This is a genomic window from Haladaptatus sp. HS23, from assembly GCF_056892285.1.
The window spans coordinates 166,346-220,603 of sequence record NZ_JBXGLH010000001.1 but is presented as its reverse complement, the minus strand read 5'-3'; the positions used below and the strand labels follow the sequence as shown (position 1 = coordinate 220,603).

Here is a 54,258-nt window from a genome sequence, read left to right as displayed (position 1 = left end):
GAGCTACTCGGGTGACATCGAAGAGGCGGTCGAAATCCACAACGACACGCCCTACGGACTGGCCGGCGCAATCATCAGCGAGAACTACCGACAGGTCAACTACTTCCGCGACAACGCTGAGATCGGCCTCGCCTACGGCAACCTCCCGTGCATCGGCGCGGAAGTTCAGTTGCCGTTCGGCGGCGTAAAGAAGTCCGGCAACGGCTACCCGAGCGCCCGTGAAGCCATCGAGGCAGTCACCGAGCGCACGGCGTGGACGCTCAACAACTCGAAGGACATCCAGATGGCACAGGGACTCTCGGCGGACATCAAGACCGAGGACGAATAACCGACCGGGAAGGGTCGAACGAAGTGAGACGATTCCCCGCGGTTTTCGTTCTCGCTGAAGACGAGTAACTCTCGTCCGACGTTCGTCGTCACGACGTTACAACCAACCGTTCGATTTTCTTCGGAACGCAATGGAGAGACGCGTCTAAGGGGATTTCTACGGTCACGTGTGCCGAACTCGATTCACGTGCTGTTTCGAAAATAGGACTCACTCGAAGAAGACAGCGTTTCGATTTTAGTTCGCAAAGGTGGAAGACGACGGAGAGACGAGACGGGTGGGTGGTGGCTTCCGGAAGCCGGTGTGGGTCCGACCAGTTCCCACGGAACGAAGCGCACAGTCCCAGTTGTTGTTGCCAACACACGACGAGAAAAGCGTCGTATACTGGCGTTCGTTCATTTTGCCTTCTCAGTAATAAATCTGTGCAACTCGTCTCGGCTTTTAACCGGCGATGTCTATCGATGACAAACAACGAGAACCCTCCCGACGACCTGATAAACCCGTTGCACGTGCAACAGGATTGCTTACGGAGATTCCAGTGATTCGTTCTGATGCTGATTTACCATGAGTGAAGAAACACTGAACGACCTGTTTCAGGACGGATTGAAGGAGATGTACTACGTCGAAAACGAACTCTTCGACGCGCTGGACGAACTGGCGACGGAAGTCGACAACGGGGACCTCCAGAGTGCGTTCGAGGAACACCGGAGCGAAACCAAGGACCACGTGGACCGTCTCGAAAGCGTGTTCGACCACATCGGAGTGGCCGCCGAGCAGAAGCAACTGTACGCGCTCGACGGCCTCATGGAGGACCACGAGGAGTTCACTGACGAGAACCCCGAACAGGAGGTACTGAACCTGTTCGACAAGGCGGCAGCGGAGAAGTCAGAACACCTCGAAATCGCGGCCTACGGCAACCTGACGTTCATGGCCGACAAACTGGGACACGACGAGGCCGCCGACCTGCTCGAAGAAAATCTCCGGGAAGAGGAGGACGCGCTGGACGAGTTGAAATCCATCAGCGAGCAGTACGACGTGGAATCGGTTCCGACGCAAGGCTGACGGACGTCCCGTCTCCCGTCTTCCACTTTTCGTCATACACTCGAAACGGCAGAAGGTTTGACGAGGCGCTGCGCGCCTCGCGCTCGCGGTGATTACACTTGCTTACTCACGTAGGGCCCGTCTTGGTGATAACCCAACTTGTCCCGCGACCTTTTGCTGCGCTCGGTCGCGTTGCTCCCTCCCTGGCAAACCGTCGATGAAAAGCCTCCTCACCCCCTCCGGAAGACCTCCGGTCTTCCGTGCCTTGCTTCACTTCGTTCAGCAAGACTTCGAGGGTTCGTCGGCCCGCTCGCTTGGTTCACGGCTCTCTCCGTTCGCCGTTCACGTTTCGAGGCGCAGAGCGCCTCGCGCTCGCGGTGATTACACCTGCTTGCTGACGTACGGGCCATCCTGATGATAACCCAACTTGTTCCGATAGTACTCCCGCGCGCCGATACCGGAGATGATGCTCACCTTGTCGTAGCCCGCGTCGGCGGTGATTTCCTCCGCCTTCGCTATCAGCTTTCGTCCGTAGCCGCGGTGTTGGTGCTGGGTGTCCTCGCTCGCCGCGCCTGCTCGCGGCGTCCCGCCGCTCGCTCGTTCGGAGTCGCGTGGCGACTCTCCCACCGTCACCTCGCTGCCGTAGACGTGGAGTTCGCGGACGACGGCGGCGTTATCGAGTTCGTGTCGGACCGGGTCGCCGGGGAACCGAAGCCGACAGAAGCCGAGGAGGAGGTCCTTCTCGAAGTCCTCGAAGCTGATGAAGTGTTCCGTGCCGCCCGCCGCTTCGTAGGTCAACACGTCGAGTTCGACGTTCTCGGGTTCCTCGTCGTTCATGCCGACTTCGCGGCAGCGGATGCAGTCACACGTCCAGCCGTGTTCTTCCATCCGCTGGCGCGCGAGTTGTCGGAGGTTGGACTTCCACACGCCGCCATCGATGAAGTCCGCCGGGATGTCGCGCTGGACGCGCTGGAGGCGGACGTACTTCGGAATCATCGACTTGATTTCGGCGACGAGTTCAGCGGCCTCCTCGTTGCGGAGCGGTTCGTACTCGCCCTTGTACCACCAGTCGTAGGTGGCGGTTCCGCGGACGACGAGCGTGGGGTAGATTTTGAGGTAGTCCGGCTTCCACTTCTCGTCCTCGAAGATTCGGCGGAAGTCCTCCACGCACATCTCCTTCGACATGCCGGGTTGACCGGGCATCATGTGAAACCCGACCTTGAACGCCGAGTCCCGAAGGCGCTGATTCGCATCGATGGACGCCTGCGCGCCGTGGCCGCGGTGCATCTCGCGGTTGATTCGTTCGAACGTCGTTTGCACGCCGACTTCGACTTTCGTGCCACCCAAATCGAGCATTCGGTTTATCTGCTCGGGGTCACACCAGTCCGGTTTCGTCTCGAACGTCGTCCCGATGTTGCGGATGTCGCCCGTCTCGTTCTCCGCGATGACGTCCTCTAAATACCTGAAATCGTGTTCCTCCGGGCTCTGGGCGAAGCTCTCTCCCTCGGCCGGTTCTGGTTCCTTGTTCACGTCGTAGTCGTTCATCGCCTCCAACGCGCGCTTGACGAACCACTCCTGATAGTCGTGGCTCCGGGCGGTCATCGTTCCACCCATCAGGATGAGTTCGACTTTATCGACGGGATGGCCGATCTGACGTAGTTGTTCGAGACGGAGCGTGACCTGCCCGTACGGGTCGTAATCGTTCTGGACGCCGCGCGCCGCCGCCGGTTCGTGACCCGTGTAGCTCTGCGATGAGGAGAACTCCGAGGACGGACCGCCGGGGCAGTAGAGACATTTCCCGTGCGGGCACTGCTCGGGGCTGGTCATGATGGCGATGGGCGACACGCCCGACGCGGTTCTGACGGGTTTGCGTCGGAGCACGGGCTCTAGCTCCTCGCGTCGCTCGTCGGGGGCGTGGTCGAGAATCTCGGAGTTCTTCGGCACCTTCGGCGAGGAGAACTCCGAACAGGCGTCGAGTTTGGCGCTCTCGACGTCGTCGCGCTCCACGTCGCCCGCGAGGATGCGGTCTATCAGTTCCTCGCAAACCTGCTCGAACGCCTCCGTCTCCGTGGCGTCCGGCGTCTCGGTACTCATTGCTACGTAATCGTCGATTCCGCCGGATAAGCGTGTCGTCTACGACCGATTCCGTGACGAGTGATGTATTGTGGGAAGAACGAACGGGCGAAGTAAGGTGGTGAGTGAGTGGGAGAAGTTGAAACAGGGAGAAGAGTGGATAATGGGAAAAAGTTCGAGAAAAGGTGCGCGATTCGAGCTTAGTTCAGCTCTGCGCTGACGGCTTCGATGACGGCGTCGAGCGCCTCGTTGCGCTCGCCGCGGAGGAACTCGAACTTGCCGTCCTTCGTGCCGACGGGAACGATTCCCGCTTCCGGCGCGCGGTCCCGAACCGAATCCGCGATGTCGCGGACGTTGATGTCGCCGTCGCTTCGGAGGTGAACCTCGTCGTCCGCGAGGCCGAGCGTGACGTTCTGCTCACCGGGCTGGCCGGTCATGTCGTGGCGGTGAAGCGCGTCGAGGAGGACCGCCGTGGACGGGAAGTCGAAGCGGTGGGTGTAGGCGTCCGTGTCGAGGACGGTGAAGGTGACGCCGTTCGCGCCGCGGACCGTGAGGTTCGGTTCGGCGGTGTCGAGTTCGTCTTCGAGCTTCGTGCGGAACTGCTCGCTGACGTGTTCGGCGAGGTCACGCTTCGCGTGTTCGAAGAGGAGGTCGTTGATGAGTTCGCGCTTGTCCTCGTAGGACTGATAGTAGGCTTCCAGCGCGACTGCCTCGCGGAGCGCGGTGACGTGGTCCTCGTCGTAGCCCGCGTCGGTGGCGAGTTCGACGTACTCGCTCGGGGTGTCCTCCCAGTAGCTGACTGCCGGGAGGTGGGAGACGTCCTCGCGCACGTCGGCGTTGACGTGGGCCGCGACGTTCGCACCGAGGACGCCGACGGTCACGTCGTCGCCCGATTCGCCCAGGTACGGGTTCACGACGCTATCCGCGGTGTCGGCGACGTCGGTGTCCGGGTAGTGCGTGTCGACGACCACGTGGGGTGCGCCGTAGATATCGAGGAGCGAGAGACCGTCGCTCGATTCGACGGTGCTTCCGGCGTCCACGAGCACGAAGAGGGGAAGTTTCTCGTCGTGGCGCTCGCGGTTGTCGAGCATGATGGTCGCGTCCTTCGTCGCGTCCTCCATGTCGTAGAAACCGTCTTCGAGCGGTCGGCGGTCGAAGTAGTGATACTGGGCGTCGCTTCGTGCGTGTTCGTCGCGCACGAGCGGGAGAACGGCGCGTTCGATGGCCGCTCCGGCGACGTAGCCTTCCGCGTTCGCGTTGTGCCGGACGATGACGGGGCGGGATTCGATGACGGCGCGGCGAATCGCACCGGCGGCGTCACGGATGTCGTCCCGAATCGCTTCGACGGCCGAATCGTCGCCGAGGAGGTCGACATCGGCGGGGCGAGCCTCGTCTTCGAGCGCCTGCGCCAGTCGGTCCTCGACGGTCGTTTTCTCCTCCTCGGTCAGGGCGTCGAGTTGTTCCGTCTCGACTTGGAGTTCGTTGTTTCGGAGTTCGACTTCCCCGGTCAATCGGGCGATGTCGCCCGTATCGACTTCGGGATAGGCGCGGACGCCGGCCTCCTTGAAGGCGGCACAGTCCACGACGGCCGTTTCGTCGCGGAGTTCGAACACCGTCGGACCGCTCGTCTGGCTCGTGCTGACGATTTCGCCCTCGATTCGGACGCGGTCGCCGACTCGGTCGCCGAGCGTCTCGACGGTGACTCGCTCCGGTATCTCGGTCTGCGAGGAGACCGTGGCGCTTCCGACCGCTGTGCCCGACCCGTCGGTCGTCGCCGATGGGTCCGACGTACGTTCGGGTGTGGGTTCGGATTTCGCTTCGGAGGTCGATTCAGACGCTGACTCGTCGTTCGAGCCGTCGGACGCATCGGACTCCGATTCGCCCGCCGTGGACGATTCTTCGGCTTCCGGTTCTTCGCTGTCGGCGTCCTCGCTCGGCATGTGAACGTCGGTTCCGTCTTGAATGAGTTTGCCGCGGAACTCGCGTTCGGACTGGCGGATGGACCAGCTGAGGTCGACGTTGCCGTTGTCGCGCACGCCGATGACTTCGACGAACACGGTGTCGCCTTGGTCCCAATTCAAACTCTCGAGCCTGCGGTCCAACTCGCTTTTGTGAAGCAGGCCGGTTACGCGGTCACCGATGTCGATGAAGACGCCGAAATCGGCGAAACCGTCGACGGTGCCTTTGTAAAACCGACCGGGAGTGAGCTGTTCAGGGCTGCTACCGTGGAATTCAAAGAGAACGTCCTGCTCGTGGCTCGAACAAATCGGCCCGTCAGCAGGCGTCCCGCAAATGACGCAGTTACCCATTTATACTGGCAAAGAATAGTCCCGGCCTAAAACGGTTGTCGAATTACCTGCGCGGTTTTCTGCGTGTCAGACCGGGACGACCCCCGATTATTCCCGGTAAAGATTATCGAATAAATCTGCTTCAGGGTTCAAAGTTGTATCTAAAATCAACTTTCAGGAAAGAATGCGAACGACGTATCACTCACAGTCGCATTCCTTGTTTTCTTCATCATTCTACATTCTTCCTCCGAGTGGGCGAGACGCGCCGAACGCGCACCGAACTGGCAGTCGAACACCGATGGAGGACACGCCGAGCGCGAATCAGTAGTAGTAGAACGAGAACTCATCGCCGCAGTGATGACAGTGAACGAGTTTTCCCTTCAACTGGTCGTCGTCGGAACTCCCTTCGACTCGTTTCCGGCGGCCGATTTTCACGTTCGCTGCCGAGCCACAGTGCGGGCAACCAATGCTCATGGCTGACTGGGACATGGCCACGACTTCGGCAGGAGAAGGCATAGTTATACTCTCGCTAATCGAATACATGTGCCGTCTGATATCATGCGGCAAAGAACGACGAATACGTTACATCCGTTTTCGGTGGTGGTGACCGAAGAGGAGGGCTACGACGTTTGCGGCCAAGAGCAGTAAAAACGTCTGAAACTGGCCGGGCGTATCGAGTCCATTGGCGAGGAGCGGAACGTAGAGAAACGGCAGCACGACGGCCGCCCAGAAGCCGATGAAGCGTATCGAGGAGACGAACGAAAAGGAAGACGAGAGACGCGTCTCGTCGTCCTCCGAACCGTCCATCTCGTTTGGGTCGATGAGGGTGGACATCTCTTCGAATCATGGTACGATTTAACACGGTATTATTATTGGTCACATAACGAACGGAAGAGAGGGCATACGACGAGGCGGATGGACGGATGGCCGTCCCTTCCGTCGCTATTCGAAGACCGGACTGTCGTCTTCGAGTCGTTCGATGTCCGTCATTATCTTCCTGACGTCTTCGGGGAACAGCGAGACTTGCACTTCGTTTCCGTCCTCGTCTTCGAAGACCAGTTTCACGCGTTTGTCACCGAATTCGCGCGCCTCCGCCGATTCCACGTCGAACAGCTTCGCCGTCGCCTTTTTGTTGGTAGGTCCGACGTTCTTCAACGAACCATCCTTCAGTTCGACCATAAAATCGTCCAATCGCAGGTTGAGCATACCCTTCGATACGGCGTCCGTCCCTTAATTACCACGGGACGGCGCTCGCCAATCCGGGAACCGCCGCCACGAGGGCACCGAACCCGCCGAAGCCGTACCCGAACACGAGCGCGGCCGGAAGCGCGCCCACGACCGCCGCTCGAAGATAGGACGTATCGTGAACTTCGCTCATGCCGATGACGAGCAACACCGCACCGTACACCGTACAGGCCGCCCGCAGCGCCGGGAACGGCAGTCCGGCGAGCAGGCAGGGTGCGACGGCGTAGCCGATGACCTGCACCGTCTCGCTGATGCCGCCACGACCGGGAACGAACAGCATCAGGATGACCGTCTGGAGCGCCGCCGTCAGGTGGAGGACGGCGGGCGCGACGAACAACCCGACCAGCGCCAGTGCGAGGAGTTTCGTGAGGAGCGGCCCTCCCGCGACGGTGCCCACGTCCAAGCCGCCGGTCGCCATTCGAGTGGCGACTTCGACCAGCGTCACGAGGACGCCGAACACCATTCCCGGGGCTTGGTCGCCGGGTGCGACGCCCGTTCGGAAGAAGCGGCGCGGCCGCACGAGGAGTTCTACCCACGCGCGGACGATGGCCTGCGGTCCCCGGTCGCGCCCACCAGTCGGATTCTCGACCCACTGCGTCACGGTTTCCCCTAGTCACTCCGGAGGGTATGACAGTTCCGACATCGCGCTTCGTAGGACTCCTGTGCCCCGACCAGAATCGTCGGGTCGTCCTCGTGTGCGGGTTCGCCGTCGATGAGTCGCTGGTTTCGCGTCGCGGGTTCGCCACACGTGGCACAGATGGCCTGTAGCTTCTCGACGTACTCGGCCAGCGAGATGAGTTGCGGAACCGGGTCGAACGGTTCGCCGCGGAAGGTCTGGTCGGTGCCGCTGATGACGACGCGTCGCCCGTCCTCCGCGAGGAACTCACAGACCTCGACGAGTTCCGCGGAGAAGAAGTTGGCCTCGTCGATGGCGACGACCTGCTCGCCGTTCAGACCTCTCGGGATTTCCCACACGCCGTCGTCGTCCGGTTCGACGACGGTCGCTTCCCACGAACTGCCGTCGTGTGAGCCGACGGTGTCTTCGCCGTAGCGGTCGTCCAGTGCGGGCTTGAACACTGCGACCTCTTGCCCCGCGATTTCCGCGCGACGAAGCCGTCGAAGCAGTTCTTCGGTCTTCCCGGAGAACATACAACCGGTGATGACCTCGACCCACCCGCTGTTCGTTATTTTGTGCATGCTCGAATGGCGCTCAATCCGACGGCAAAAGGGTTGCTCATTCAATCGACTGCGCCGATATTTTCCTCGCTCTCGAAACTCGCCGGGCAGGCCTCGATGTGCGAATAACGGACGAGTTGCCGCCCGAGCGCGACGACGCGCGTTTCCAACTCCGCGTCCGTGAACGCACCGTTCATCACCGCGCTGTGCGAACTCGGCACCGCGGCCTCGTAGGGAAGCACCCACGCGTCGAGCGACCGACAGACCGACCGAAGGTGGTCCATCGCCGTGACCGGAAACCGTCCGCCCGCCACCGCGAGGAGACCCACCGTCTTGCCCTCGAACTCGTCGAAGCCACAGTAATCGAGCGCCGTCTTCAACGGCGAGGAGTACGACCCGTGGTACACCGGCGTCCCGAGAAGCACCGCGTCCGCCTCGCGCACGCGACGTTTCAGTTCGGGGGCGTCGCCCGCGCTCCTGTTGCTGGGGTCGAACATCGGCAAATCGAACTCGCGCAAGTCGAGGAGTTCACCCGTCCCACCGGCCTTCCCCACACCGACGAGCGCGGTTTCTAATGCGAGCCGTGTGGTGCTCTCCTCGCCGAGACTGCCACAGATCGCCACGACGTGCGGTCGGTTCGTCATGGGTTGTCATGAGTGTGGCAGAACGAAATACGTTGTCGGCGAAAATCACCCGTCTCCCGAGCGATATTCGTGACCCCGTCCGATGTGTCCACCCTTCGAGAAATCATCGATAAGCGCCAACCTATCGCCGGAGTCGTGCGACCCACTCGTCTTGCTCTTCTATCTCAACTAGCCCGTCGTCCGCCAAATCCGAGCACAACTCGCGGAGCCACTCCTCGCCGAAATCGCCGCCGTAATCGATTCGGACCCGCGGGCCGAGTTTCGAGAGCGGGAGTTCGTCGTACTCCTTCAGAATCGAGATAACTCGCCCGCGCATCTGTCTCCGTGACCCTTCGAATTTGGGTTGCGTGGGAACGTCCGGTGCCGTGAAGTCGCCCGTCTCGTAGGCGTGACACCACTCGCGCCACGGGCATCCCGAAGTATCGCAGGAGGGCGTCTTTTCGCAGGCAACCCCGCCGAGTTCCATGACGGCGTTGTTCCAGACGCGCGATTCTCCCTCGGGCATGAGTTCGTTCGCGGCCGCCTCGAAGGCGGCATCGTCGTCGGGCACGTCGAACGCGCGGTGGAGGACGCGTTTCACGTTGGTATCGACCACGGCGTCCCCGTCGTTGAACGCGAAGGAGGCGACGGCGTTCGCGGTGTACGGCCCGACGCCCTGCAAGTTCTGGAGTTCGTCCGGCGTCTCGGGGAACGCACCGTCGTATTCGGAGACAACTTGGTTCGCGGCCTCGTGGAGGTACTTCGCTCGGTTGTTGTAGCCCAAACTGTGACTCGTCCAGAACCCGACGACGTCCGAGCGGTCCGCCTCGGCCAGTGCGGCGGCGTCCGGCCACCGGTCGAGAAACGCCTCCCACGCCGTGACGACGCGCCCGAGTTGTGTCTGCTGGCTCATCACTTCGGAGACGAGGATGGCGTACGGGTCGTCCGTCTCGCGCCACGGGAACGTCCGGTGGTCCGACTCGTACCACGAAACGAGTGCGTCGCGTACCGCGTCGATGTCGGGAATCGACCACGCCGTGTCGGTCATCGGTGACGGTTCGGACGGCGGAGGTTTACGGATAGCGATTTCGGAAAGCGAACCGATCTCATCGCTGTCATGAGATTCACGACAATATTTGGCATGGCGGAGTGTAATCTGAAGGCTTATTGCACGGTCGTTTCAATCTTCGCAAGATGCACGTACGGCCCTCCACCCTGTTCCTCATCGGCGTCGTCATCATCGTCGTCCCGGCGGCACCGTTCGTCTTCGCCCGCGGCCCCTCGGTGTGGCTGGCGCTGGGTGGTGCGTTCATGCTCGCCGGGGTCGGTCGGTCGCTCCAGGAGAGTCGCGGGAATCGGTCCGCGTGCGAGTCGAGTCCCGACTCGTATCACTATATCATCTGCCCGAACTGCGACGTCCGCAACTTCGCCAGCAGGGACGCGTGCCGAACCTGCGGTGAGCGGTTCTAGAACGAAAGCGGTATCCGACTCCCGGCCAACCTCACGGCAATGAGTTTAGACGATTTGACGGAGGACGTACAGGCCACTTATTCGTCGCTCGACGAGGAGTTTTCCGTCTCTCTCGACCGTGAAACGCGCAACGAACTCGCCATGTTGGGAACCGCATTCGACACCGACGACCCCGAAGAAATCGTCCGCCGTGCGGTCCACCTGCTCTTTCGGACCACGGTGGACTCCGGGAACCTCGATTTCCACCTCAGAAGCGCGTACGACGTGACGTACGACGAGTACCTCTCTGGCATGACGTTCGAGGAGATGACGGGAGCTAACCAGTTCCCCCAGCGCGACGACGAGCGTCGATATCAGTTCTAACGGGCGAGTCGGACCGTCCCGTCGTCCCGATTCCACCGAACCTCCTCGATCGCATCGAGTTTCGGGAGGTGCGTGTGATGGAGGACCGTTTCCGCGCGGTCCCGGTCGTGTTCGATTCCCGTCGCGGCGAGGTAGTTCGCCAGTTCCGTGACGGTGACCACTCGGTCGACATCGTACAGGTACGCGAGGACCTTCCGTCGTGTGTCGTCCGAAAGCGCCTCGTGTAACTCCGGTGGGATGCGCATGAGGACCCCCAATCCAAAGGTCCTCGCCGCATCGTCGAACGTCGCCATCGGCGTTTCCGGTGTCGCTGTCGCCCTTCCCGGTCGTCGTCTATCGTTTGTTTCCGCCATCGTACTCTCGAACAACGGGGTCGTGAGAATAGAAATACTGCCTGTTATTACAGACCTCTTTTAGGGAACCCCCGTTTCGTTTCCGTCCGCTTCGAGGAGTACCGCTTCGAGGACGCTTCCCGTTCCGCGCCTGACACGCTCCGACACCGATTGCTGTGTGACGCCGATTTCGTCGGCGAGTTCGGTCAGCGTCACTCCCCGTGGTACCTCGAAATAACCTTTTTCGAGCGCCAACACGAGTGTCTCGCGTTGTTCCGGTGTCAGTCCGAACTCCTCTCGCTCCACCCCGATATCGGTCGCGACTCTGTCTAGCGTGTAGCGGATGTCGTGGCCTACGCAGTAGTCGTGGAACTCGGACAGTGCGCCGTGATTGGAAAATCGAAGTCGAAACCGCCAGAGTCGGTCGCCCGTGGCTTCGAGGATGGTCGCACCGACCGCCGCGATTCCGTGAATAAAACTCTCGACCTCCTCGCTCCACTCGACGCGGTAGAGAACGCGCCCTTTCACTCTATCCAACGCGATGAGGTTCTGCACGTTGGGGTTTCCGCGCACGTCCGCCTCGAACGTCTCGAAGTCCGATCCGATAGCCCAGAAGAAGGGAAGGACCTGTCGGGAGGACGGGACGACACGCTCCAGTTCGATATGAACATCGGCGTCGGTGCGGAGGGCAGTTCCGAGAACGAACTCGTCACCGGAGATCGACAGGTCAGCCGTGACGCTCATACCGGAGAAACGTCACGGACGGATATAGCGTTACGCGACGTCCTCGATGGCGTCGAGGAGGAGGTTGACGCCGAGGTCGATTTCGCGCTCGGTCGCGTCGAGCGGCGGAAGGAGACGGAGCGTCTTGTAGCCACAGCCGAGCGTGAGGAGTCCGCGCGAGAGTGCGGCGTCCACGACGGCCTCGCGTCGGTCTTTCGTATCGAACTCGACGGCGAGCATCAGACCGCGGCCGCGAACGTCCACGAGCGCCTCCGGCGAGGCGTCGTCGATGAGTTCACGCGCCTGTCGGCCGCGCTCCTCGGCGTTCGAGAGGAGGTCGTGTTCGTGAATCGCGTCGATGGTCAGTACGCCTTGGAGCGACGAGAGCACGTCGCCAGCACCCCACGTCGAGGAGAGTCGGCCCTTCTCCTCGGGGAACACGTCCGAGCGCGAAATGGTCGCGCCGACGCGGAGTGCTTTCGCGCTGGTGATGACGTCGGGTTGCAGGTCGAGGTGGTCCACCGCCCACATCTCGCCCGTCCGACCCATGCCGGACTGGATTTCGTCGGCGATGACCGTGACGTCGTAGGTGTCCTGAATCTCGGCGATGTCTCGGATGAACTCGTCGTTCGGGACGCGGTACCCACCTTCTCCCTGCACGGGTTCGAGGATGATGTAGGAGACCTCCTCGGGGTCGATGACGCCTTGGTTGGGGTCGAGTTTGTCGGCGATGACGTTGCCACCCGGACCGTTCGTCTTCCAGCCGCAGTTGCACTCGCCCTCACAGGAACAGTAGGGGACGCTCACGATGCCCGGAATCTCGGGATACCCCTTTCGATGGGCGACCTTCGAGCGGTTGAGCGAGAGCGCGCCGAGCGTCCGCCCGTGGAACGCACCGTCGAAGTTGAACGCGCGGTGGCCGCCGCGGTTGTAGCTGATTTTGATGGCGTTCTCGATGGCTTCCGCACCGGAGTTCGACAGGAAGACCGTGTCCATGTCGTAGTGGCTCGTCACGTCCACGAGTCGTTCCATCAGCTGCGTCGGGCCGGGGAATTCGGGGTCCTCGGGGGGCCATCCGCCCGCCGCGTAGAAGTCCTGTCCGGCGATTTTCGTCGGGTCGGGGAGTGGGAACTCGTCGAGTTTGTCCTTGATTTTGGGGTTGTTGTATCCTAACGGTGCGGCGGCAACGTGGCTGGTGAAATCGAGGAGGACGTTTCCGTCGACGTCGGTACAAAACGGACCTTCCGCGTCCTCGGTGAGGTCCCACACGAAATCGTATACATAGGTCGTCGGGGCGGCAAACCGGTGGTGATAGTCAGTCCACTCTCGTGCTTTTTGGCCCGGCATCTCCCGAACCTGTGGCTCGGCCGTTTCTCGGTCCATGTAGCGGGTACGGATAGGCCCGTTTTAAAAAGTTCGTTATATTACCTCATATCACGGCGAAGATTGCGGTAATTCCCGACCCGGCGAGCAGGACCGTACTCCAGACCGCGATTCGGTAGGCGAACTTCCTGTTCGGAGCGGAAATCGTCAGCGCCGCCTTGACGAGGATGCTCGATGCCGTCGCGAGGAGGATACCGAAGACGGCCGTCTGTTGGCTCACGTTGCCGCCGCTGTAGAGCGTCACCGCGGACGCCGTCACGCCCGCGCTCGAAACGAGGCCCGACAGGAGCGCTGTGAGGTAAAAGCCCGTCTGGCCGAACTGACTCTTCGCCACCGCGCCGCCAACCACGACGAGGAGGAAGATGGCGCCGAACCCGAGGGCGTTTTGGAGCGAGAACGGGCTTTCGAGGTCGATGTCCATCTGCTGGGACCAGTCGGCCGAGTAGGCCGCGATGGCGACGCTCCCGACGATGATAGTTCCGAGCGGGACGATGGCCCCGTAGAGCGTCTTGTCCGGATTGCCGACGGTGAACGCCAACGCGATGACGAGGTTTCTGAGCGCCATCGCGGCGTCGGCGAGGAGGATGGCGGCCACGCCGTAACTCGCGGCCTCGGGTTCCTGGCGAACGTGGTCGAGCATGGTCCCGACCACGGCAGTCGAGGAGGCCAACCCGCCGAAAAAGCCAGTGACAGCGATTCCACGCCCGCCGTACGTCTCGACGACGGCGTAGTTCGCGATGCCGATAGCGGCGACGGTCACGACCATCAGCCAGATGAGTCGAGGGCTCAACGTGACGCCGCTGAACGCGACTTCGCCACGCGGCAGGAGCGGATAGATGACGAACGCGAGAATGGCGAACTCCCCGGCGGAGCGCAACTCCTCGCGGGACAGTCCCCACGCGAACGAGTGCAGTTCGCGCTTCAACACGAGAAGGAGCGACGAGACGACGGCGACGGTGACGCCGACGAGAATGTAGCCCTCCGCGACCAGCACGCCGACGCCGAACGTCACGAGCATCGAGACGGACGTGGTGAGCGAGAGACCGGTATCCTCGTCGTCGTCCATCAGGCCCTGCACCGCGAGCAAAATTCCTTGGACGATGACCAGTAGGCCGCCCAACGCGAGCAACACGTCCTTGTCGATGATGGTGAACGCCGCACCGAGCAGGCTGATGAGCGTGAACGTTCGAATTCCGGCGGATTTCTGGGACCACTCACGCTCCAATCCGAGGAAGAGACCGAGGGCTCCGGCGAGCGCTATACGGACGACATCGCTTTCCAACGTGGCCGACGCGAGGAGGGTATCTACTCCGGGCACTCCACGTACTACGCCGGTAGTCGGTTAAAAGGGTTGTTGCTATCTGTCTGCTGGGCGCGAAATCTTTAAGCCCAGCCCGCAAACTTCTGTTGTATGGTCTCCGGATTGAACATTGACAAATCACGGGCGGCGTGGTGGGCCGGTGGCGGGGTGCTCGGCCTCGCGGCGCTGTTCGTCATCTACTCGTTCATCGGGACGTTCGTCTTCGGTCTGTTTCTCTACTATGCGACGCGGCCGGTCTACCGCCGACTTCGGCGGCAGATTCGTCCGCGAAGCCTCGCCGCCGTCGTCGCGTTACTCGTACTCGCTCTCCCGGCAATTTTGCTCGTCTCGTACACGCTTCTCATCGCGTTTCACGAACTCACGACGGTCGCACAGACGGCCAACATCGGCAGCCTTCCGCAGCCGATACAACAGTACGGTGATTTCTCCAAACTCGTCCAGAACCCTGAACAACTCCTCGAAAACGGGGTCAACACGAAGCTCATCGAACAGGCGTTCGGTTCGACGTTCAAGTACCTCGCCTTCGTCGGTAACGGAGCCCTCCACCTGTTCGTGATGATCGCCATCGCATTCTACCTCCTCCGCGACGACCACAAACTCTCGCGGTGGTTTCACCGGACGTTCGCCGACAGTGGCGGCGTCCTCGAAGCCTACGTCCACCACGTCGATTCGGACTTCAACAGCATCTTCTTCGGCAACATCCTCAACGCGTTCATGACTGGGACCATCGGGGCCATCTCCTACAACCTCCTCGACATGATCGCCCCACCCGGATTGGGGATTCCGTATCCGACCGTCATCGGACTGCTGACGGGCGTCGCCAGTCTGATTCCCGTGGTCGGGATGAAACTCGTCTACTTCCCCGTGACCGGCGTCATCGGCGCGGAAGCCTTGATGGCCCGTGACCCCGGCGTACTCTGGTTCCCTGCGGTGTTCGCGCTCGTTTCGCTCGTCATCGTGGACACCATCCCGGACCTCATTCTACGGCCGTACGTTTCCGGGCGCAACCTCCACGTCGGTATGGTCATGCTCGCGTACATCTTCGGCCCCCTGTTGTTCGGATGGTACGGCATCTTCCTCGGTCCGATGATACTCGTCCTCGTCGTCCACTTCGTGAAAATCGTGCTGCCGGAACTCATCACCGGGAACCCCATCGAACCCTGGGCGGTGGACCCGACGTACCTACGGAACGGAGCGGAGTATCCACAACCGCCGCACGACCCGGCGGAATCGGCGGAATCGGTCGATGCCGACTCGCCGGTACCGGACGAGGAGATGACCGTTCAGTCCCCGACGCCGAACGACGGCGACGACGCCGACTGACGACGCGCTCAGTCGATGAACCGTGCTTCCCACGCACGACGCTCCTCGATGTGTTTTTTACCGTGCACGGTCAGCGTGTAGTAGTTCGTCCGCCTGTCACGCTTGCCCTTCTCCACGAGGCCCTCATCGACGAGTGCATCGAGGTTCGGGTAGAGTCGCCCGTGATGTACTTCCGTGTCGTAATAGTTTTCGAGGTCCTCTTGAATCGCAAGTCCGTGCGGTTCGCCGTGCCCAGCGATGACGTACAGTATGTCCCGCTGAAATCCAGTCAACTCGTGCATGGTTAATATTGTTGATGTGTCTGGTTGCAATAAGGATGGTGGTTCCGACAGTCATCTAGTCTCCGCGGTGCCTCGTACTTATCACCGTCCGCGCCGTTCCTAGTACCATGCCCGAAGAAGTCCTGTTCGAAACCGAAGAAACCCGAAGCCGAAACGACATCGCCAACTACCTCCGTGCCGTCGCCGACAAACTCGACGAAGGGGAGCCGATAACACTGAATGCTGGGAGTCAGTCGGTGACGCTCGACCCGCCGAGCCGTCCGTCGTTCGAAGTGAAGGCGGAGCGCGAGAGTTCATCGTCCGGTCGAAACGAACTCAGCGTCGAGTTCGAACTCGAATGGAAGGAAGGCCAGGACGACACGGACGGTACGCTCGAAATCGAATAACTCGAAATCCGCCGTGTTCGTGCGGTTCGTAGCTCGTCAGCACCGTCGGCAACACCCGTTCAGTCCTCCCGCCGCGCTGGTGAACTCGAAAAACGTTTTCCGCTTTCTACGAGGAATCACGGAGCAGTCCTCACTCGTATCAAATTCCATTTCATTCAACAATAATTGATATCAGGTAGAGAAAAAATCTTATCCCTTTTCTTTTCTCATGTTTTGGAGCATGCGAAAGGATACCACAAACGGTTCATCGCGGCGAGAGTTCATGCAACAGTCGGGTGGAATAGCGCTGACGGCGGCGCTCGCTAGCTATCTCGGCGAATCGACCATCGCGACCGCGCAGACGACGCCCAGCGACCGAGTGACGGACCTCGTCGACGAAATGACGCTCGAAGAGAAGGTTGGCCAGATGACACAGATGGCCGCGAGCGAGGTTTCGGACGAGAATCCGGCCGAAGCGCTCCGGAAGTACAAGCCGGGGTCACTGATGTACCTCCCATCGTTCGACCCCGAGGAGGTCGCACGCGCGAGCGACGTACGGCAGAAAGCGATGGTAGAGGATACCCGCCTCGGCGTCCCGTTCGTCTACGGTATCGATTCGGTCCACGGCAACAACAACATCGAGGGAGCGACCATCTTCCCGCACAACCACGGCGTCGGAGCGACGTGGGACGCGAACGCCGCCGAGGAGATGGCGTCGATAACGAGTCGAACGATGCGGGTCACGGGAACCCACTGGAACTTCTCGCCCGTCGCGGACCTCCAGCGTGACCCGCGTTGGGGTCGCTTTTACGAAGGGTTCAGCGAAGACCCGTATTTGGCGTCCCAGTTGATCGCCTCGAAAGTTCGCGGCTACGAGGAGAAGACGAACGGCTACAAGCGAACCGGAGCCAGCATCAAACACTTCGCGGGATACTCGGCACCGGAGAACGGGAACGACCGGACCTCCGCCCTGTTGCCGTACCGGACCTTCGTGAGTACTTTCCTCCCCTCGTACGCGGCGGGAATCACGGCGGGAGCGGAGACGGTAATGGTCAACAGCGGGTCGTTGAACGGCGTTCCCGCACACGCGTCGAAGGAACTCCTCACGGACATCCTCCGCGACCAACTCGGCTTCGAGGGGATGGTCGTCACCGACTGGCACGACTTCTACCGGATGATAAAGGTCCACGGGTTCGCCGAGGACCTGAAGGAGGCGACCCGACTGGGCATCAACGCCGGTATCGACATGTACATGGTCCCGGCGGCGGGCATCGAGGGCGACGACGCCGAGGGCTACCAGCAACGGCTCATCGAACTCGTGGACGAGGGAAGCGTCTCGATGGAACGCATCGACGACGCGGTGACGAACGTCCTCGCGTTCAAGGAGAACCTCGGGTTGTTCGAGGACCCCTACGCCGAGCCCTCGAAAGTCGAGTCGGCCGTCTCCGAGGGTCGTGACCTCGCACGGGACGTGGCGACGGAATCGATGACCCTACTCACCAACGACGGAACGCTTCCGCTCGGGTCCGACGCGGGGTCGATTCTCGTCACCGGACCGAGCGCCGACAGCGTGACGAACCAGATGGGTGGCTGGTCGCTCGGGTGGCAGGGCGTCGGCGACACGGAGCCACCGGCGACCACGGTTCTCGACGGCATTTCCGAGGCAGCACCCGGGTCCACGTCCGTCACGCACGTTCCGACCGACCTCCACGAGTTCTCGAACGAGGAGGCGGTCCGCGACGCAGCGGAGTGCGCCGACGTGGTCGTGGCAGTCCTCGGCGAGGGGCCGTACGCGGAGGAGCAGGGCGACACCGACACGCTCGCCCTTCCGGACGCACAACGGCGCCTCGTGAAGACGGTGGCGGAGACGGACACCCCGACGGTGGGCGTCATCATGGCCGGGCGTCCGCGCGGAACGTCGGTGTTCGACCACCTCTCGGCGTCACTGATGGCTTACCTTCCGGGAACCGCGGCGGGGCCAGCGGTCGCCGCGACCCTGTTCGGCGACGCCAACCCGAGCGGCCGGTTGCCGTTCACGTGGCCGACGGGAACGGGACAACTCCCCAACGTCCACAACAACTTCCCGCCGGACGAGTTCAACGCGGAGGGCAACACCGACCCGCCACAATCACACGAGACGCCGCTGTTCCCGTTCGGACACGGGATGAGTTACACCGAGTTCGAGTACACCGACCTCGAAATCAGCCCGACGGAACTAGCACAGGAGGCGGCGACGGACGACATCACCGTTTCCGTCACGGTAAAGAATACGGGCGACAGGGCGGGCGAAACGGTCGTCCCGGTCTACGGCGGTCGCGAACACGGCGAGGTCATGTACCCGCAGGAAGTCGTCGTCGGTTTCGAGCGTGTTTCCCTCGACGCTGGCGAGACGGCCCGCGTCGACGTTCGCTCGACGGTACTCCCGCTCGCCAACGTCCTCGGCGACGTGTTCTCCCGCGGCGAACTGGTCGTCGACACGGGCGACTACTGGCTTTCAGTCGGTGACATGACCGAAACGCTCTCGGTCGTCTGACCGAGCGGTTCGGCGTTCAGCAGTAGCTCCCCTCGTTCTCAGTCTTTTCCCAGTTCGTCCGACACGTCCGTCGATAGCGATGTCTCCCGTGGATTGAGGTGTATGGAATGTGATAGAAACTGCGCTCGGTCGTTATCTGTACGGAAAGCGATCGCTCACGGATTTGTTTTCGAAAGGAAAGCGGAACACGCGGGGGCGAAAAGACCCCGCGTACCGCTTGCCGCCCTGAATTGGTCCCCGCTGACGCTTCGGCCCTCCAAAGCGAAGCGTCAACTGCAACAATACGGTGTAATGACTTAAAGGTAACGATTTCGATAACTGTCGTTGACTGGCTGAAAAAAAGTTAGATATACTCCTCTTCCAGCGTCCACCCCAACGCCCTCTTGTAATGCGTGAACATTTCACGGATTCCCTGATGGTTCATTTCGTCGCTTTCGAGCTGTTCTTTGAGGAACTCGTACTGCTCGCGTATCTCCTCTTCGTCGCGCATATCGTAACGGTTCGTGATTCTGTGGGTTATGTATGTCGGCGTGAGAAGCGGACATGAGTTGAATCCCTATCGGTCGTCCGAATTCGTCCCGTTATTTTCGGTCGAGGCGGGACAGGCCGTGCCAGAGCGCATCGACCATCCGTTCCTCGCCGTCCCCGTCGGCGTCGTCCCAGCCGCGAGCGAGGGCGTCCTCCAGCACGGGAATCGAGTGGTTCTCGAAGTTGTTCATGCCGCGGAAGTCTTCGAGTGCGCCGCGTTCGTCCTCGCCGAACGTCGCTGACGGCGTACCGTCGAACAGCCCGAGTTCGACCAGCGTTTCGGACACTCGCTCCGCAGTGTCGCCGGTCAACTCCCGCGTTTCGCCGGGTTCCTCGCGTTCCAGCAGGGTCACGTCGTAGATTTTGAAGACTCGTTCCAGTTCGTCGATCGGTTTCTCGTGGTCGTCGACACGAACGTCCACCCAGCGGTCGTTTCGTCCCTCGTACCCGCCTTCCGGTTTGGCGATGTACAGCGCGGCGCTCTGTTCGCCGCGTTTGTCGCCACCGGCGTCGTTGCCCGCGTGAAGCGAAGCGACGAGTCGTTCCGGCAGACCGCCTTCGGTTTCCTCGAAAGTCTCCGCCATCGCTTCGAGCGTTTCGCGGTTTTCGAGGATGTTTCCTTGGACCGTGTAGTGGTCGCCTTGGATGTCACCCGCGTAGTCGAAACAATCCGCCCCGGTGAACGCCGCGATGGTTTCGCCCTCGTCCGTCCCGTCGGCGATACCTTGGTCGCGCATGGCGACCGGCGATTTCACGACGCCGACTTGCCGCGATTCGAACTCGGGGTCCGCGCCGGTGAGTTCCATCACGACTTCCTTCGCGGACTTCCCCCGTCGGAGGAGATCGTGTCCGTCCGGACCGTACGCGACGTTGGCGAAGCTCTGCGTGGCGATTGCACCCGCATCCGCGCTGACGAACGGGACGACGCTCCCGACGCTGATGAACTTCGATTGGACGGCGACGCCGACGGCGTCCTGTTCGGGGTCGCGTGCGACGATGGAGAACGTGGATGGTCGCGGCGTTGCTGGTCGTGTCATACGCGGGACGAGGCAGTCCACCGCGAAAAGCGTTCACCACTCGGTAACTCTCAATTTTCGATTCCGCTCCCCTCCGTAGAACCCGCCGTTCCGTCGCCCGCTTTCCGCGCCGTGAGCGGTTGGCGCGAGACGAGTTCGCAGTCGAAGTCGGGATGTTCCGCGAGGTGATGGACGAGTATGTGCCGCCGCCCGCCGGTCAATCCGCGTTCGCCCACCTCCTCCGCGGTGAACGTCCCCGGAAGTCGTTCGTACAGGTCCACCAGCGCGTCGAACCGCTCGAACACCTTTCGGTGCCCGGTGGAGTCGGCACCGCGGCGCGAGACGACGTAACTCCCGTCGTCCCTGTACTCACCCGCCGTGCGGAAGAACTCGCGGCGTTCGGTCAGTGCTCGTCCCAGCGCTTCGCGCAACCGGTCTGCCTCGCGTCTAGTCAGGTCGTACGTTTCGCCGGAAACGGTCAGCGACACGCCATCGTCCGTGTTCTCGGCGGAAACAGGCGTCTCCTCGGTCGCGAGCGAGTCGTTCGACCCGTCCGAATACTCCGCAGAATCAGCAGTGCGACACGTGGCCGAGAATTTCTCGACCAGTCGCCACGAGGCGACTTACTCTATCCTCCGAGCGTGTTTCACTCGACATAGTGTCTTCAGGTAGTCCGTGACCGCTGATAAATCTACGGGACGGTTGGTGCATGTCCGTGGCGCTACCGAGTACGCCCATCGCGCGTGAGAGTTTTCACCCCGGAACCGCAATCGTGAGACATGAAAGTCCGCGGAACCCGCGAGTGCAAGAACTGTGGGACCCAGTGGTCGTACTACGAGACGGGGAGCGTTACCTGCCCGAACTGCGAGAGCATGCAGAGCGTCGGCTTGGACGAGGACCGGATGCAACACACCGACAGTCCGGCGACGCTCGAATTGGCCGACGTGCGCGACGCACTCGACAGGGAACCCGTCCGCGAAGTCGCGACGAGCGCGGCGGACGAGGCGGGCGAGTACCGCAGAAAACGCGGGTTCATCAGCGGCGGCGAACTCCTCCCGCTGGACGACACGTATCTCGCGGCGGGCGAACTTCGACACGCCGGGGAACTGTTCAGTCGCTCGATGCGGATGACGGACGACGAGGAGATATACTTCTTCTCGCTCCTCCGTGGGGCCGACGAGGGCGAACGGCCCGACGCCCGTGACCTCCCCGAGTCGATTTACGAGATTCGGGGATTGGCCGACGCGGAGTCGCTCAAGGAGTACCATCGCGAGATGGGCGAGTGGGCGAGGGAACACGACGTGGACCGGGAGGGGAAAAACACGCTCGAAACCCTCGGTGAACACGTCCGTCGCGCTCAGGCGCTCGAAGGCGGTATCGACATCGACAGCGCCGAAGCCCTCGTATCCGCTGCACGCGATTTGGCGCGGTACTTCAACGAAGAGGATTTGGACGCCCTCGCGAGCAGTCGGGACACGCTCTCGCGGTTGGCGTAGTCGCGGTCGTAGACGGTTTGGCGACTACGGCAGTTCGACCTCGATGCCCTCCTGTTCTCCGGCGGCCTTCACCGTGTTGTAGAGCAACATCGCTCGGGTCATCGGGCCGACACCGCCCGGAACGGGCGTAATCGCACTTGCCTTCGCCTTCGCGCTGTCGAAGTCCACGTCGCCGACGAGTTCGTAGCCCTTCTCGTTATCCGCGTCCACGCGGTTGACGCCCACGTCGATGACTGTCACGCCGTCCGAGAGCATCGATTCGTCGATGAGTTCGGGGACGCCGCAGGCCGCGACGACGACGTCCGCATCGCGGGTCTTCGCGGCGAGGTCGGCGGTGCGCGAGTGACACACCGTCACCGTCGCGTTGCCGCCCTCGGCTTTCTGAATGAGGAGGTTCGCCAGCGGTTTGCCGACGATGTTCGACCGGCCGACGATGACGACGTCCTTCCCCTCCGGGTCGACGTCCGCCGATTCGAGGAGCTTCTGGACCCCGTGTGGCGTGCAGGGTTTGAATCGCGGGTGTCCCGCGACGAGCATCCCGACGTTCTCCGGGTGGAAGCCGTCAGCGTCCTTTTTCGGGTCGATGGCGCGGAGGACCTGCCGAGAATCCACGTGGTCGGGGACCGGCATCTGGACGAGAATGCCGTGTACTTCGGGGTCCTCGTTCAGGTCGTCGATGGTGTCGTACAGTTCCTCGGCGGGAGCGTCGGGGTCGATTTCGATATGAATTCCGTTGATGCCGACCTCTTCGCAGTCGCGCTGTTTCATCGACACGTACGTCTCGCTCGCGGGGTCGTCGCTCATGAGGACCGTCGCCAATCCCGGCGTCACGCCCTCGTCTTTCAGCGTCTGGATGCTCTCGCTGAGGTCCGTTCGAATACCCTCCGCCACCGCACGTCCGTCGATGATGTCCGTCATTACCGAAGAATGTGACTCGAAGCCCCTTAAACATCCGGGTTCGTGCGTATTTCGGGTATTTAAAATCCGAATGTATGCACGAATATGACCATTCACAGTCAGCAATAGTGCAACTCCACGTCGTCGTTCACGGGTGTCACCGACTCGATTGAATCCTATCGACTTGTTCGCGCGGGTGGAACTGGTTCGCCGATTCGGTCTGGATTCGAATCCACCCCGGGTAGATGGCGACGGTCACGTCCGCGAGGGATGTTCCGTCGGTAAACACGATGTCGGCACGCTTGAATCCCGCTAGCTGTTCCGGCATGGTAGTGACTCACGGCGTGCCGAATTAGGTGTGTCGTCTCGGAGAGAAAGAAATCGGAGACCGGCCTACTCGTAGAGCGGGTTCTCGTCGCAGAGGGCCTGCACTTCCTCCGCGACTTCGGCCTTCACGTCTTCGTCTCCTATATGATTGATCGTGCGCGCGATGAGTTCGCCGACGCGTTCGATGTCGTCGGCGTCGAACCCGCGGGTCGTCAGCGCGGGCGTCCCGGCGCGGATGCCGCTGGCGACGAACGGCGAACGAGTTTCGCCCGGAACGGTGTTGGCGTTGAGGACGATTCCCACGTCTTCCAGCGCCTCTTCGGCGTCTTTACCCGTCACGTCCTCGTGGGATTCGCGCAGGTCGACGAGTACGAGGTGGGTGTCCGTCCCGCCGGAGACGAGACCGAAACCGTGGTCCTGGAACGTCTCCGCGAGGACCTTCGCGTTCTCGACTGTTTGGGCGGCGTACTCCTCGAACTCGGGTTCGAGTGCCTCCTTGAATCCGACCGCTTTGCCCGCGATGTTGTGCATGAGGGGACCGCCCTGCATGCCGGGAATGATGGCCGAATCGACGGCGTCGGCGTACTCCTCGTCGCACATGATGATGCCGCCGCGGCCCGAGCGGATGGTCTTGTGCGTCGAACCGGTGACGAAGTCAGCAATACCGACCGGCGAAGGGTGCTCGCCCGTCGCCACGAGGCCCGTGATGTGGGCGATGTCGGCGAGGTGGTACGCGTCCGCCGCGTCGGCGGCCTCCTGAATCCGCTCCCACTCGACCTGCCGTGGGTAGGCGGAGTACCCGGAAACGATGATGTCGGGGTCGAACTCCTCCGCGTGGGCGTATATCTCGTCGTAGTCGAGATAGCCGGTTTCGGGGTCAACCTTGTACTGTTCGACCTCGTAGAGCTTTCCTGCGAAGTTCACCTTGTGTCCGTGGCTGAGGTGGCCACCGTGGGTCAGGTCCAACGAGAGGATTTTGTCGCCCGGTTCGAGAACGGCGAGGTAGACGCCCATGTTCGCTTGGGACCCGCTGTGCGGTTGGACGTTGACGTACTCTGCCCCCCACAGTTCCTTCGCGCGCTCGATGGCGAGGCTTTCGACCGTATCGATGTGCTCACAGCCGCCGTAGTACCGCTCGCCGGGATAGCCTTCCGCGTACTTGTTCGTCAGTGTGCTTCCCTGCGCTTCGAGCACCGCTTCGCTGACGAAGTTCTCGCTGGCTATCATCTCCAACGTGTCGCGTTCGCGTTCGACTTCCGCCTCGAGCGCGTCGGCGACGTCCGGGTCGACCGCCCGGATGGTATCGTACTCCATGTGAAACACCCGGACACCACGGCGTATAAGTTTACCTTTCGTACAACACGGATACGTCCCCGACAGAAATATAAACTAACAGTGAGATAACGATTCTATTACCGTATGATAGAATGGGAGGAGACGGGATCCGGGGTTCGTGCGTTCGACCGGACGAAAACCGGGGTTACCGTACGTGCGCCCGATTGGGAGACGGGGGCGGGGGCGGAAGCCATCAACCGCCCAATCGACGAATCCGTCTCGGGCCGTGCCTCGAAATTGTCCCTCCCGCCAAGCCTCGTAAGCGTCACTGAAGTCGAAACGGGTGCCCGCTACGAACACGGTAACGACACCGAACCCCTCGAACTGTCCGACGGCCAATATCTGGCGAACATCCATGGAAACATCAAGACGTATCTCCGTTTTTCCGGGCCAGCGACCATTCGGAAGACCGACGACTTCGGCTCGTTAATCATCGATTTCCCACGAAAAATCCCGGTTACGCTCGGCTTTCGAAGCCATCACAAGATTCCCGTGGATACGATAACCGTCCCACCGACGACCGAGGGCGTGGCGACGGCCATCTCCTACGCTTCCTCCTCGCACAAGACGACCGGTCCGGACCGGTCGTATCCGACCCTCCGCGGCCATCCGCCGCGATTCGAGGTGGGAACGGAGTTGAACATCCCGGAGCCGGTACGACGGCAGAAAAAGAACTCCGGAATCGAGATGTGGGTTCCCGACGACCTGGAGACGCTGTTCGTCACCGCGCCGCTCGCGTACTATCTACAGGCGGACGTTCACGTGGAGGAGCGTGACGCCCCCCTGCTCGTCGTCCCCGAAGCCAACTTCACGTACGATTTCAACCCGCTCCCGTCCTATCAAACGGAGGTCGCGGCCATGTTGCGGCGAGTGTTCTTTTTGGACTGTCTCGTTCGAAACGCCGGACCACACAGTTGGGACCTCGCGGAGTTGTCCCTGTTGGACAATCTCGATATCGACCCGGAAACGACCTACGACGCGACTCCCGGCCAGCAGTTCGTCGAGTACGACCTCCTCGACTTCGAGCGTATCGACGAGAAACTCCCCGAGTGGCATCTGTCGATGTACGTCGAGCCGACGGTGGACAACGTGTCGGCGCTCCCATACCTCCTCTCGAACCTGAGTGCCATCTACCTCCCGGAATCGACCGCGCTCGAACAGAACGAACTCCTCGACGTATCGCTCGGCGATTTCTACCGCGACGACCCGCAGGCACCGGTATCGCAGGAATTGGCCGAGAGGGATTCGTCTCGAGCGACGGAGAACGTCTCCTCCATCGAGCGGGTGAAACCGGTGTTGCAGAAGGGACAAGTTCACGGCTGGCTGGCAGAGGGCGTCCCCATCGACGTCTTCAAAGCGGACCTGAGCGCCTACGAAAACCGGTCGAAGTACTTCGACCGGTCGAGCGGCGACATCTCGGTGACGTTGATACTGAACGACGAACTGATGGGCGACGAACACGAGGACGTCGCGGAGATATACTTGGAGCGGTCGGAGGACCTCCCTATCGACGTTACGGTTCGCCAGCACCTTTCACGGAGCGAACTCGCCGAGACGCTCGAACAACCCTGTGATTTCATCCATTACATCGGTCACTGTGAGGACTCGGGACTGCGCTGTACGGACGGCCACCTCTCGGTGTCGAGTATCGATGAGAGCAACGCTCAGACCTTCTTCTTGAACGCCTGCGGTTCCTACCAGCAAGGCATGGAGTTGGTCAAGAAGGGAAGCGTGGCGGGTGCAGTGACGTTCAACAAGGTCCTGAACAAGCAGGCCGGGAAGGTCGGCGTCTCGTTCGCGCAGTTGGTGATAAACGGGTTCAGCATTCAGCGGGCGTTACAACTCGCGCGTCGGCGGATCATGATGAACAAGGATTACGCCGTCGTCGGCGACGGAACACATCAATTGACGCAGTGTGACAACACGTTCCCGACCGTCGGGAATCTCACCGCCGTTTGCGATTCCGAATTCGAACTGTCCTTCAGACTCATGATGGAACAGTATCCGGGGAGCAATTTCCAGCCCTATATAAAGGATGTAAACAAGCTATATCTCAGCGGGAGCGTCCCGACGTTCAGACTAGACCGTTCGGAACTGACATCGCTCCTCACGCGGGCGAAAATGCCGATAATATACAATGGTGAACTGTACTGGTCGACAGAATTGGAGTCGCTGCTGTAACTACGGTCCGTGGGTTCCCGCGCCGACTTCCATCGGCGAGACTCCCCAATCCGCAAGGATAACGGTCGCGAACATGAGACCGAACGCCGCGTTTATCGTCCATGGGTGATTCATCAACCACTGCCGGATTTTACCTCGCATGATGCATGTTGATACATCACATCCTCTCTTCATTCTTTCGGACTGTTCACGCAATATGGAATTGGTAATTAGCAATTACTCGGTGGAATTATGGGATTATCGTCGTTCAGCAACGCTTGACCATCGGAAAATATTGCGATATTGCGACTTCTGAACACTCTCGCGGCCATACACTAAAATCCAATTTTATTGAAGAGATTTGGGCAATCAGGGTGGTATTATACAAAATTGCCGGTTGTAATTACGACGTTGACTAATTGTTCATGCTACATAACCTATGATTTCCGTTGGTTTCGAGCGTTAAAATTAAATAGACGAATCTCGTCCATCCCGCTATGGAAACAAAATCGAACCTCTTGAACCAAAGCGTCCACGAGATCCTACAGACGGTTATCGATCAAGGTCCCGACGTCATGCTCGTCGTGAACCCATCCGCCAACGCCATCGAAGACCTCATCGATGCCGCAACGGAGTACGACGGTGACCTCCCCGAGATGCGCATGCTCGCGGACGAAGGTACCCTGAAAGACGTGATGGAGGACTTCATCATCGCCAGCAACGCCGCGGACCTCATCGACGAGGGCGCCCTCACGCTGCGTACGACGGAGGACTCCTCCGGTAACTCGCTCCTCGTCACCGAGGACGTCGTCATCGCACTCGTCACGGCCGGTGACCGCGTCGGCGGTCTGACCTCCGACGACGGCGACTTCGTGGACGCGGCCTACGGAACGTACACGAACTTCTGGGACGACGCAAGCGACTTCTCGCTTCGCACGCCCCCGATCACGCGCGTCCGCGAGACGCTCGGCGAGGAGATCAGCCCCGAAGCCGAAGACGACTTCAACAGCGTCCTCTCCTCGCTCGAAACCGCTCGTGGTGACGGCGACGGACTGGACGAAGTGACCATCAGCCTCCTCGTCGCAGCCAAAAACGAGGCGCTCCTGTACGACATCAGCAAGTGGGGCGAGGACGTCGGCATCGCGAGCAAAGCCACGTTCTCCCGAACGAAGACCAAGCTCGAAGACATGGGCCTCATCGGCACGGAGAAGGTTCCCATCGACGTCGGCCGTCCACGTCTCCGCCTGAAGCTCGCCAACGACGACCTTCAGAACGCGGACACCGACCAGCTCGCCGGCGTCGCACAGAGCATGCTGAACTGAGACCGGCACAACTCCTCACCGTTTTTCATCCCCGTGAGCGGTAGCCATCCGTCGTATTTTTGCCACCCGCGTGTTTGGTCCCGTTCATGAACACCCTGCTGGGCGTAATCGGTCGGGGGGCCGGTGCCGATGCGGTCGAGACGGCACTGTCGGACGTGGACGGAACCGTCACGGAACTCGCCGTCGATGCCATCTACGAGGACGAGGCGGACCTCGCGGTCGTCATCGACGAGGTGGGCGCGTCCGTCTTCGAACGCGCGAATCGAGCGGACGTTCCGTGGATCGCAGTCGAACTCGGCGGCGTCGGCGGGCGGTCGATTCCCGGTGTCGATGCCGCGGTTTCGGGATTCGCACCGAAAACGGCCTGTTTCGACTGCTTGCGCGTACGCGTGGCAGCCAACGCGGAGGAGACCGACGACGGCACGACGGACTCCGAAAACGTCGAACACGATGCCGTCACCGAGCGATTCGCGGGTGCGGTCGCGGGACGGGAAGCGGCGACGCTCGCGGCAGGGGACGAGTCGGAAATTCTCGGCGGCGTCGTGGAACTCCCCCACGCGGAGCGACGACTGCTTCCGGTTCCAAACTGTCCGACGTGCGGGGAACCACGGGATAGGACGCTCGGTATCGAGTACGAGGAGCGGACGTTGGACGAGGCGATTTCGAGCGCCGAACAGGGGTTGGACGAGCGCCTCGGCGTCGTCCAGTCGCTCGGCGAGGTGTCGTCGTTTCCGGTACCGTACTATTTAGCGACCGTTACGGACACGAGCGGATTCAGCGACGTACGCGCACCGGGGCAGTCCGCGGGCGTCGCCGACGGGTGGGACGAGGCGCTGATGAAGGCGCTGGGAGAGGGAATGGAGCGCTACTGTGCGGGCGTTTATCGGGAGTCGGAGTTCGCGACGGCGCGCCCCTCCGCCCTCGGGAACGCGGTTTCGCCCGCCGAGTTCGTGCGGCCTACCGGGTGGCCGGACCCGAACGACGACGAACTCCAGTGGGTGTCGGGTCGAAACCTGACGACGGGAGAACTCGTCCATCTCCCGGCCGAATTCGTTCACTTTCCGCCGTCGTCGGCGCGGTTCAAGCCGTCCATAACGACCGGATTGGGGTTGGGTAACTCGACGGCGGAGGCGCTGTTGTCCGGATTGTACGAGGTCATCGAGCGCGACGCGACGATGCTCGCGTGGTACTCGTCGTTCGAACCGCTCGGCCTGCACGTCGGGAACCATGGCTTCGAGACGTTGGCAAAGCGGGCACGTGCGGAAGGATTGGACGTGACGGCCCTCCTCGTCACACAGGACATCGACGTTCCAGTGGTCGCGGTGGCGGTCCATCGGGACGGGGAGTGGCCGAAGTTCGCGGTCGGGTCCGGTGCGGATTTAGACCCGGACGCGGCGGCCCGTTCCGCCCTCGCCGAGGCGCTCCAGAACTGGACGGAACTGAACCTGATGGGGAAGGAGGACGCAGCGGAGGCGGAAGGGTCGATTGCCGAGTACGCCTCGTTCCCGGAGACGGCCCGCGAATTCGTCTCGCCGGAGACCACGATTCCGAGCGAAAGCATCGGTTCGGGGATTCAGGACGGGGCGAAAGAGTTGGAAGCCGTCGTCTCACTGGCGAGCGAGGCGTTTTCGGTGTACGGCGCTCGGGTGACCACGCGCGACGTGGCGTCCCTCGGATTCGAAGGGGTCCGCGTCCTCGCACCCGAGGCACAACCGCTGTTCACCGGGGACGCGTTCTTCGGTGAGCGTGCGCGGACGGTCCCCGAGGAACTCGGATTCGAGGCACGTCTCGACAGGAAACCGCATCCGTATCCCTGAATCGGGTCGCGGTGAGTGGTGGTCAGGGGGCGAACGGCGATCCGAACTGTGCTAATCGGGCACATGGGTTTTATGTTGGATTCGGTCGTAACACCTAACAGAGGAACCTATCAATGATGTATAATATAACAAATAAGTTCGTCGAGGAGACAGTATGACGTCCGAGTTCGACCTCTCGTGTGCGACCTGTGGGTCGCCGCTGTCGAAACGAAACGTCTCCGTGGACCACTTGAACGCACGGACCGTCGAAGCAGCGGTGTGCGGGAACTGTGGGGACCGATACTTCCCGGAATCAACGCTGGAACGACTGGATTAGATTCCGAACGTCGCCCGGAGCATGTCGCGGGTTCCCGGTCCGAGTCCGACCGCGACGATTGCGATGAGGAGCAGGATTGCATAGCGGGGGCTCTCTTCGAATATCTGCTCGTCGAACACCCAGACGACGGCGAGCGCGGCGGCGATTTTGACGAGGAGGAACGGCCACGCCGTTCCGATGACGCTCGTCACCGAGGCGGGGAACACGCTCGTCGTGATGTCGATGATGGCGCGGTTGACGGGGTGTTTCGCGCCGTACTGCCCCGCGAGGCCGAGCGCGCCTGCCCAGTCGAGAACGGCGACGTTTGCGACGCCGTCGACCGCGTGCCCCCAAATGACGACCGCACCCATCGCGGCCGTTCCCGCGTTGATCTCCGGAGCGTATCGGTTCACCGCCCACCAGACGATTGCGGTGACGAGCGTCGCGCCGCCGAGGACGACGACGAGTACCTGCGGATAGAACGTGAGACGGTCTGTCGTCAGCGTCAAAAAGACCAGATAACCGATCGTGGCGGCGAGGACGAGCGTTCCGATTCCCGCGAGCGGGTACTCGTAGTCCTCCACGACTCCGCTACGGGCGAGCGCGACGCTCACGACGAGGGCCGCGAGCGTGACGCCGAAGACGGTGAAGTAGATTATTGGACTGATGATGAGCGTGTTCCACGGGAAGGGAATCGGGCTTTGACCCACCTGTGCGAGCGCGTCGTTCGCGTCCTCCACGACGCGTAGCGCGCCGCCGAAGAGCATGAACGGGAAGAGCGCGTAGAAGAGGCGTCGCTCCTGTCCGACGTTCAGGCGGCGAAGGAGGTAGACCACGCCCATCAGCGCGACGATGAGCGTGACGGCGTAGCCGACTTCCGAGACGAGGGTGTATCCGGGTACCGCGACCGGTCCCGGCGCTGTCGCGCAGGTTCCAGCGTCGTAGATGTACTTCGTCGCGCCGTCAACGCGGACGGCACACGATGCGTTCTTCGCGTCAGCCAGTACGGGCCCCCAAAAGTAGTGCCAGATAAAGCCGTCGTACACTCGTTTCGGAAACGCGAGCGCACCGCCGACCAGCGCGACGATGGCGGCGGCGACGACCCCCACCCATAGTCGCTCGTTGTCGGGTTCCTCACTTGCTGTGTCCATATCGCACGAACCGGAGCGAGCGGGTTTTAGGGTTCCGGTCTCGTCACTCGTGGATACCGGTTTCGAGGGGCAGTTCCTCGCTCTCGTAGGGCGACCCGAGGACGACCATCGTCTGTGAGCGGGCGAACCCGTCCATCTGGGCGATGTTGTCGAACATCAGTTCGCGGAGGCTATCTGCGTTTTCGGCGTAAACTCGCGCTAAAACATCCCACGAACCGGTCGTGAGGTGGACTTCCTGAATCCCCTCGATTCTTTCGAGGCGTTTGAGCGTGTCCTTCTCGCGGCCCTGTTCCACGCGAAGGCCGACGAACGCGGAGATGCCGAGCGAGACTTCCTTCGGGTTCACCGTCGCGTGATAGCCGGTGATGACGCCCGCCTCTTCCATCCGGTTAACGCGGTCGTGTACCGTCGCACTGGACATGTCGATCTGTCGCGCGATTTCGCTGAATGGTGTTCGAGCGTTCGCTTGGAGGGCTTTCAAAATGGCACGATCCGTGTCATCCAGGTTCATATCGCTACCGTGAAGCCCCACTGCTAAATAATTGTACACCTGTATCCGGTCAACGTACGGAACTTCGATTATAAATTCTAACCATCTATTTCTCGTAATATGGTTCGGCGTCGCGGGCCGCTGCGAGGACTTCGTCGTGTGCTTCACCGTTGGAGGCGACCAGCCCTCGGCTCCGCGTCGTCCACGGGTCGCCGTGGATGTCCGTAACCGTCCCGCCCGCCTGTCGAATCATGAACACGCCTGCAACCGTATCCCACGGATTCGGGACGATGTTCGACACGACGCCCTCCAGTGCGCCGCCCGCGACCATCCCGAGGACGATTTGTGCGGAGCCAAACCGGCGCATGTCACCGAATCGCTTCACGATGCCCTCGACTGTCGCGGCGTATTCCTCGCGGCGGTCGAAGTCCCACCAGAGGGTCGGGCAGACGGTGAACGTCTCGGGGTCGGTTCTGTCGCTAACCGTCATCTCTTTCCCGTTCAGGTACGCCCCGTTCGCGTCCGCGGTGTACACGTCGTCCAGTGCCGGGCAGACGTTCGCGGCGGCGACGGTTTCCCGGTCCCGAACCGCCGCGACGCTGGTCGTCCACAGCGGAATCCCGCGCACGAAGTTGTTCGTCCCGTCGATGGGGTCGACGACCCAGACGTCCCCCTGCTCCGGGACCTCCTTCAGCGCGTCTTCCTCCTCGCCGACGATTGCGTCGTCCGGGAACTCGTCCCGTATCTCTTCGATGACGCGGCGCTGACTTCGTCGGTCGAACTCCGTCACCACGTCCGTCTTATTCGATTTCGTCTCGACGGCGAAATCCTCGCGAAAGCCCTCGGCGGCGATTTCGCTTCCCGCCCGTGCGGCGCGTTCGGCCGGTTCGAGGCGATTTTCGGCGCTCGTCATGGTACGAGAGGCGGGGCGACATGGAAAAGGAGTGTCGTTTCTCGATTCGCAACGTTTTAACACCCGCACGATGCAGTACAAACTGCGTGCGAGGGTAGCCAAGCCCGGCCAACGGCGGCGGACTCAAGATCCGCTCCTGTAGAGGTCCAAGGGTTCAACTCCCTTCCCTCGCATGTCAGCGCGCAATCAACGAAGCGCGCGACTGCGAACGAAGGGCGTTGAATGAGGCCAGACGGAACGTCTGGACGTAGTTCAACTCCCTTCCCTCGCACTCACACGAGTGCAGGAAGACCGCACAGAGCGTTCTTCCCTCGCAACAACTCAAAGGGGCCAATCACAGGCTCTCGCAAAACTTCTGACGACGACTACGGATTGGACAGTGGTTACGTTAGAGTATCTGAAGAGGGATTTTTACTGTTGCAGTCCGCCGAACTGCAACGCCCCTTCCGTTCTCGGCCCAGATTGCGAGCAGGCCAACGTTAATGAGGCTCGGACGGCTATCCATACGCATGAGTACTGACGCCGCGCCGAACGGCGAGGACGGCCCGCAAATCGAGGTGACGGAGGACGCGGCCGAGCAAGCGCTGTCCCTGTTGGACAGCGAGGGACTCGACCACTCTGTCGCCGGACTTCGCCTGTTCGTCCAACAGGGTGGCTGTGCCGGCCTCTCCTACGGAATGCGATTCGACGACGAACCCGAGTCCGACGACACCATTTTCACACACTACGGACTGCGCGTTTTCGTGGACCCGGCGAGCATGAACTACATCGAGGGGAGCGTCGTGGATTACGAAACCGGCCTGCAAGGTGCGGGCTTCCACGTCGAGAACCCGAACGTGGTTTCGGAATGTGGCTGTGGCGAGAGCTTCCGAACCTGATTCGACACGGAAAAGAAAATTCGTCTTCGCAGTCTCCGTCCCTTCGTTTTTCGCTTCGCGTTATCCCTCCAGTTCGAACGCGATGGTCACTTCGGACTGATACTGGCGTCCTTCGACCGAGGCGACCTCGACGCCGAGGGTGTCCACCTCGACCCATTTGACGTTGTCGATGGTTTCTTCCGCTCGGTCGATGGCGTTATCGGTGGCCGCCTCGAAACTCTCGTCGCTCGTTCCAATGAGGGTGATCTTCTTGAACACCATTACGTCCCTGATTCTCTGTCGTCGGTGAAAATCGCATCGGCCGTCGTGACTGATTTCGGGGTCCGTGTCGCGCAGTTCGACGCCGTGGCGTTCGGACGGTGAGCCGTCATCGCTCGATCGTCGTGCCGGGTTCGTTCTACTCCGAGCCTTGCATCCGGGTGTCGAGACGGTCGGCGAGGGCACCGGTCACGTCGGTGAGATACGCGGTGCCCCAAATCGCGGTGACGAGGCCGCCAGCGGTGTCGAACAGCAGGTCGAGCATCGTGTCTTCGAGTCCGTATTGGGTGAGCACGGCGTTTCCGCCGACGATGCTCCCTAAACCGCTCACCGCGAACTCCGTTACTTCCCAGATGACGCCGAACGCGATGACGAACATGAGGATGAATACGAACATGAACCGAGGCGGGAGATATACGTCGGGGTTGTGCGCGTCGAGTGCGCGGACGGTCGCGTAGCCCACTCCTGCGACGAGGGACGCGGAGAGCATGTGGGTCACGTGGTCCCACCACCAGACGTTCTGATACGGGCCGAGCGTCCCGACGGCGTGCAGGAAGACGGCGGTGGTAATCCACAGCGTCACCCCCGCGTCCATTGGAATCTGGTAGTCGCGTTTGAGTACCGCGGGGACGAGCGTGATGGCGAACGCCAGCCCGCTGTTGACCATAATACCGAGGTTCCCTCGGTCCAACCCGACGAAGAAGATACCGATGAGGCTCAACTCCATCACCCGGGTCAACTGTCGTTGTCTATGTTCGGAGATGCCGAGTCGCTCGCGGATTTTCATCGCAGATGCTCCTGTATCTCGACGGGAAGACGTTCCTCCGCCGGGATGACCCGCCGGAAGTACCATTCGAAGATGATTCCCGCGAAAACGCCGACGACCGTCGCGTAGACGAAATCCCACATCAACTGATACTCGCTGCCGAGGAACTCGGTTCCGAGGTAGACGTCGGAAAGCCACTGGACGACCGCCCAGACGCCCGCTGTCGCAATCGTGGCCACGACGACGAACAGAACGGCGAACCAGTGTGTCATCCGAACGGGCGTGAAGACGTGCAGCTCGACGGCGACGATGAGCGCGAGCGCGGCAACCGAGAGGTACGTCGCGACCCGAGTGGTGAGCGCGAGCGTCGCGAGTTCCCGTCCGAGAATGGGGAGTGCAGCGAGAACGAGCACTTCCCACGGAAGCATCGCTTCTGTGTTTCGGTAGGCGATGGGCGGAACGAGCGCGAGGGCCGCGACGGCGGCGGCCAACAGCATCCATAGGAGGTCGTCCTGTAACAGGCTGCCGACCGCGACGACGAGCAGAAATCCGATAAGTAGCCACGCCAGTCCGGCGTTGACTCGCTTGTCCTCGACGAGTGCGTCCAACTGACTGACCCGCTGTGCCATGCTATCGAATATGGCCGGGGGAGGTAAGAATGGGTAGGTAATTCGACCGTCGTGAATATGATGGGTGACGTGAAAATCAGGAGAAAACGTACATCCCGGCATACGCGATGACCGCGAGCGTCACCGCGGCCATGCCGGTACACACCCACGCGGTGGGATTTCGAACGGGACGGAACGGGCGTCGGGGGTGTAGTTGCGGCCCGACGCCGACGGCACCCACACCGAGTACGGAAAACACGAACTGGTAGGATACGGAGAGCGTCGGTGCGGGAATCACTAGCGCGGCCAAGGCGTAGCCGACGCCGAGCGCGGCGCGCGGGTGGACGTGTTCGCGCAACTCCCGTCGGGCGTCCCCGGTGCGGAGACGGAAGTACACGGCGACGGCGAACCACGCGAGTACCAGTTCCAAGCCGAAGATGGCGAGGAGGTTCAGCGTCGGATCGGCGAGGAGGGAGAGTCGGGAGTGGAGCAAAGTCACGTCGAAGGGGTAGAAAAACCGTGGCGGCGACCCCGTGAACACGTCACCGAAGGGGTGTGACGCGAGGCCGAAGACGGCGGCGAGCAACAACGCCCGCGGCCCGAGGTCGGTGCGCGAGTCGGCGACGAGCGCGGCGGCCGTTCCGACGACGACGAAGACGAGCATGACGCTCGCGCCGAGGAGGCCGCTCGTTCCGAGAGCGACCCAGACGAGTCCCGCTAACAGTCCGGCAGAAACCGCCTTCCGCGGCCAGTTTCGCGTCGCTAAGACGAACGCGGGACCGGCAACGGCGGCGACGACGAGCGAGTGGGTCACGGCGCGATGGACGAGGTGTGAACTACCCCAAAACGCGGCCGTCATGTGCCACACGCCGCCGAATCCGGCCTGTGCGAGACCGATGACCGCGTACGTCATATCGACATCCGGTATCGTAGCGAAGACGCCCGCGACGACCCCGAAGGCGAATGCACGCTCCGTGGACCAGAATCGCTGGGCGACGAGCGCCGCCACCCCGAAGGCGAGCAGCGCGTGGCCGGCCATCATGGAACTCCTCTTCGCGTTCAGTCCTCATAAACTTCGTCCCAGCGATATGCTGACTCGTGTCGTCCGAGTCGCGCCGTCTATTGGACGCCGACGCCCTGCTGTCGCGCCGTCTCGATCCCCTTCGAGAGCGACTCGATGGCCCGGTCGAGTACCTGAACGGTATCCAGTACGGGCGGATACTGATACTGACCCAACTCCTCACGCGCGTCGAGGTAGGTGTTCAGCATCACTTCGCCCACGTCCATGCGGCGGTACGGGTTGCGCGACATCAGTTGGACGCCGAGGTGCGCGATGTCGGCGACGTCCCGGCACGTTCTCGCGCACGTCCCTAACTCGGGGCCGTGCTCGACGCACTGGTCCGCACACCACTCGGCCGTAGTTTCGAGCCTCTGGAAGTCCGCTAACACCAGCATCACGTCGCTCGAAAGGTGGTCTTCGAACTTCGGTTTGGCACCGACTTCCTCCTCCATCCGGCCGGCGTGAGGTCGTTGACCCATCGACGGTTGTCCGCCGACCTGCTGTCGGTCAAATCCTTGTTGCCCCATCGACCCTTGCATCCCCTGTTCCCGCATCGGTGGTTGCGTTTGCTGCCCCTCCATCGACGGTTGTCCCCCGACTTCTTGCCCCGTTCGTGGTCGCTGGCCCATCCCCTGTCCTGACTGTGGCGTTCGTCGCTGTCCGTGGGTTTCGCGCCCTGTTCCGGTTTCCCGTTCTAACGATTCCTCTCGTGGTTGCTGATACCGTTGTGTCATGGTTCTTCGCTCCTCGTTGAAGCAGGTGTCCTTCGCTCGTCGTCGGCATAAACGGGGCCGACCGTTCGGACGGAAACCGGAGGACCGTTCGGACGAAAGATGTAGTTGGTACCGGATATGGGGCGTTTCGGCGCGAGAACGTTCCCTTACGACGTACTGAAAAAGTTCGGCGGTTAGAACTGCGATTGCTGACCGGGAATCCCTTGCTGGGTTCCTCCCTGCTGAGTCGTCGTCCCCTGCTCCATCGTCTGCAGTTGGTCGAGCAATCGGTAGGTAGAATCGACGGCTCGGGAAAGAACCGACGCACATTCCTGACAGTGCGGGTTCTGGTGTCGCATACACTCGCTCGCACACTCCTCGGCCGCGTTGGCGAACACTTCCGCGAGTTCCGGTCCGAAGACCGAATCTCGAGCGATGAGTTTCGTGTTCAGCGTTCCGAGGTCGGAGACGTCCCGACAGAGCCGAATACATTCGGCCATCTGCGGTCCCTCATCGATGCACTTGTCGGCACACCAATCACAGACTTTTGCGGCCTTCTCGAAGTCCTCGAGTGCGACACGCATCTCGCCCGGCAACTGGTCGTCGAACTGGCCGCCCGGTTGTGTCAGTTGCTGGCCGCCAGTTTGGCCCATCTGTTGGCCACCGGTCTGGCCCATCTGTCGACCGCCGGTTTGGCCCTGTTGACCCATCTGCTGGCCGATTCCCTGTTGGCCATACTCCGTCCCTTGCTGGCCGTACTCCGGTTGAGACTCCTGTCGGCCACCTTGCCGAATTCCGCCCTGCTGGCCGACGTCCGTCTGCCCGTAGCCCTGTGATTGGCCGTACCGACCGCCTCCGCCTCCCGCTTGCGAGTGCTGCATGGGTCTCTGTTGTGTCATCGTATTTCTCCACCCAGCACGGTGCTGGGGTACCCCGCTCTACACCCATGACCCGAATAAACCGGGCCGACCGTTTCTACCGTTTGGAAACCGTTCGACCCGAGAAACGCCGCGTTGCGCGAATCAACGGTCCGTTGGACATCGAATGCCGCGAGGGCGGGATTTTTGTCATCCCGAGTGCTACGGCCACGCATGGATAACCCCACGGTAGGCGAGTTGACACCACCCGACAGAACGCTGATGGGTCCCGGTCCCAGCGAAGTGCATCCCCGCGTTCTCCGAGCGATGAGTACGCCGTTGGTCGGTCATTTAGACCCGTCGTTCGTAGACATCATGAACGAGGTCCAAGACCTCCTCCGATACACGTTCAGAACGGAGAATCAATGGACCATTCCCGTCTCCGGAACTGGCTCCGCCTCCATGGAGGCCGCTATCGGAAACTTAGTCGAACCCGGTGACACGATGTTGGTTCCGACTAACGGCTACTTCGGCGGTCGAATGGAGTCGATGGCGAATCGAGCGGGCGGGGAAGTCGTCCACGTCGATGCGCCGTGGGGGGAACCGCTCGACCCCGCCGACGTGCAGGTCGCGTTCGAGGAACACCAACCGGACGTCTTCGGTTTCGTCCACGCGGAGACGAGTACCGGCGTGGTTCAACCATCCGTTTCCGAACTGACGGACATCGCCCACGACCACGACGCGTACGTCATCGCCGATTCGGTCACGTCGCTCGGCGGCGTCGAGTTGAAAGTGGACGAGTGGGACATCGACGTGGCCTACTCCGGTCCACAGAAGTGTCTCTCCTGCCCGCCGGGTGCGAGTCCGCTGACGCTCAACGACCGTGCGATGGAGAAAGTCCTCTCCCGCGAGGAATCCCCGCGCTCGTGGTACCTCGACCTCTCGCTCCTCGAAGGGTATTGGGGCGACGACCGGGCGTATCACCACACGGCACCCATCACGAACGTTTACGCGCTCCGCGAGGCGCTTCGCCTCGTCAGCGAGGAGGGAATCGAAGCGCGCTGGGAGCGCCATCGCGAGATGGCGGGCGCGCTCAAGGCGGGCGTCGAGGCGATGGGACTCGAAATGAACGCGCCGGAGGAGTACTGGCTTCCCAGCCTCAACGCCGTTCGCGTCCCCGACGGCGTCACGGACACGGACATAACGAGCTATCTCCTCGACCAGTACGACCTCGAAATCGCCACCGGCCTCGGCGACTTGGACGGTGAAATCTTCCGCATCGGCTGTATGGGCTACTCCGCCCGTCCCGAAACCGTCTCGTATCTCGTGAGTGCGCTCGGGGACGCGCTTCGAGAACACGGCGCGGACGTGGACGTGGAGGCCGGACTCGCGGCGACGAGCGACGCGCTCGGACGGTAGGCGACGACTATCTTTTTTTATCGGTGACGCGGCCAAAACGGAGATTCAGACTCGCGTCCGAACACTGGTATCTCTCCGCGAGACATCGTTGATGTCGTCCCGTTCGTGCTCGGTGGTGGCTACATGTGACTGAATCCGAACGGGACCTGAGACCGTCTCGTTGCTGAACCCTTCCCAGAGGTATCACTCATCTTCTATGAATGGATACGATACCCATCGATGCCATTTAGGCCGACCGAAAATTCGAAACTACTATATTGGTTTAGGCGAGCCTAAAATCATGGACGGAAACGAAGGACGTACGCGACGTACAGTTCTCAAGGGCACCGGTGCGGTTCTCGGAGGGGGTCTCCTCGCTGGCTGTACCAGCGGTGGTGACTCCGGTTCCACATCCTCGGAGACGACGGGAACGTCGGAGGGAACCACGTCGGGTGAGTCCACGACCACCGAGGAGTCGACGACGACGGACGGACCGTACTCCGTCTCGATGGCCCCCGTCGGCGAAGTGGAGTTCGAGAGCGTCCCGAAGAAGTGGGTCGCCAACAACGGCAGTTGGGCCGACATGGGCATCGCGCTCGGCCTCGAACCGCCGAAAGCCGTCTGGCTCACCAACCGGTACCACACCCGGTACTACGACGCCATCGACGGCCTCTCGGTCGATAAAAGCGACATGGTGTCGCTGTATCAGGACGGCGTGAGCAAGGAGTTGTTCTACCAACTCGACGCCGACGTACACGTCATGGACCCCAACTTCCTGATGAACCGGTTCAAGGGATGGAAACAGAAGGACGTCGACGAACTCAAGCAGAACATCGCGCCGCTGTTCGGCAACTACATTTCCGCACAGCACTACACGTGGCACGACAGCTACCGATACTACACCCTCATGGAGGGCTTCGAAAAGCTGTCGAAGGTGTTCAAGCGACACGACCGCTACGAGGCGTTCGCGGACCTCCACTCCGACTTCCAGTCGAACGTCTCCGGCGTCGTTCCCAAGAAAAGCAAGCGTCCGTCTGCCGCCGTCGTCTGGGGCGTCGGCGACAAGCCGACGAAGTACTATCCCTACATCATCGGGAAGGGGACCGGATTCAAACACCTGAACGACCTCGGGGTCTCCGACGCGCTGGCGAAAACCGACGTCAAGGACTTCCACGGAAGCCGCGGCTCCATCGACCTCGAAACGCTTCTGAAAGTGGACCCGGAAGTCCTCCTGCTTCGCGGCTACGAGGACAAGACTCGAAAGGAGTTCGAGAACACCGTCATCAACTTCCTCGAAAACAACAACACGGCCAGCAACCTCACCGCCGTCGAGAACGGCGACGTGTATCGCGCCGGCGGCCTGTACCAAGGTCCCATCACGAACCTCGTCCTCACCCAACGAACCGCCAAACTGCTGTACGGCGTCGAAAAACAGCTCTACGACGGCCAGCGCGTCGTGGATATCGTCAACGGCGACTTCTAACGCCTCCTCACTCCGATTCGGCCGGAGTCGGTGCGGCCTCCATCTCTTCTTCGTCCGTGTTCCGCGTGACGTGACCGTACTTCAGGAGCGCGACGAAGAACACCCCGCCGATTGCGTTCCCGATGGTCGCCGCGAGGAGGAACCGGCCGTAGTCGAACGCGGTGATTTCGGGCGAGAGGAACAGCCCCATCAGTACCTCCACGTTTCCGGCGATGGAGTGTGGCAGGTGGGCGAGGCCGATGGCCGTCGTGACTATCCAGATTATCAACACCCTGCTGACGGTGTCCCGCGCAGCGGTGACGAGCCACGACAGCAGTCCCATGAGCCACCCCGCGAAGATGCCGCTCCCGACGAGGACCCAGAAACCGTGTTTGACTAACGTCTTCGAAATTTCGGTGAACGCCGCCGCGTGCGCGATGCCGAGTTGGGGCGCGATTGCGACGGCGAACGCGGCGAAAAGCGCGCCGCCGATGATGTTCGCCGCGAACACGACGACCCACAACCGCCCGAGTGACGCGATGGACGCCCGCTTGTCGAGAACGGGGAGCACCGCGAGCGTGGTGTGTTCGGTGAACAGCTCCGACCGACCGAGAATCACGAAGATGAACCCGATGGAGTACATGTTCGCCATGAGCAGTTCCGTGACCGGTTTCGGGAGGGACCCGCTCATCAACCCGGTCATCACCGCCATGAGCAACGGCCCAAAGCCGATGTCCAACCCCGCCGATAGGCCGGACAGAAAGAGGCCACTTGTCGGACGCTGTAACTCCGCGAGGCCGATGTTTATCTGCTCGACGAGGATGCTTTCGTACGATTTCTGTCCGTCAGCTTGGTCGTTGGAAGATGGAGAGGATGCCATGACGAAATATACGAAACCGTATCTTCCGAAGGAGATACGGGATAAAAGTGGTTATGGCTCCCCTCGTACCCAACTTTCCGCAGCCATTCTGTTTCACCCGCCGTCCCGTTCGGGTTGCTTCGTTCACTGGTCCACTCCACACTTCCTCTTCGAGGACCGACGCGACGGCGGACGTCCGCATGCCGTGGCATCCTATTTCCCCCGGCCCTTCGTAGTCGCCACCTATCGTGTCGAATCGACGGCCGTCCCGGTCGGACACCACCCTACCGGTCGTAACCATCGTCGTCCTCGCAATCACGGTCCTCGTGAGTGCCCTCCACGCGGTCGTCCCCGGACTGCTTCCCGCACTCCGACGGAACCCGGACGCCCTTTCGATGGGTGAGTGGTGGTGGCTTTTCACCCCGTTGTTCGTCCAAGCCGACCCGTGGTGGGCGACGCTCTCCGTGTTCGTCGGCATCTTCGTCGTCGGCGTCGCAGTCGAGCGAACCTACGGCCGGCGCGACTGGTTAGCGCTGTACTTCGGCAGCGGGGTCGTCGGAGAACTCGCCGGATACGCGTGGCAACCACACGGGTCGGGTGCCTCCGTTGCAGGTGCGGGACTGCTCGGCGGCCTCTCCGTGTGGTTCCTGTGGCGTGGAAACTCGGTGCCGCTCGGAGTTCGTATCTGGGGTCCAATCTGGCTAGCAATCGGTGTCCTCCTCACCCTCCTGCACGACATTCACGGACCACCGCTTCTCTTCGGAGCGTGTCTCGGCGCTCTGCTACTGTGGCGGGAACGGAACTGATTTCGGTGCGTTACTTCTCGAACCGCTTTCGGACGCTTTCGGCGTGGGCGTCCAATCCTTCGGATTCCGCCAGCGTGGTAATCGTCTCCGAGAGGGAGTCAAGCGCGTTCTCGTCCAGTCGTTGGACCGTGGTCGAGCGGAGGAACGTATCGGTCGACAGGCCACCGGTGATTTTCGCTACCCCCGTGGTCGGCAGGACGTGGTTCGTCCCGGAGGCGTAATCGCCCGCAGCGACGGGCGTGTACGGCCCGAGGAAGACGCTTCCGGCGCTGTCGATGCGCGAGAGGAGGTCCTCGTCGTCCTCAGCCTGAATCGACAGGTGTTCCGCCGCGTACTCCTCGGCGAAGAGAAGTGCTTCGCTCATCGACCGGGCGACGAACACCCCGCTGGCGTCGTTGTCGAGCGCCGCCCGAATCACGTCCTCGCGTTCTCGTTTGCCCGCCTGTTCCTCGATTTCCTTCGCGACTGCTTCGGCGAACTCCTCGTCGTCCGTCACCGCGACGGAGGAGGCGTTCTCGTCGTGCTCCGCCTGTGCGACAACGTCGCTGGCGACGAACGCCGGGTCGGCCGATTCGTCGGCCAGAACGAGCAGTTCGCTCGGTCCGGCGAGGAAGTCGATAGCTACGTCCCCCTGCACTTCCGCTTTCGCCGCCGTGACCCACTTGTTGCCGGGACCGACGACCTTCTGCACGCGGTCTATCTGCTCGGTTCCGTAGGCCATCGCGGCGATTGCTTGGGCGCCGCCGACGCGGTACACGCGGTCCGCTCCCGCGGCGTGAATCGCCGCCAGCGTGATGTCGTTCTGCGGTTCGCCGGGCGGCGTGGCGACGGCGACTTGCCCCACACCGGCCACCTTCGCCGGGATGACGCCCATCAGTGCGCTGGAGGGGTACGCCGCGGTTCCGCCGGGTGCGTACACCCCGACGCGCTCGATGGGACGGAACCGACGGCCGAGTTCGCGCCCGTCGAAGTCCGCCCGCCAGTCCTCGGGCAGTTGGGCCTCGTGGAACTCGCGGATGTTCGACGCCGCGTCCTCGATCGCCTCGCGCACCTCGTCGTCTATCTCCTCGTAGGCGCGCTCGGCGTCGTCCGTGATGTCGATGTTGCCCACTTCCACGCCGTCGAACTCCCGGCAGAAATTCCGGACCGCGACGTCGCCTTCCTCTCGAACACGGTCGATGATGTCGCGCACGTCGCTCCGCACGCCCTCGATTCCGGCGTCGCGGTCGAACAGTGCTCGCCGCTCGTCCGGACCGAGATCGGCTATCGGCTTCGGATTCATGCTCGGGGTTTCGAAGCGCGCGGAAAAACACGTTGCGCTCTTCGACGACGAGGGTATGGGGGATTTTTCTTTGGACGCTTCCACCCACCGGTCACGAGTCAACTCCGGCCTCCATTTGGTATGACTTCTACGCTGATGACCTCGAAATCCCCGCGAGGGACGAGCGGGGAGTTGAAAGACGAAGTCCCTCCACAGCGATTGCACCGCGACGGCCACACCCTCCCCAACCGATTCGCTTCGCTCATCCACCGTCAGAGCTTGCTCTGACGAGCCATTCGTTCCTTCGTCACTCACGAAAACCTCGCGTGATAATCAGCAAACCCCCGGATACGTAATCCTCGGGTTTGCCGACGCACGCGCCGGAGTAGTTTGTCGAGGTTTGCACACCAGAGATATTACCGCGTCGAGCGCTCGCCAGGAAATTCTACCGTCTGAACTTTCGGACTCCGTCAACACGAACTGACGGCTTCGTAGTGACCCTCGGAGGTCTCTCTCAGCGTGCTGGTGTCGGCCGGGGACCGAGGTAGTCGTCGGACTCGACGGCGTAGGAGGCACCCGTCCAGGTCTCCCGATAGGCGCGGCCTGCGTTCGCGTGTTCGTAGCTATAAGCCGCGCCACAGTGGCCGAAAAACCCCGACCGGACGGTTACGGTCACGGAATCGGTTCCCGTCTCCGTCGTCGGTGACGGGTAGCGTGGTCGTATACTCGCCCGACGACGCGTAATCGTGGGTTACGGTCGCGCCGCTGGCGCTCGCGGCGTCGCCGAAGGTCCAATCGTAACTCGCGTACTCCCGCCGTCGCGAGCGTTCCTCCCACGGAACGCAAAAGCGTTCGCCTGTCGAGTTTCATGATACGACGTGACAGGTCAAAGAGATTGGACAAAATCTAACGTCGAATCAATACGTGAATATCGGTCGAAAAAGAGACGAACTTATCGGTGGTGCGAGCAACGGAGTGCGGCGTGAATCGCGCCGATGAGCGCGTTGCTCGGGTCGTGGGAGAGTTCCCAGCACATCATCCCGCCGAAATCGTTGTCCCGGACGTACCGCGACTTCTCCATGACCGAGTGCCTGTCGTCGTAGGTGACGAAGACGTCGTCCTCCTCGGAGTACAGCCACGGGACGCGCGCATCGTGATGCCAGTGATACTCGTACTGCGGTTCCGCCTTGAGTTGTCGAATGTCGTCGTACGATTTCGTGTCCGCGCCGTCGAACGGTTGAAAGAGGCCCTGATTCTCGCTTCCGACGTTCTCGAAGGCGAAGCCGTAAAACGGCGTGCCGAGGACGAGTTTGTCCCGTGCAATCGGCTGGTCGGCCCAGTACTGCATCGCGTTATCGACGGTCAGGAGCCGTTGCCAGTACGTCGGGTCCTCGTAGGGCGCGTACAGCGGCGCGTTGAAGTTCGTCGCGGAACTCCAACTGCCGTAGAAGTTGTAGTTCATGACGTTGACGAAGTCCAGATAGTCGGCGATTTTCCCCACTTCCAGCGGGTCGATGTTCGACGGAATCGGTGCCGCCGCCATGCTGAGTTCGTAGTGTTGGTCGTCCGCCGCCCCCGCCTCGTCTAATTTTCCGCGAAGCTCCTCCAACAGCAATGTGAAGTTCTCCGGGTCGTCCTCCCGAACCGACCCGTCGGGGTACTCCCAGTCGATGTCGATGCCGTCGAAGTTGTACCGTCGAAGCTGTTCGACGGCGGTTCGCGCGAACTGCTCGCGGGCGTCGGCGCTCGCGGCGACGGCGGACATATTGCTCCCGAAGTCCGCGATGGAGAGCATGAACGACGTGTGGTGTCGTTCGTGCGTTAGCGTTTCGAACTCCGCGAGTACCTCGGGAGCCGAGTCCCCGGTGACGGCGAGTTTGACCTCGCCGTTCGCCTCCGTTTCGAGGAAGGCGTAGTTCAGGTGCGTCAGCTTGTGATACGGCACGTCGTGTGGCGTGTAGTCGCCCGCCCACGACGGATAGTAGCCGACGATTCGTTTGTCGGGTCGCCGCCCGTGATGGTGGTCGTCCCCTCGTCCGTTATGGTGGTGTTCGCGGTGGCCCCGTTCGCTCGCCTCGGCCGTGTTTCCGAGCAACGTCACCGTCGTCAGTGCGCCCGCGCCTCGAAGGTATCGCCGCCGTCCTACGCCGTTATTTTGAGGTTTCACGTCGTAGCAATAATTAGAACGATAAATAAATACACACCCTATTTTTGTAATTATTTCTCTACCCTCGGAAAGTAACATCGCACGATACTGGACGGGCAGTGGGCCGCGACTCGAATCGCGGTCCGCGGAAACGACCCGTAGGAATAAACCCGACTCGCCCCGTATATTCACGTAGATTCGGGCGAAAAATCGGCGGTCGAAACCGACCATCTGCCCACGGATTTCAGCCATGAAACTGAACCACACGAACCTCACGGTGGCGGACGTAGAGACCACGGCGGACTTCCTACAGGAGTACTTCGAGTTGGACAAGCGGGGTGGAGGCCCGGCAATCACGATTCTCTCGGACGAAACCGGGACCGTTCTGACCCTGATGCAGGGACGTGAGGGCGAGGAAATCGAGTATCCGAGCAGTTTCCACATCGGCTTCTTCGTCGATAACGAATCGTTGGTGGACGAGAAACACCGGCAGTTGAAGGAGAACGGCTACGACGTGACGGACGTGAAAACCCGCCACAACACCTACGACTTCTACGTCGAGGCACCGGGCGGGTTTTCCATCGAGTTCGGGGCGAGATAACCTCCGTCGAACGGTCGGCCTTATCGTGTGAACTTCGAGCAGAATTTGTGGGCAAAAGTCGCGTCGATACGGTTCTCTCGGACGACGAAAACTGCGATTCCCGTGTTGTTTCGTTCGCCTTTCCACCGTAGCCGCGCTTCGAGGTTTTTCGTGGCGACGGTAATCGTCGGGCGCTCCCCGTCGTCGATTATGTCCTCGGAAAGCCATTGGTCTTCAGCAGGGACCGATATCCCTCTCCGATAGTCGTCGATGGTTAGCGTCACTTCGATATCCGCCTGCACGCCGTTGCCGATCTCGATATCCACCGAACTGTCGGGGTCGAACCACGGCTTTGGAGCGCCATCGGAAATCGGTGTTGGTTGACAGTTCTCGTCTCGGCTCTGTTCCGTACTCCCGATGTTAGAGATGGGCGTTGGCGACTGTTTCCGCTCACGGGAGGGCCGACTCACACATCCCGCTCCGGTTCCCGTGACGACTCCGCAAATCGCCCCGAGTACTGACCTCCGTCCGAACGATTCATCCATTGTGTAACCATATCCGAATGATGATATAAAATCGAGCGCTGTCAAACGGGGATTTCACTCATCACACTGTGATACGTCGAAAATTCGCTCTCGATTTCGACGGGGTGGAACACGGCGGCAGAGATCTTCGTAGTGCTGCTTTCGCCCCCTAGACCGCATTAAACCACCGGATATTTTGCGTACTTATGCCGATAAATGACGGTAAAATTTGAAATCCCGCCATCATATTTTTCAGTCGGCCAAATCAACGTCCTCGTAATGCCTGACAACCCTGAGAAGCAACCGAGCGATGAGGTCGACGTGAATCAGATTCAGCAGTCTCGAACCGAGGGAGAAGCGTACCTGACGTCGGTCGCGTATATGGCAAACACCGTCGCGAACGATGGCGGGATGACAACTGCCGGCGACTACGTTGTCGGATACGCACAGGAGGAGTCCGAGGCCCTCTATCGACTCGCGGGAGAGGATGAGTTCGAACTCGTCGAGCCGACGGACGAGAACTGTCACCTCGAGGTGATCGTCGCCGACCGCGAGGACCACCGATTCGTTCCCTACTGCGGGGTTTCGGTCTTGCTTGAGCGCGACGGCGAACAGTTCGGTCCCTTCGACCTCTCGTTCCTGTGGCACCCGGGTGTATACCACTACGGCGGGAACGTCACCGTGCCGACCGACGGAACCTACGATATGCACGTGACGATCGAACCGCCCGAATTCCACCGCCACGACGAGCAGAACGGCGATCGATACGGCGAAACGGTGGAGGTCACTTTCGAAGCGATCGATATCGAGACCGGACAGGACTGAACTACAGAAATCGTCCGTCATTTGATCGTCCTATGTCCGGAACACTACCGGGTGAACTACTAGAACGGAAACGACCGATCTTGGTGATATTCCGGTAGTAAACGTTATCCAGTAGAAGAATCTACCGACAACTATGGCAACGTCGGTGAAGATGGACGACGTCACTAAATCTCGTCTCGAACGATTACAGGCCGAAATTCGGCTGAAAACTGGGCACAAAGTGACTCAGCAGGAGATATTAGCACGACTCGTCGAGAACGCCATCGAATCGAAAATGGATCTCGTAGATTCGTTCCGTGAAGAACGCGTTCCCGTCTCCCAAACCGAGCGGGAGACGTTTCACGGGGGGATGGTTTCATCGGGTGTCACCACGTCCGAAGAGGACATCGACGGCGTGCTGTACGAATGAGCGTCTTCGTTGACACCGGCGTACTCTTTGCGCATCACGATACGGACGCAGAGCGCCACGAGCAAGCAGTTGCTGCGTTCGACGAACTGCTAGATGGCGCGTATGGACAACCGTACACGAGCGACTACGTACTGGACGAGACGGTGACACTCACACGTGTTCGAACGGACTCGTTCGAGGCCTCGGACACCGTTGCCAGTCGGATTCTCGGTGAGGACCCGTTCCCAAACGTTTTGGAACTGATCCACGTCGAACCTGACGAAGTTAGAGACTCTCTGGAGACGTTTCGTCGATATAGCGACCACGATCTCAGTTTCACGGACGCAACCATTGTCCGTCTGTGCGAGTCTCGCGACATCGATGCGGTGTTGAGCTTCGACGACGACTTCGATGGCCTCATCGAACGCGTCGCACCGGGTCTCTGAGAGGACGTACCAGTATGTGTGGATGGACGCCCGGAACACTACCGCCCGAGTTTCGACTAGTAGAACTGGTCGATGTACAGAAGACGATCGTTCGGCGACCAGCGGCCCGAAGGACCCCGGTAGGTCGCCGATTCACTCGCGCGAACGAACGTGAGCGCGAGGCTGACGACTGAGCGGGACGAAGTGGAGCGAAGGAGGAGTGCTTTTGGTTGAGCTTTTGCAAGCGAGCGTAGCGAGCGCTGTAAAAGGTCGATGTACGCCCGGAACACTAACATCCAGCCTCATCCCTTGGCGGCGTGCCGTGTCGGCTGGCAAACCCTCGTGCCGGGCGGGCGATAGAATCGCCGGACTTCTGACGGCTGAACCGTCGAAGCGAGTCGCGTCAGTAACCGCGACCGACTTCGGAGCCAGTAGACCCTGACTCGGGGTGGTGATTTTGGAGTTCACCGACTCGTACTGTCGCACACCCGGGTTCTCCGCGCGGTCATCGCTCCCGAAGTGGGAGTACTACGGCGGGGACTAAGGTGCGCACGAAACAGTAGACGGACGGCGGATAAGGAGTTTCGGGTTCAGTTATCAGTTCGGATAGTTGGACCCAATAGCATGGGTGCCATCGAGTTCAAGACTCATCGGGCAAGAAGGAAGGCTCATAGATTTTCGGTGAAACAGGCAACCGGTTCTCACGGTCTGTCGCTGCCGCCAACAGTATTCGAGCGGATTCAACTTCGCCGAATACGACACCCGAGAAACAGATCGCCGTCAATGGTCTGCTTCTTGGATGACTTCGAGTTCATGGACCGATGTTCGTATCTGTCAGGACACATGCTACTCGTTCTCACTCACTCCCTGGTCCGATTGTACCATCCGATCTGATTTCGGCATTCGCCAGGCGGACGCCGACCCCAGCAGACAGAGTATCAACAGCGCAGTCAGGGTCGCACCGATTCCCACCACCTGAGCGAACGCTCCGAACCCGATGAACACGAACATCAGTACGCCAGCAATCGTGTTGGCTGCCGCGGTGTAGAGCGGACGCTCATCGTCGGGCGCGGCGTTCACGATGTAGCTCTTCCGTCCGACCCGGACGCCCGCTCTGGCAAGTCCGACCACCAGGAACACGACTGCGAAGAGGGCTGGACTCGTGACGCTGGCCGGAAGGAGTCCGAACGAGAGCGCCAGCGCCGCCGCGACGGCACCGACCACCCCTCCCAGCGCCATGACGGCCCGATTCGAAACTCGGTCGGAGACGCGACCCCAAATCGGACTCCCCATCAGCGCCGCGACCCCCAGTGAGACGATGAATAGCCCGAATCCCTTCCCGGCACTGGTGAGTTGGTGTGCGCGGAGGGCGTAGTAGGGAACCGAGAGTTCGGCTGCGAGGAGTAACCCCCTGCTCGCGATGAACCACTTGAACCCCGAAATTTGCCGGAGCAGTTTCAGGCCGGAACGGGCCTCGCTCAGCGTGTCCTGCTCTGCTTCCGTCTCTCCCGGCTGCTCGTCGATGAGCCAGAACAGCACGGCCGCCAGCGCCCAGAGTGCAGCCGCAATCCCGAGTAGAACGACGAACAGTCCGATATTCGACTTTCCCGATATCTCGCTGTAGAGGACGAGCCCCGCCGCAATCGTGAGCCCACCCCCGGTAGCGGACCGCAGCCCCAACAGCTGCCCGCGCTTGTTCTCGGGTATCGTTTTGCCCAGTACGTCTTTGAATGCCACCGAGCCGACCCCACTCGCGACGCTGAAACCCAGGAGTGCCAGGACGATCACCACGCCCGCCCAAACGCCCGTGAGTAGCAGGGCGGTGACGAGCATGATGAGGAGCGCGATCGACTGGAAGATGCCCGCACCGACCCAGAACCACTTGCGTTTCGCGTACCCACGCATGCGCCCGGAGACGACGAGTTGCGGGAACGACGCGGCTCCGCGGCGTATCGGCTCCAACATGCCCGAGAAGAACACGGGTGCCCCGAGTGTGCTGAGTAGCCAGACCAACACCAGGTCCGGACTGGCGAGTTGCTCGGCTAATTTCGTCGAGGTTCCGTTCAACAGGTTGAGCACGAAATTCCGCGGCGTCTCCCGATAGGCATCTTCGGAGATACTTTCAGGAACTTGTTGCTCCGAGTAATCGGTGACCCATTTGTAGACCCGTTTGTACACTGTCACTGGCGATGACCCTCCGTTCCACTAGTTACCGGTGTCAGTCACTTTGGCCATTTGGCCCTCTGCAGAGCTATCAATTCTCCTCGAAATCCCAATGGACTAACTGAACACAATCGCTTTCGACGAGAGAACTCCGTCACCCGTGGCCGGAAAAAATCGACAACTCGTCTGATACACCCTCTCGCTACGTCCTCCAATCCTTCTCAGTATGTGTATTCGTCCTCGGTGACCTGCACGTACTTGCCGTTTCGGTAACCGAACTTCGTCTTCTTGTACTGAGCCATGAGCCTCCCGGCGCGGACGCCGGAGGAGAAACTCGATTTGTTCAGACCCTTGCCGTCCTCGCCGAGGAGGTTATCCACCATGGAAAACGTCCTGTCCCAGTCGTCCGGGCCGTACTCGGCGACGATGTCGGCGAACGCGATGTTGCGCAGGAGTTCCTCGCCGATGGCGTCCTTCCACTCGGCGTTGTACGATTCGATGTCGTCGGTTGCGGCGAGTTCGCCGGCGATTTTCCCCGACCGAACCGCGACGTGGTAGCCGCCTTCGTGAAACGCGCTGGTCGTGCCCATCGCGCCGCCGGCGACGGCGATACCCGCTTCGACGGGCGAGTCGATGGGCCGCGTCGAGGAGATAGGGTAGGTTTCGGTTCCCTTCGACTTGCCGCGGTCCTCCACGAGCGGGAAGTCGGTTTCGATGTCGTACTCGTCGCCGTACTCGCGTTCGAGGAGGCGGCGGATGTACTCCCCGGCACGGGGGATGCCCTCGTCGTCGGGGCGGAGGAGGGCGTACGATTCGGGGTCCTCCACGTCGTCCAACGTCATCCCGATTGGCGTCGTGAGGCCGACGCGGGCAACCGTGCCGTCGTTCGGGAAGACCCACGGGTAGGCCGTCTCGCCGGGGATGACGCCCCACCAGAACTTGAGCATGGACTTCTCGAAAACCTCCTCGGGGAACTCGCGGTACTCCTGATACGCGATGTGGTTCGCCGTGGGCGGGCTGAGATAGTCGCTCACGGAACTGCCCTCGGGCATGAACTGGTCGAGCGTTCCGAGCGTGATTCGGCGCTGTGGGCCGTCGGCGAGAACGAGGTATTTCGCTTCGATGTCCTCGCCGTCGGCGAGTCGGAGGGTGTGGCGGTACTCCGCGTCGAGGTCGGTTTCGGCGTGCTTGACGCCGACGCCGACACGGTAATCCGTTCCCGCGTCCTCGACGCGCTCCCGCAACCAGTCGTCCATCCGGGCGCGGTTGAAGGTAAAGCCCATCCCCGGATACGACGAGTCGATGCCGGTGCCGCGCAGGGTCGCGGACGCGCTCGGGCCGAGGAAGTCCACGCCGTCGAGTTCCTGCAGGACGACGTGGTCGGGAATCTCCCGGTAGTCCTCGTCCATGATATCTACCCAGTAGTCGAGCATCCCGGCGGCGTCGGTCGAATCCGGGCCGAGGAACTCGCGGTCCTCGCGCGGGACGCCCTGTTCGAGGACGACGGCGCTCGCGCCGTGCATTCCGGCCTGTTCTCCGGCCGCCATCCCTGCGGGACCCCCGCCCACAATCGCAACGTCGAATCGCTCCATGTTCCTACGCTACTCAAGGAGGGATACTAAATTCTTAACCTTCCGCCGTAGGAATCTGTTTCCGACCTGTCGCGGTACCGTTTTGTCGATTCCGTCCGCAGGAATCGTATGGCAGCGTTCGAACATCTCGACGTGGAACGAACCGACGACGTGGCGTACGTGACGATGGCCCGCCCGGAGACGCACAACGCGATGGACCCCGCGATGGCGTCCGAACTGCGCACGGTCACGGCCGACCTGTACGAGGACGATTCGCGGTGTATCGTCCTCACCGGAACCGGCGGCGTGTTCAACACGGGTGCGGACCTATCCGTCCTTTCGGGCGACGCGAGCGACGGCAGGACGCTCAGGAGCATCGCCTCCTCGCTCCACCGCGCCATCGAAAACCTCTCGCGTGCGCCGAAACCCGTCGTCACCGGCGTCAACGGCGTCGCGGCCGGCGGTGGGTTCGGTCTCGCGTTGGCGGGCGACATCGTCCTCCTCGCCGAGGACGCTCGGATGGAGTTCGCCTACCCGCGCGTCGGGTTGACGGGCGACGGCGGGTCGACGTTCTTCCTCCCGAAACTCGTCGGCCTGCGGCGGGCCAAGGAGATCGCTCTGTTGGACGAACCGATTTCCCCGGAGAAGGCCGTCGATATGGGACTCGCGACGGAAGTCTCCCCCGACTTCGACGACCGGTTGGCCGAACTGGCCGCGAAACTCGCAGACGGACCGACGAAGGCCTATGGTGCGACGAAGCGCCTGTTCAACCGCAGTCCGGGCCGTGACCTCTCGGCACAGATGGCCGCCGAAACCGACTCCATCGCTAAAATGACCACGACGGAAGATTACGAGCGCGGGTTGGAGTGCTTCTTCGGCGACGACGACCCCCAGTTCGAAGGGAAGTAGTTATCTCCCGCACGAATCGGTTCCCTACTCGGACCTCGACGACCGATACTTCGAACCGAAATACTCATTCTTCCGCTCGAAAACGGTTGTTCCATGCAGGCAATTGTCAATGGAGAGGTTCACACCGTCGCCGATGCGGGCGTCATCGAGGACGGAACCGTGCTGTTCGAGGACGGCGAAATCGTAGCCGTCGGTGCGACGGGCGAGGTGGACGTTCCGGACGACGCGGCGGTCATCGACGCGGGCGGAAAGCCGGTGACGCCGGGGCTCGTCGAGGCGCACAGCCACGCCGGGATGGGCGAGTGGGGCGAACCCGAGGACGGGGACGTCAACGAACTCTCCGACCCGGTGACGCCGCACGTCAACGCGTTGGACGGCTTCCACCCGCGCGACGAGCAACTGCAACACGCCTATCAGGGCGGTGTGACGACCGTCAGCGCCCGGATGGGCAGCGCGAACGTGGTCGGCGGCATCATCTGCTCGATGAAGACGTACGGAGACATCGCCGACGAGATGCTGATTCAGGAGGACGGAATGAAGGCGGCGATGGGCGAGAACCCGAAGCGGTTCCACGGCGACCAGAAGGACCGCGAACCCACGACCCGGCCGGGAATCGCGGCGACCCTCCGACAGGCGCTCATGGACGCCGAGGATTACGTCGCCCGGCGTGCGAAAGCGAGGGAGGACGGCGACCCCTTCGACCGCGACCTGGGTATGGAGAACCTCGCCCGCGTCGTGGAGGGCGACCTCCCGCTTCGCGTGCACGCCCACCGCGCCGACGACATCGCCACCGTGTTCCGCATCGCGGACGAGTTCGAAATCTCCGATCTCTCCATCGAACACGCAACCGAGGGCCACGCCATCGCGGAGGAGTTCGTGAAGCGCGACGTGCCCGCCATCGTCGGTCCCTCGCTCTACTCCGGCGCGAAGTACGAACTCTCGAACATCACCTTCGAGACGGCCGGTATCCTGCACGACGCGGGCGTCACGGTCGCCATCCAGACCGACGCCCCCGTCCTTCCGCAGGAACATTTGGACGTGTGTGTGGGACTGGCGATTCGCGAGGGACTTCCCGAGGAAGCCGCCCTTCGGACCGTCACGCGCAACCCGGCCGAGATTTTGGGTATCGAGGACCGCGTCGGAACGCTGGAGGAGGGAACGGACGCGGACGTGGTCGTCTGGGACGGCG

61 protein-coding genes, 1 tRNA gene and 1 pseudogene (2 of these 63 only partly in view) are annotated in these 54,258 nt (G+C 61.5%); 24 read left to right on the top strand and 39 right to left on the bottom strand.

The window, feature by feature from the left end; translation table 11 throughout:
- Together AC1XDK_RS01190 and AC1XDK_RS01185 are read left to right on the top strand one after the other, a co-directional pair.
- A protein-coding gene (locus AC1XDK_RS01190; protein WP_483347950.1) for an aldehyde dehydrogenase family protein crosses the window boundary here: on the top strand, window positions 1–328 show its 3' portion. The gene continues 1,208 nt to the left of window position 1, outside the view; only the last 328 of its 1,536 coding nucleotides appear in the window; its start codon lies off the left edge, out of view; the stop codon is at window positions 326–328.
- 561 nt (window positions 329–889) lie between these two features.
- On the top strand, window positions 890–1,387 hold the full coding sequence (locus AC1XDK_RS01185; RefSeq protein WP_483347949.1) for a YciE/YciF ferroxidase family protein: 498 nt from the start codon (window positions 890–892) through the stop codon (window positions 1,385–1,387).
- Between the two features lie 360 nt (window positions 1,388–1,747).
- Here the strand turns inward: AC1XDK_RS01185 and AC1XDK_RS01180 are convergent, their stop codons facing one another.
- The 9 genes from AC1XDK_RS01180 to AC1XDK_RS01140 all read right to left on the bottom strand — a co-directional run bounded on the left by AC1XDK_RS01180 (window position 1,748) and on the right by AC1XDK_RS01140 (window position 9,819).
- Window positions 1,748–3,460, bottom strand: coding sequence for a tRNA uridine(34) 5-carboxymethylaminomethyl modification radical SAM/GNAT enzyme Elp3 (locus tag AC1XDK_RS01180; protein ID WP_483347948.1), 1,713 nt, complete (start codon window positions 3,458–3,460; stop codon window positions 1,748–1,750).
- 179 nt (window positions 3,461–3,639) lie between these two features.
- Window positions 3,640–5,748 carry a DHH family phosphoesterase gene (locus AC1XDK_RS01175; protein ID WP_483347947.1) on the bottom strand — a complete coding sequence of 703 codons (2,109 nt, stop codon included), beginning with the start codon at window positions 5,746–5,748 and terminating at the stop codon, window positions 3,640–3,642.
- A gap of 300 nt (window positions 5,749–6,048) precedes the next feature.
- Window positions 6,049–6,216, bottom strand: coding sequence for a hypothetical protein (locus tag AC1XDK_RS01170; protein WP_483347946.1), 168 nt, complete (start codon window positions 6,214–6,216; stop codon window positions 6,049–6,051).
- Between the two features lie 93 nt (window positions 6,217–6,309).
- Window positions 6,310–6,561, bottom strand: a complete 252-nt coding sequence (locus AC1XDK_RS01165; RefSeq protein ID WP_483347945.1) for a DUF8028 family protein — start codon at window positions 6,559–6,561, stop codon at window positions 6,310–6,312.
- A gap of 108 nt (window positions 6,562–6,669) precedes the next feature.
- Window positions 6,670–6,933: a hypothetical protein gene (locus AC1XDK_RS01160; RefSeq protein ID WP_231182600.1), complete on the bottom strand. Its 264-nt coding sequence runs from the start codon at window positions 6,931–6,933 to the stop codon at window positions 6,670–6,672.
- A 28-nt stretch (window positions 6,934–6,961) separates the two neighbouring features.
- A complete protein-coding gene (locus AC1XDK_RS01155) occupies window positions 6,962–7,573 on the bottom strand; it encodes a YIP1 family protein (protein WP_483347944.1) in 612 nt (203 codons plus the stop codon).
- A gap of 8 nt (window positions 7,574–7,581) precedes the next feature.
- Window positions 7,582–8,169 carry a thymidine kinase gene (locus tag AC1XDK_RS01150; protein ID WP_483347943.1) on the bottom strand — a complete coding sequence of 196 codons (588 nt, stop codon included), beginning with the start codon at window positions 8,167–8,169 and terminating at the stop codon, window positions 7,582–7,584.
- A gap of 41 nt (window positions 8,170–8,210) precedes the next feature.
- The gene (locus AC1XDK_RS01145) at window positions 8,211–8,792 is read right to left on the bottom strand and encodes an NADPH-dependent FMN reductase (RefSeq protein ID WP_483347942.1); all 582 of its coding nucleotides are present in this window, start codon (window positions 8,790–8,792) and stop codon (window positions 8,211–8,213) included.
- A gap of 121 nt (window positions 8,793–8,913) precedes the next feature.
- The gene (locus AC1XDK_RS01140; RefSeq protein ID WP_483347941.1) at window positions 8,914–9,819 is read right to left on the bottom strand and encodes an HhH-GPD family protein; all 906 of its coding nucleotides are present in this window, start codon (window positions 9,817–9,819) and stop codon (window positions 8,914–8,916) included.
- Window positions 9,820–9,965: 146 nt separating this feature from the next.
- Here AC1XDK_RS01140 and AC1XDK_RS01135 point away from each other — a divergent pair, with 146 nt between their 5' ends.
- Together AC1XDK_RS01135 and AC1XDK_RS01130 are read left to right on the top strand one after the other, a co-directional pair.
- Window positions 9,966–10,241 carry a hypothetical protein gene (locus tag AC1XDK_RS01135; RefSeq protein ID WP_483347940.1) on the top strand — a complete coding sequence of 92 codons (276 nt, stop codon included), beginning with the start codon at window positions 9,966–9,968 and terminating at the stop codon, window positions 10,239–10,241.
- A 39-nt stretch (window positions 10,242–10,280) separates the two neighbouring features.
- Window positions 10,281–10,604: a ribbon-helix-helix protein gene (locus AC1XDK_RS01130; protein WP_483347939.1), complete on the top strand. Its 324-nt coding sequence runs from the start codon at window positions 10,281–10,283 to the stop codon at window positions 10,602–10,604.
- Here AC1XDK_RS01130 and AC1XDK_RS01125 read toward each other — a convergent pair.
- The 4 genes from AC1XDK_RS01125 to AC1XDK_RS01110 are packed head-to-tail and all read right to left on the bottom strand — an operon-like array spanning window position 10,601 to window position 14,360.
- Window positions 10,601–10,957 (bottom strand): DUF7344 domain-containing protein, encoded by a 357-nt coding sequence (locus AC1XDK_RS01125; protein ID WP_483347938.1) that lies wholly within the window; start codon window positions 10,955–10,957, stop codon window positions 10,601–10,603. The two genes, AC1XDK_RS01130 and AC1XDK_RS01125, sit on opposite strands and share 4 nt — an antisense overlap.
- Before the next feature lie 60 nt (window positions 10,958–11,017).
- On the bottom strand, window positions 11,018–11,680 hold the full coding sequence (locus AC1XDK_RS01120; RefSeq protein ID WP_483347937.1) for a helix-turn-helix domain-containing protein: 663 nt from the start codon (window positions 11,678–11,680) through the stop codon (window positions 11,018–11,020).
- A gap of 30 nt (window positions 11,681–11,710) precedes the next feature.
- Window positions 11,711–13,042, bottom strand: coding sequence for an aminotransferase class III-fold pyridoxal phosphate-dependent enzyme (locus tag AC1XDK_RS01115; RefSeq protein WP_483347936.1), 1,332 nt, complete (start codon window positions 13,040–13,042; stop codon window positions 11,711–11,713).
- Window positions 13,043–13,088: 46 nt separating this feature from the next.
- Window positions 13,089–14,360, bottom strand: a complete 1,272-nt coding sequence (locus AC1XDK_RS01110; protein ID WP_483347935.1) for an MgtC/SapB family protein — start codon at window positions 14,358–14,360, stop codon at window positions 13,089–13,091.
- Between the two features lie 93 nt (window positions 14,361–14,453).
- Here AC1XDK_RS01110 and AC1XDK_RS01105 point away from each other — a divergent pair, with 93 nt between their 5' ends.
- The gene (locus tag AC1XDK_RS01105) at window positions 14,454–15,686 is read left to right on the top strand and encodes an AI-2E family transporter (RefSeq protein WP_483347934.1); all 1,233 of its coding nucleotides are present in this window, start codon (window positions 14,454–14,456) and stop codon (window positions 15,684–15,686) included.
- A gap of 8 nt (window positions 15,687–15,694) precedes the next feature.
- Here AC1XDK_RS01105 and AC1XDK_RS01100 read toward each other — a convergent pair whose 3' ends face one another.
- Window positions 15,695–15,967 (bottom strand): PadR family transcriptional regulator, encoded by a 273-nt coding sequence (locus AC1XDK_RS01100; RefSeq protein WP_483347933.1) that lies wholly within the window; start codon window positions 15,965–15,967, stop codon window positions 15,695–15,697.
- Window positions 15,968–16,074: 107 nt separating this feature from the next.
- On the opposite strand from AC1XDK_RS01100, the gene AC1XDK_RS01095 reads away from it, so the two are divergent.
- The gene (locus AC1XDK_RS01095) at window positions 16,075–16,353 is read left to right on the top strand and encodes an amphi-Trp domain-containing protein (protein WP_483347932.1); all 279 of its coding nucleotides are present in this window, start codon (window positions 16,075–16,077) and stop codon (window positions 16,351–16,353) included.
- 220 nt (window positions 16,354–16,573) lie between these two features.
- The gene (locus AC1XDK_RS01090) at window positions 16,574–18,865 is read left to right on the top strand and encodes a glycoside hydrolase family 3 N-terminal domain-containing protein (protein ID WP_483347931.1); all 2,292 of its coding nucleotides are present in this window, start codon (window positions 16,574–16,576) and stop codon (window positions 18,863–18,865) included.
- Window positions 18,866–19,208: 343 nt separating this feature from the next.
- On the opposite strand, the gene AC1XDK_RS01085 is transcribed toward AC1XDK_RS01090, so the two are convergent.
- From AC1XDK_RS01085 to AC1XDK_RS01075, 3 genes are all read right to left on the bottom strand, one after another.
- Window positions 19,209–19,355 (bottom strand): hypothetical protein, encoded by a 147-nt coding sequence (locus AC1XDK_RS01085; RefSeq protein ID WP_231182616.1) that lies wholly within the window; start codon window positions 19,353–19,355, stop codon window positions 19,209–19,211.
- A 91-nt stretch (window positions 19,356–19,446) separates the two neighbouring features.
- On the bottom strand, window positions 19,447–20,430 hold the full coding sequence (locus AC1XDK_RS01080; RefSeq protein WP_483347930.1) for a DUF1028 domain-containing protein: 984 nt from the start codon (window positions 20,428–20,430) through the stop codon (window positions 19,447–19,449).
- Window positions 20,431–20,480: 50 nt separating this feature from the next.
- Entirely contained in the window at window positions 20,481–20,897 is a 417-nt protein-coding gene (locus tag AC1XDK_RS01075; RefSeq protein ID WP_483347929.1) for a DUF7528 family protein, read from the bottom strand.
- A 291-nt stretch (window positions 20,898–21,188) separates the two neighbouring features.
- Here AC1XDK_RS01075 and AC1XDK_RS01070 point away from each other — a divergent pair, with 291 nt between their 5' ends.
- Window positions 21,189–21,905, top strand: coding sequence for a DUF7117 family protein (locus AC1XDK_RS01070; protein ID WP_483347928.1), 717 nt, complete (start codon window positions 21,189–21,191; stop codon window positions 21,903–21,905).
- Between the two features lie 24 nt (window positions 21,906–21,929).
- Here AC1XDK_RS01070 and AC1XDK_RS01065 read toward each other — a convergent pair whose 3' ends face one another.
- From AC1XDK_RS01065 to glyA, 3 genes are all read right to left on the bottom strand, one after another.
- Entirely contained in the window at window positions 21,930–22,823 is an 894-nt protein-coding gene (locus AC1XDK_RS01065; RefSeq protein WP_483347927.1) for a bifunctional methylenetetrahydrofolate dehydrogenase/methenyltetrahydrofolate cyclohydrolase, read from the bottom strand.
- Window positions 22,824–22,959: 136 nt separating this feature from the next.
- On the bottom strand, window positions 22,960–23,130 hold the full coding sequence (locus AC1XDK_RS01060; protein ID WP_231182621.1) for a hypothetical protein: 171 nt from the start codon (window positions 23,128–23,130) through the stop codon (window positions 22,960–22,962).
- Between the two features lie 65 nt (window positions 23,131–23,195).
- Entirely contained in the window at window positions 23,196–24,443 is a 1,248-nt protein-coding gene (gene glyA, locus AC1XDK_RS01055) for a serine hydroxymethyltransferase (protein WP_483347926.1), read from the bottom strand.
- 105 nt (window positions 24,444–24,548) lie between these two features.
- Here glyA and AC1XDK_RS01050 point away from each other — a divergent pair, with 105 nt between their 5' ends.
- Window positions 24,549–26,645 (top strand): hypothetical protein, encoded by a 2,097-nt coding sequence (locus AC1XDK_RS01050; RefSeq protein WP_483347925.1) that lies wholly within the window; start codon window positions 24,549–24,551, stop codon window positions 26,643–26,645.
- Here the strand turns inward: AC1XDK_RS01050 and AC1XDK_RS01045 are convergent, their stop codons facing one another.
- Window positions 26,646–26,786, bottom strand: a complete 141-nt coding sequence (locus tag AC1XDK_RS01045; RefSeq protein ID WP_483347924.1) for a hypothetical protein — start codon at window positions 26,784–26,786, stop codon at window positions 26,646–26,648.
- Between the two features lie 335 nt (window positions 26,787–27,121).
- Between AC1XDK_RS01045 and tbsP the strand changes: the two genes are divergently transcribed.
- The 3 genes from tbsP (at window position 27,122) to AC1XDK_RS01030 (ending at window position 30,079) form a co-directional block, all read left to right on the top strand.
- On the top strand, window positions 27,122–27,946 hold the full coding sequence (gene tbsP, locus AC1XDK_RS01040; RefSeq protein WP_483347923.1) for a transcriptional regulator TbsP: 825 nt from the start codon (window positions 27,122–27,124) through the stop codon (window positions 27,944–27,946).
- An 86-nt stretch (window positions 27,947–28,032) separates the two neighbouring features.
- The gene (locus AC1XDK_RS01035) at window positions 28,033–29,763 is read left to right on the top strand and encodes a YcaO-like family protein (protein WP_483347922.1); all 1,731 of its coding nucleotides are present in this window, start codon (window positions 28,033–28,035) and stop codon (window positions 29,761–29,763) included.
- A gap of 154 nt (window positions 29,764–29,917) precedes the next feature.
- The gene (locus AC1XDK_RS01030; RefSeq protein ID WP_483347921.1) at window positions 29,918–30,079 is read left to right on the top strand and encodes a DUF7479 domain-containing protein; all 162 of its coding nucleotides are present in this window, start codon (window positions 29,918–29,920) and stop codon (window positions 30,077–30,079) included.
- On the opposite strand, the gene AC1XDK_RS01025 is transcribed toward AC1XDK_RS01030, so the two are convergent.
- The 3 genes from AC1XDK_RS01025 to AC1XDK_RS01015 form a co-directional block, all read right to left on the bottom strand.
- Window positions 30,076–31,209, bottom strand: coding sequence for a DUF63 family protein (locus AC1XDK_RS01025; protein WP_483347920.1), 1,134 nt, complete (start codon window positions 31,207–31,209; stop codon window positions 30,076–30,078). The genes AC1XDK_RS01030 and AC1XDK_RS01025 overlap by 4 nt on opposite strands.
- Window positions 31,210–31,252: 43 nt before the next feature.
- Window positions 31,253–31,720: an Lrp/AsnC family transcriptional regulator gene (locus tag AC1XDK_RS01020; RefSeq protein WP_483347919.1), complete on the bottom strand. Its 468-nt coding sequence runs from the start codon at window positions 31,718–31,720 to the stop codon at window positions 31,253–31,255.
- Between the two features lie 85 nt (window positions 31,721–31,805).
- Complete coding sequence (locus AC1XDK_RS01015) at window positions 31,806–32,612, bottom strand: inositol monophosphatase family protein (protein WP_483347918.1); 807 nt, start codon at window positions 32,610–32,612, stop codon at window positions 31,806–31,808.
- An 88-nt stretch (window positions 32,613–32,700) separates the two neighbouring features.
- On the opposite strand from AC1XDK_RS01015, the gene AC1XDK_RS01010 reads away from it, so the two are divergent.
- Window positions 32,701–32,785 (top strand) — tRNA-Leu (locus AC1XDK_RS01010).
- A gap of 336 nt (window positions 32,786–33,121) precedes the next feature.
- Complete coding sequence (locus tag AC1XDK_RS01005) at window positions 33,122–33,490, top strand: HesB/IscA family protein (RefSeq protein WP_483347917.1); 369 nt, start codon at window positions 33,122–33,124, stop codon at window positions 33,488–33,490.
- 60 nt (window positions 33,491–33,550) lie between these two features.
- On the opposite strand, the gene AC1XDK_RS01000 is transcribed toward AC1XDK_RS01005, so the two are convergent.
- The 6 genes from AC1XDK_RS01000 to AC1XDK_RS00975 form a co-directional block, all read right to left on the bottom strand.
- Entirely contained in the window at window positions 33,551–33,751 is a 201-nt protein-coding gene (locus AC1XDK_RS01000; RefSeq protein WP_483347916.1) for a dodecin, read from the bottom strand.
- A gap of 136 nt (window positions 33,752–33,887) precedes the next feature.
- A complete protein-coding gene (locus AC1XDK_RS00995; protein ID WP_483347915.1) occupies window positions 33,888–34,535 on the bottom strand; it encodes a DUF2238 domain-containing protein in 648 nt (215 codons plus the stop codon).
- Window positions 34,532–35,143 (bottom strand): hypothetical protein, encoded by a 612-nt coding sequence (locus AC1XDK_RS00990; RefSeq protein WP_483347914.1) that lies wholly within the window; start codon window positions 35,141–35,143, stop codon window positions 34,532–34,534. Before AC1XDK_RS00990 ends, AC1XDK_RS00995 begins: the two co-directional genes overlap by 4 nt.
- Window positions 35,144–35,219: 76 nt before the next feature.
- Window positions 35,220–36,164 carry a metal-dependent hydrolase gene (locus tag AC1XDK_RS00985; RefSeq protein ID WP_483347913.1) on the bottom strand — a complete coding sequence of 315 codons (945 nt, stop codon included), beginning with the start codon at window positions 36,162–36,164 and terminating at the stop codon, window positions 35,220–35,222.
- 77 nt (window positions 36,165–36,241) lie between these two features.
- A complete protein-coding gene (locus tag AC1XDK_RS00980) occupies window positions 36,242–36,916 on the bottom strand; it encodes a hypothetical protein (protein WP_483347912.1) in 675 nt (224 codons plus the stop codon).
- Between the two features lie 173 nt (window positions 36,917–37,089).
- Complete coding sequence (locus tag AC1XDK_RS00975; RefSeq protein ID WP_483347911.1) at window positions 37,090–37,794, bottom strand: four-helix bundle copper-binding protein; 705 nt, start codon at window positions 37,792–37,794, stop codon at window positions 37,090–37,092.
- A gap of 192 nt (window positions 37,795–37,986) precedes the next feature.
- Here AC1XDK_RS00975 and AC1XDK_RS00970 point away from each other — a divergent pair, with 192 nt between their 5' ends.
- Window positions 37,987–39,171: a pyridoxal-phosphate-dependent aminotransferase family protein gene (locus tag AC1XDK_RS00970; RefSeq protein ID WP_483347910.1), complete on the top strand. Its 1,185-nt coding sequence runs from the start codon at window positions 37,987–37,989 to the stop codon at window positions 39,169–39,171.
- A gap of 280 nt (window positions 39,172–39,451) precedes the next feature.
- Complete coding sequence (locus AC1XDK_RS00965) at window positions 39,452–40,633, top strand: ABC transporter substrate-binding protein (RefSeq protein ID WP_483347909.1); 1,182 nt, start codon at window positions 39,452–39,454, stop codon at window positions 40,631–40,633.
- Between the two features lie 7 nt (window positions 40,634–40,640).
- Here the strand turns inward: AC1XDK_RS00965 and AC1XDK_RS00960 are convergent, their stop codons facing one another.
- Complete coding sequence (locus AC1XDK_RS00960; RefSeq protein WP_483347908.1) at window positions 40,641–41,492, bottom strand: formate/nitrite transporter family protein; 852 nt, start codon at window positions 41,490–41,492, stop codon at window positions 40,641–40,643.
- A 227-nt stretch (window positions 41,493–41,719) separates the two neighbouring features.
- Between AC1XDK_RS00960 and AC1XDK_RS00955 the strand changes: the two genes are divergently transcribed.
- Window positions 41,720–42,277 (top strand): rhomboid family intramembrane serine protease, encoded by a 558-nt coding sequence (locus tag AC1XDK_RS00955; RefSeq protein WP_483347907.1) that lies wholly within the window; start codon window positions 41,720–41,722, stop codon window positions 42,275–42,277.
- Between the two features lie 10 nt (window positions 42,278–42,287).
- Here the strand turns inward: AC1XDK_RS00955 and hisD are convergent, their stop codons facing one another.
- Window positions 42,288–43,559, bottom strand: coding sequence for a histidinol dehydrogenase (gene hisD / locus AC1XDK_RS00950; protein WP_483347906.1), 1,272 nt, complete (start codon window positions 43,557–43,559; stop codon window positions 42,288–42,290).
- A gap of 120 nt (window positions 43,560–43,679) precedes the next feature.
- On the opposite strand from hisD, the gene AC1XDK_RS00945 reads away from it, so the two are divergent.
- The gene (locus AC1XDK_RS00945; RefSeq protein WP_483347905.1) at window positions 43,680–43,826 is read left to right on the top strand and encodes a hypothetical protein; all 147 of its coding nucleotides are present in this window, start codon (window positions 43,680–43,682) and stop codon (window positions 43,824–43,826) included.
- 226 nt (window positions 43,827–44,052) lie between these two features.
- Here AC1XDK_RS00945 and AC1XDK_RS00940 read toward each other — a convergent pair whose 3' ends face one another.
- The 3 genes and pseudogenes from AC1XDK_RS00940 to AC1XDK_RS00930 all read right to left on the bottom strand — a co-directional run bounded on the left by AC1XDK_RS00940 (window position 44,053) and on the right by AC1XDK_RS00930 (window position 45,705).
- On the bottom strand, window positions 44,053–44,214 hold the full coding sequence (locus tag AC1XDK_RS00940) for a hypothetical protein (protein ID WP_483347904.1): 162 nt from the start codon (window positions 44,212–44,214) through the stop codon (window positions 44,053–44,055).
- Window positions 44,162–44,293, bottom strand: a pseudogene (locus tag AC1XDK_RS00935) (hypothetical protein); the annotation flags it as partial. The pseudogene AC1XDK_RS00935 and the gene AC1XDK_RS00940, both read right to left, overlap by 53 nt.
- Window positions 44,294–44,490: 197 nt before the next feature.
- On the bottom strand, window positions 44,491–45,705 hold the full coding sequence (locus AC1XDK_RS00930) for a glycoside hydrolase family 18 protein (RefSeq protein ID WP_483347903.1): 1,215 nt from the start codon (window positions 45,703–45,705) through the stop codon (window positions 44,491–44,493).
- A 229-nt stretch (window positions 45,706–45,934) separates the two neighbouring features.
- Between AC1XDK_RS00930 and AC1XDK_RS00925 the strand changes: the two genes are divergently transcribed.
- The gene (locus AC1XDK_RS00925; RefSeq protein ID WP_483347902.1) at window positions 45,935–46,285 is read left to right on the top strand and encodes a VOC family protein; all 351 of its coding nucleotides are present in this window, start codon (window positions 45,935–45,937) and stop codon (window positions 46,283–46,285) included.
- A gap of 20 nt (window positions 46,286–46,305) precedes the next feature.
- On the opposite strand, the gene AC1XDK_RS00920 is transcribed toward AC1XDK_RS00925, so the two are convergent.
- Window positions 46,306–46,809: a hypothetical protein gene (locus AC1XDK_RS00920; RefSeq protein WP_483347901.1), complete on the bottom strand. Its 504-nt coding sequence runs from the start codon at window positions 46,807–46,809 to the stop codon at window positions 46,306–46,308.
- A 258-nt stretch (window positions 46,810–47,067) separates the two neighbouring features.
- Between AC1XDK_RS00920 and AC1XDK_RS00915 the strand changes: the two genes are divergently transcribed.
- The 3 genes from AC1XDK_RS00915 (at window position 47,068) to AC1XDK_RS00905 (ending at window position 48,447) form a co-directional block, all read left to right on the top strand.
- Window positions 47,068–47,613: an iron transporter gene (locus tag AC1XDK_RS00915; protein ID WP_483347900.1), complete on the top strand. Its 546-nt coding sequence runs from the start codon at window positions 47,068–47,070 to the stop codon at window positions 47,611–47,613.
- Between the two features lie 133 nt (window positions 47,614–47,746).
- On the top strand, window positions 47,747–48,022 hold the full coding sequence (locus AC1XDK_RS00910; RefSeq protein ID WP_483347899.1) for a hypothetical protein: 276 nt from the start codon (window positions 47,747–47,749) through the stop codon (window positions 48,020–48,022).
- Window positions 48,019–48,447 carry a type II toxin-antitoxin system VapC family toxin gene (locus AC1XDK_RS00905; protein WP_483347898.1) on the top strand — a complete coding sequence of 143 codons (429 nt, stop codon included), beginning with the start codon at window positions 48,019–48,021 and terminating at the stop codon, window positions 48,445–48,447. The genes AC1XDK_RS00910 and AC1XDK_RS00905 overlap by 4 nt, the downstream gene beginning before the upstream one ends.
- 56 nt (window positions 48,448–48,503) lie before the next feature.
- Here AC1XDK_RS00905 and AC1XDK_RS00900 read toward each other — a convergent pair whose 3' ends face one another.
- The 3 genes from AC1XDK_RS00900 to AC1XDK_RS00890 form a co-directional block, all read right to left on the bottom strand.
- Window positions 48,504–48,722 (bottom strand): hypothetical protein, encoded by a 219-nt coding sequence (locus AC1XDK_RS00900; RefSeq protein WP_483347897.1) that lies wholly within the window; start codon window positions 48,720–48,722, stop codon window positions 48,504–48,506.
- A 550-nt stretch (window positions 48,723–49,272) separates the two neighbouring features.
- Window positions 49,273–50,610, bottom strand: coding sequence for an MFS transporter (locus tag AC1XDK_RS00895; protein ID WP_483347896.1), 1,338 nt, complete (start codon window positions 50,608–50,610; stop codon window positions 49,273–49,275).
- 200 nt (window positions 50,611–50,810) lie between these two features.
- The gene (locus AC1XDK_RS00890) at window positions 50,811–52,181 is read right to left on the bottom strand and encodes an NAD(P)/FAD-dependent oxidoreductase (protein ID WP_483347895.1); all 1,371 of its coding nucleotides are present in this window, start codon (window positions 52,179–52,181) and stop codon (window positions 50,811–50,813) included.
- A 108-nt stretch (window positions 52,182–52,289) separates the two neighbouring features.
- On the opposite strand from AC1XDK_RS00890, the gene AC1XDK_RS00885 reads away from it, so the two are divergent.
- Both AC1XDK_RS00885 and AC1XDK_RS00880 read left to right on the top strand, forming a co-directional pair.
- A complete protein-coding gene (locus AC1XDK_RS00885; protein ID WP_483347894.1) occupies window positions 52,290–53,069 on the top strand; it encodes an enoyl-CoA hydratase/isomerase family protein in 780 nt (259 codons plus the stop codon).
- Between the two features lie 93 nt (window positions 53,070–53,162).
- On the top strand, window positions 53,163–54,258 hold the 5' portion of the coding sequence (locus tag AC1XDK_RS00880; RefSeq protein ID WP_483347893.1) for an amidohydrolase. 107 nt of this gene lie beyond the right edge of the window; 1,096 of the gene's 1,203 nt are visible here — the first part of the coding sequence; the start codon lies at window positions 53,163–53,165; its stop codon lies off the right edge, out of view.

Coding starts and splice junctions, on each gene's coding strand:
- AC1XDK_RS01020 (WP_483347919.1), bottom strand. CDS start 31,720: ATGAACCTGGATGACACGGATCGTGCCATTTTGAAAGCCCTCCAAGCG.
- AC1XDK_RS01095 (WP_483347932.1), top strand. CDS start 16,075: ATGCCCGAAGAAGTCCTGTTCGAAACCGAAGAAACCCGAAGCCGAAAC.
- AC1XDK_RS01045 (WP_483347924.1), bottom strand. CDS start 26,786: ATGCGAGGTAAAATCCGGCAGTGGTTGATGAATCACCCATGGACGATA.
- AC1XDK_RS00890 (WP_483347895.1), bottom strand. CDS start 52,181: ATGGAGCGATTCGACGTTGCGATTGTGGGCGGGGGTCCCGCAGGGATG.
- AC1XDK_RS01140 (WP_483347941.1), bottom strand. CDS start 9,819: ATGACCGACACGGCGTGGTCGATTCCCGACATCGACGCGGTACGCGAC.
- AC1XDK_RS00910 (WP_483347899.1), top strand. CDS start 47,747: ATGGCAACGTCGGTGAAGATGGACGACGTCACTAAATCTCGTCTCGAA.
- AC1XDK_RS01030 (WP_483347921.1), top strand. CDS start 29,918: ATGACGTCCGAGTTCGACCTCTCGTGTGCGACCTGTGGGTCGCCGCTG.
- AC1XDK_RS01160 (WP_231182600.1), bottom strand. CDS start 6,933: ATGCTCAACCTGCGATTGGACGATTTTATGGTCGAACTGAAGGATGGT.
- AC1XDK_RS01175 (WP_483347947.1), bottom strand. CDS start 5,748: ATGGGTAACTGCGTCATTTGCGGGACGCCTGCTGACGGGCCGATTTGT.
- AC1XDK_RS01015 (WP_483347918.1), bottom strand. CDS start 32,612: ATGACGAGCGCCGAAAATCGCCTCGAACCGGCCGAACGCGCCGCACGG.
- AC1XDK_RS01115 (WP_483347936.1), bottom strand. CDS start 13,042: ATGGACCGAGAAACGGCCGAGCCACAGGTTCGGGAGATGCCGGGCCAA.
- AC1XDK_RS01125 (WP_483347938.1), bottom strand. CDS start 10,957: ATGGCGGAAACAAACGATAGACGACGACCGGGAAGGGCGACAGCGACA.
- AC1XDK_RS00975 (WP_483347911.1), bottom strand. CDS start 37,794: ATGACACAACAGAGACCCATGCAGCACTCGCAAGCGGGAGGCGGAGGC.
- AC1XDK_RS01005 (WP_483347917.1), top strand. CDS start 33,122: ATGAGTACTGACGCCGCGCCGAACGGCGAGGACGGCCCGCAAATCGAG.
- AC1XDK_RS00900 (WP_483347897.1), bottom strand. CDS start 48,722: ATGTTAGTGTTCCGGGCGTACATCGACCTTTTACAGCGCTCGCTACGC.
- AC1XDK_RS01145 (WP_483347942.1), bottom strand. CDS start 8,792: ATGACGAACCGACCGCACGTCGTGGCGATCTGTGGCAGTCTCGGCGAG.
- AC1XDK_RS01050 (WP_483347925.1), top strand. CDS start 24,549: ATGATAGAATGGGAGGAGACGGGATCCGGGGTTCGTGCGTTCGACCGG.
- AC1XDK_RS01120 (WP_483347937.1), bottom strand. CDS start 11,680: ATGAGCGTCACGGCTGACCTGTCGATCTCCGGTGACGAGTTCGTTCTC.
- AC1XDK_RS01170 (WP_483347946.1), bottom strand. CDS start 6,216: ATGTCCCAGTCAGCCATGAGCATTGGTTGCCCGCACTGTGGCTCGGCA.
- AC1XDK_RS00925 (WP_483347902.1), top strand. CDS start 45,935: ATGAAACTGAACCACACGAACCTCACGGTGGCGGACGTAGAGACCACG.
- AC1XDK_RS00970 (WP_483347910.1), top strand. CDS start 37,987: ATGGATAACCCCACGGTAGGCGAGTTGACACCACCCGACAGAACGCTG.
- AC1XDK_RS01165 (WP_483347945.1), bottom strand. CDS start 6,561: ATGTCCACCCTCATCGACCCAAACGAGATGGACGGTTCGGAGGACGAC.
- AC1XDK_RS01000 (WP_483347916.1), bottom strand. CDS start 33,751: ATGGTGTTCAAGAAGATCACCCTCATTGGAACGAGCGACGAGAGTTTC.
- AC1XDK_RS00965 (WP_483347909.1), top strand. CDS start 39,452: ATGGACGGAAACGAAGGACGTACGCGACGTACAGTTCTCAAGGGCACC.
- AC1XDK_RS01070 (WP_483347928.1), top strand. CDS start 21,189: ATGAAAGTCCGCGGAACCCGCGAGTGCAAGAACTGTGGGACCCAGTGG.
- AC1XDK_RS00885 (WP_483347894.1), top strand. CDS start 52,290: ATGGCAGCGTTCGAACATCTCGACGTGGAACGAACCGACGACGTGGCG.
- AC1XDK_RS00960 (WP_483347908.1), bottom strand. CDS start 41,492: ATGGCATCCTCTCCATCTTCCAACGACCAAGCTGACGGACAGAAATCG.
- AC1XDK_RS01025 (WP_483347920.1), bottom strand. CDS start 31,209: ATGGACACAGCAAGTGAGGAACCCGACAACGAGCGACTATGGGTGGGG.
- AC1XDK_RS00945 (WP_483347905.1), top strand. CDS start 43,680: ATGACTTCTACGCTGATGACCTCGAAATCCCCGCGAGGGACGAGCGGG.
- AC1XDK_RS01035 (WP_483347922.1), top strand. CDS start 28,033: ATGAACACCCTGCTGGGCGTAATCGGTCGGGGGGCCGGTGCCGATGCG.
- AC1XDK_RS01100 (WP_483347933.1), bottom strand. CDS start 15,967: ATGCACGAGTTGACTGGATTTCAGCGGGACATACTGTACGTCATCGCT.
- AC1XDK_RS01085 (WP_231182616.1), bottom strand. CDS start 19,355: ATGCGCGACGAAGAGGAGATACGCGAGCAGTACGAGTTCCTCAAAGAA.
- AC1XDK_RS01090 (WP_483347931.1), top strand. CDS start 16,574: ATGCGAAAGGATACCACAAACGGTTCATCGCGGCGAGAGTTCATGCAA.
- hisD (WP_483347906.1), bottom strand. CDS start 43,559: ATGAATCCGAAGCCGATAGCCGATCTCGGTCCGGACGAGCGGCGAGCA.
- glyA (WP_483347926.1), bottom strand. CDS start 24,443: ATGGAGTACGATACCATCCGGGCGGTCGACCCGGACGTCGCCGACGCG.
- AC1XDK_RS00985 (WP_483347913.1), bottom strand. CDS start 36,164: ATGATGGCCGGCCACGCGCTGCTCGCCTTCGGGGTGGCGGCGCTCGTC.
- AC1XDK_RS01105 (WP_483347934.1), top strand. CDS start 14,454: ATGGTCTCCGGATTGAACATTGACAAATCACGGGCGGCGTGGTGGGCC.
- AC1XDK_RS00915 (WP_483347900.1), top strand. CDS start 47,068: ATGCCTGACAACCCTGAGAAGCAACCGAGCGATGAGGTCGACGTGAAT.
- AC1XDK_RS01150 (WP_483347943.1), bottom strand. CDS start 8,169: ATGCACAAAATAACGAACAGCGGGTGGGTCGAGGTCATCACCGGTTGT.
- AC1XDK_RS00980 (WP_483347912.1), bottom strand. CDS start 36,916: ATGACACAACGGTATCAGCAACCACGAGAGGAATCGTTAGAACGGGAA.
- AC1XDK_RS01065 (WP_483347927.1), bottom strand. CDS start 22,823: ATGACGGACATCATCGACGGACGTGCGGTGGCGGAGGGTATTCGAACG.
- tbsP (WP_483347923.1), top strand. CDS start 27,122: ATGGAAACAAAATCGAACCTCTTGAACCAAAGCGTCCACGAGATCCTA.
- AC1XDK_RS00990 (WP_483347914.1), bottom strand. CDS start 35,143: ATGGCACAGCGGGTCAGTCAGTTGGACGCACTCGTCGAGGACAAGCGA.
- AC1XDK_RS01185 (WP_483347949.1), top strand. CDS start 890: ATGAGTGAAGAAACACTGAACGACCTGTTTCAGGACGGATTGAAGGAG.
- AC1XDK_RS01130 (WP_483347939.1), top strand. CDS start 10,281: ATGAGTTTAGACGATTTGACGGAGGACGTACAGGCCACTTATTCGTCG.
- AC1XDK_RS00920 (WP_483347901.1), bottom strand. CDS start 46,809: ATGGATGAATCGTTCGGACGGAGGTCAGTACTCGGGGCGATTTGCGGA.
- AC1XDK_RS01180 (WP_483347948.1), bottom strand. CDS start 3,460: ATGAGTACCGAGACGCCGGACGCCACGGAGACGGAGGCGTTCGAGCAG.
- AC1XDK_RS01060 (WP_231182621.1), bottom strand. CDS start 23,130: ATGCCGGAACAGCTAGCGGGATTCAAGCGTGCCGACATCGTGTTTACC.
- AC1XDK_RS00905 (WP_483347898.1), top strand. CDS start 48,019: ATGAGCGTCTTCGTTGACACCGGCGTACTCTTTGCGCATCACGATACG.
- AC1XDK_RS01135 (WP_483347940.1), top strand. CDS start 9,966: ATGCACGTACGGCCCTCCACCCTGTTCCTCATCGGCGTCGTCATCATC.
- AC1XDK_RS00995 (WP_483347915.1), bottom strand. CDS start 34,535: ATGAAAATCCGCGAGCGACTCGGCATCTCCGAACATAGACAACGACAG.
- AC1XDK_RS01080 (WP_483347930.1), bottom strand. CDS start 20,430: ATGACACGACCAGCAACGCCGCGACCATCCACGTTCTCCATCGTCGCA.